The sequence below is a fragment of the Actinophytocola sediminis genome (assembly GCF_054779715.1).
In genome coordinates, this window is record NZ_BAAGXS010000057.1 from 1 (window position 1) to 57213 (window position 57213).

A 57213-nucleotide genomic window follows, 5' to 3' on the forward strand; every position below is an offset into this window, starting at 1 on the left:
GCGGATGAGCGGGCGGCGCGGCGGGAGGAGTGGGCGGCGGCGCGGCGCGCGGCCGGGGCGGTGCCGGTGGCGCGGGAGCTGACGCGGGTCACCCGGTTGGTGGCCGACGCCGAGGCGACGATGGCCGAACGGTTCGCCGAGCTGCCGGCCGAGGTGCACGCGGATCGGTTGTCACGACTGGGTTCCAACGGGCAACCGGTGGCGGAGAACGCGGCCGGCGGCTGGGCGCGGGTCGCGGCCGGGCGGTCGCGGGAGGAGGCCGGGGCGCTCACGGCGCTGGTGGCCGAGTCCCGCGAGCAGGAGGCCGATCAGGACGCGCTCGCCGGGTTGGCCGGGTCGCTTCGTCGGGCGCGGACGGCCGTCGAGGAATGCGCTGCGCGGCTTTCCCTGCTGCCAGAGGAGATCCAGCAGAGTCGGGAACGGCTCGGGGAGGCCGTTCGTGCAGCGGACTCGCTGTCCGACCTACTGTCCACAAAGGACGAACTGGCGGCGCTCGCCAAGGACGCGGCCAGGATTCCGCTGGCGGAGACCAGCGTGGCAACCGCGACCGCCGCACACTCGGCGGCGGTCGACGAGCATCAGGACGCGCGCGACGCCTGGCAGGACATCCGGCAGCGGCGACTGACCGGCATGGCCGCCGAACTGGCCGGCGCGCTCGCCGACGGGCAGCCCTGCCCGGTCTGCGGATCCGGCGACCATCCGGCACCGGCAGAAGGCGAGGTCGGCCGGGTCACCGCACAGGACGAACAGGACGCCGAGCACCGGGAACAGCGTGCGCACGCCGCCAGGAACACGGCCAAGGACGCGCTGGCCGAGGCACAACGGCGGCTCGCGTCCCTCCAGGAACGCGTCGCCGGCCGGGATGCCAGGACGGCGTTGGCCGCCGCGGTGGCCGCCCACGCCGACGCGTCGGCGCTGGCCGCGGAGCGACACCGGTTGCGCGAGCGGGTGGACACCCTCGAACACGAGGCAACGGAACTGGGCACCCGCCGGCTCGACGCGGAGAAGAAGGCCGCCGGGTACGCGCGGGAGCGGGTGGTGCTGGCCGAGCGGATCGACCAGCGGTCGGTACGCCTGGAGCAGGCGCGGGGAGCGCAGGCCGACGTCGCCGCGCGGCGGGATCACCTGCTCGACACCGCCGAGCGGCTCGACGCGCTGGCCGAGGCGATGGCCGCGCTGGACTCGGCGGAGGCCAGGGCCAAGGAGCAGCGGGCCGTGCTGGCGAAGGCGGTGGCGGAGGCGGGGTTCGACGACGCCGACGCGGCAGCACGCGCCGCACTCCCCGACCAGGTGATGGCGCGGATCGAGCGGGAACTGGACGACGCGCGGGCGCGGGCGGCGGGCGCGCGGCAGGTGCTGGCCGCGCTCGGCGATGTCGACCCGACGCTCGACGTGCCCGCCGGCGCGGCGGCGGACGCCCTGACCCAGGCCAGAGAGACCTTCGAGCAGGCGAAGGTGGACGAGCAGGTGGCGCGGGCGACGCTGGCCGACGTGGCGGAGCTCGCGACGCGGCTGCGGGCGGCGTGGACGGCGCTCGCACCGGCGGAGGCCGAGTACGAAGAGTTGTCCGCGCTCACTGATGTGGTGAACGGTCGGGGGCAGAACGCGCGGAAGATGTCACTGCGCGCGTATGTGTTGGCGTCGCGGCTGGAGGAGGTCGCGGTGGCGGCCAGCGCCCGGCTGCGGCGGATGAGCGACGACCGGTTCTCCTTCGTACACAGCGACGCCGCCGGCCCGAGGGGCAGGCGCGGCGGGCTCGGCCTGGACGTGCTGGACGACTACTCCGGGCAGGTCCGGCCGGCGAAGACGCTCTCCGGCGGGGAGACCTTCCTCGCGTCGCTGGCACTGGCGTTGGGGCTGGCCGACGTCGTCGCGGCGGAGACCGGCGGAGCGCTGCTGGACACGCTGTTCGTCGACGAGGGGTTCGGCATGCTCGACGCGAACACCCTCGACGAGGTGATGAACACGCTGGACGAACTGCGGGCCGGCGGGCGGGTGGTCGGCCTGGTGTCGCATGTGGAGGAACTGCGGCAGCGCATCCCGACCCGGCTGCGCGTGCGCAAGTCGCGCACCGGGTCGTCGGTCGAGTTGATCGCCTGAGCTCAGTCCTCGACCGGGGTCGGGATGACCAGGTCCGCGGTGTCCCGGGTGGCGTTGATCAGCACGGCGTTGCGTTCGTCGGAGCCCAGGGTGCGTTCGTCGGCCTCCTCCGGGGTTCTGCCGTAGGCCTCGTGCCGGTAGCGCAGCCACGTGCGTCGTAAGTTCTCCTCCGGGGCGAGAAACCAGCACTCGTCGAGCAGGGGACGAACTCGACGCCACGGGTCGTCGGGAAGCAGCAGGTAATTCCCCTCGGTGACCACCAGGCGGATTTCCGGCGCGATGGGGACCGCGCAGGCGATGGGTTCCTCCAGATCCCGGCGAAACCGGGGGGCGTACACGATCTCGTTGGCGGGGTTGGTTTTCAGCCGGTCCAACAGGTGCACGTAACCGGCCGCGTCGAAGGTGTCCGGGGCGCCTTTTCTCGCGGTTCGGTCCAGTCGGTCCAGTTCGGCCTTGGCCAGGTGGAAACCGTCCATACCGAGGTGTGCCGCACCCGGGCCGAGTTCGGTTGCCAGGCGTTCGGCGAGGGTGGATTTGCCGGCTCCCGGCGGCCCGCAGATACCGAGAATGGCGCGTTCCGCGCGCATCAGTGTTTCGGCCCTGGCGAGCAGGTCGGCGAACTTCACGGCACCAGCCTCCGCATCGACGGCATCCACGAGCGCGGGCCCGCGTGCGCGATGCGCACGCCGGCCGCGCGGTTGGCGAACTCGATCAGCCCCGGTAACTCCGCTGCGGTCGGCACCCGGCCGAGCCTGGCGACCGCGAGTGCCGCGGCACCGTGCCAGACATCGCCAGCGCCCGCCGTGTCACGCACCGCCACCTCGGGGACCGGGACCTCCCCGCGCGTGCCAGAAGCCGTCCACCGGACCGGATCCGGCCCCGCCGTGCGGATCACGACCGGGTTGACCAGCGGCGCCGGGGACGCGAACGTCGCCGAGCACGCGCAGACGTCCACCAGTTCGAGCAGCTCGGCCATCACCGGCCGCCAGCTCCCCGCGTCGAGCACCACCGGCACTCCCGCCGCCCTGGCCGCGCGCGCCGCCCGCAGCGCCAGCTCCGGATGGTGACCGTCGAGCAGCAGCGCGCCCGCCCCGGTCAGGTCGACGTCCGCCACCGCCGTGACACCCGCCGCGTTGGCCGACACCACGGTCCGCTCGCCGTCCGAGTCGCGCACCGAGACCGCGCTCACCGGCGGCGGCGCCACCCGCTGCGGGAGGACGTCGGTGACCCGTACGCCGCAGTCGGTCAGGTCCTGGAAAGCCAACCGTGCCAACGGATGTGAACCGAGCACAGTGGACAGTCCGGCCCGGCCGCCGAGCGCGGACACGGCGACCGCGGCGTTGGCCGCCGGCCCGCCGGCGGCCAGCTCGACCGAGATGGACTGCACCTTCTGGCCGGGCGCCGGCAGCCGCTCGACCCGCTGCACGAGGTCGACCGTGCACAGACCGACCGCGACGACCACGGGGTCTCCGGCGAGCACCTGCTGACCTCCATGACGAGCCGGTTGGTGATCTCTGTATGGTCTGCGCAACCGTTTGCGCAATCGCTTGCGTTCTGATCGATCTGGAGCCTGCCGTGGTCACCATGCGAGACATCGCCGAACTCGCCGGCGTGTCCATCACCACGGTCTCGCACGTGGTGAACTCGACCAGATCGGTCGCGCCGGAGACCAAGGCGCGGGTGCTCGACGCGATCGAACGGACGGGCTACACCGGGGACGCTATCGCGCGCTCGCTGGTCACCGGCGGCACCCGGTCCCTCGGCGTGGCCATTTCCCTGGCCACGAACCCGTACTTCGCCGATCTGATCCGCGCCATCGAGCACGAGACCACCCGATCGGGTTACACCCTGGTGCTCGCGGACACCCACGACGAGCCGGACACCGAGCAGTTGGCGATCCGCAAGCTGCGCTCCCGCCGGGTGGACGGGCTGATCCTGACGCCATCGCCGCGCGCCTCCGGCACCGTGCTGCCGGACCTGGACAAGCTCGGCATCCCGATCGTGCTCCTCGACCGGTTGACCACCAGCCAGCAGATCGACCAGGTCGGCCCGGAGAACGTCTACGCGGCGTCCGGGCTGGTGCGCCATCTGGCCGATCTCGGGCATCGGCGGATCGGGATGATCAGCGGCGCGGCGGCGCTGGCGACGACCACGGAGCGGGTGCTCGGCTACCGGCTCGGGCTCGGCCGCTCGCGGCTCACCTGGGACCCGGCGCTCGTGGTCGGCGGAGACGCGGCCGGGGACGGGTTGGCGCCGCTGCTGGATCTCGACGACCCGCCGACCGCGGTGATCGCGGGCAGCAACGCGATGCTGGTCAGCGTGCTGCGGGAGTGCCGGCAGCGCGGGCTGCGGGTCGGGCGGGACCTGGCCGTGGTCGGGTACGACGAGGTCGAGTGGGCGGAGTTGCTCGATCCACCGGTGACGACCGTGGCGCAGCCGGTCGAGGAGATGGGGCGGACGGCCGTGCGGCTGCTGCTGGAACGCATCGCCGACCCGGACCGGACCGCGGTCACCAAACGGCTGCCGACGACGTTCCTGCACCGGCACTCGTGTGGCTGTCCGTGAGATTTCACCAAACCGCGACCCACGCCACCGGCGAGAACTGCTAGAAATCCACTGTGGATGGGGAGAGACCTGTAGCTGTCCGAGTCGCCGTGGCGATCGGACTGGGGGTGGCCGGGGTCGCGGCACTGGTGGTCGCGTGGGCACTCGGCAACGATTTCGTCGAGCCGACACCGGCGCCGGGGTGGACCAGGGCCGGCACGGTCGTGCTGATCCTGGTGCTGACGCCGCTGGTGTGGACGCGGCGCCGGGCGGTGGTGCTCACCGCGGCGGTGGTGGCGCTCGCCGTGACCGTGCTCGCCGTGCTCGGGTTCTTCGACCAGTACAGCCGCGGTTTCCCCGGCAGGGCAACGGTTGTCGCGGCACTCGGCGGCCTCGCGGTGACCGTGGGCGCGCTGCTCGCCGTGCGAGGCGGCCCGCGCGCTGGGCGGCGGCCGGTCACCGTTGGCGCGTTCCTCCTGGTCCCCGTGGTCGCGACGCCACTCGCGCTGGCCGCACCGGGACTGCCGGTCGAGGCCACCACGGCGGGCGCGGTCGAGGCCGCGGCCCTGCCGGCCTCGGTGTCCGAGGTGGCGTGGTCGACCGGGCTCGACGGCCAGGTGCGGGACGTCGTGGCGGCGGGCGCGGGGGTGGTGGTGCTGCTGACCGACGGCGTGGTGGCGCTCGACGGGCAGACCGGTGACCTCCGGTGGCGGCGGACGCGGCACGGCGCCCAGGCCGAGCAGCTCGGCGCGAGCCCGGACGGCAGGACCGTGGTGGTCGAGTTCCAGCCGCGCGACCTGTCGCCTGGCACGCGGCGCGACCGGTCTCCGGTCGCGCGTGAGGTCATCGACGCGTTCACCGGCGAGGTCCGGTTCACCACCGAGGACGTCGCCGAGGAGCGTCCACCCTTCTTCGTCACCCCGGTGACCGACAACTCCTACGTCGGCGCCACCGCCGACGAGCAGGAGTTCTTCGGCAACTCGCTGACCGACGGCACGCGGCTGTGGTCCTACCGCCCGCCCCGCGACTGCCAGCTGATGTCCGAACGGACCGCGCAGCTCGCCGTGGCGGCCGGGATGCTGCTGCCGTTGGCCTGCGGCACGCACGACGGCTCGTGGGTGTTCACCGAGTTCCGCTATGTCCTGGTGGACGGCAGAACGGGTGACGTGCGCTGGGAGCACCGGATGCGGATGCCGAAGCCGACCGACGCCATCGACGTCCTCGGTGAGCTGGCGCCTGACCGCCGGCTCGTCGCCCTGCACTTCGTGACGGACGGGTCCACGAACCGGTCGACCGCCGCGATACTCGACGTCGGCACCGGGGACCCACTCCCGTTCGCCACGCCGGTGCAGTTGCTGGCGGGCGGGATCGGCGTGCTGCGGACGCGCGCGAGCGACCAGTACCGGCTCATCGACGTGACGACCGGTGAGACGGTGCCGGGCAAGGACGACCTCCGGCAGTGCGCGGCGACCTACTTCGGCGCGTTCCTCGACGCGGGTGTGGTGTGCGTGAGCCCGGCGTTGACGGGGGTCGACCGGCCCATCAACTTCGACCGCCTCGTCGAGACCGGCCGGATCGAGTTGGCTGTCGGCACCTACGAGTCGCAGGAGACGCACCTGGTGCCGGTCACGCTCGGCCCACCGCACAACCGGCTCGGCAGCGACGAGGGGCTCTTCGCGGTCGCCGCGCCGGGCGCGGTCGTGGTCGCCGCCCCACTGGTGACGGCGAACGACGCCCCGGTTCAGGTCGTCGGCCTGCGCTGACGATCAGCCAAGCTGGTATCGGTACACGGTTTTCTCCGGTGCCGGCGCGGCGCCGAGCTTTTCGTAGAAGCGGGCAGCGGCCACATTGGACTTGTCGGCCGTCCACTCCACGCGACGACAGCCCGCGTCCCTGGCCAGGTCGAATATCCGCTGCAGCAGAACACGTCCGACCCCGGTGCGCCGGCTTTCCTTGGCCACATACAGCTCTTTGAGATAAAGCGACCGACTCGAACCCGAGGCGGGCCACAGAAAAGAGTAGGCAGCGAACCCAAGTGGCTCACCCGCGTCATTTCGCGCGATGATCGCCTGCGCTGACGGTGAGTTCCCGGTGAGCGCCGACCTGGTCTGCGCCGTGCGCACGGTCGCCGATTCCAGCACAGCGTCCCGGTAGAACACATCCAACTCGTTGAGCAGCGCCACGATATCGACGAGATCGTCGGCAAGCACCTTGGTCACCCGGACATCTCGGGACGTCATCTACTTCCCCTCCTGGATCGACACGCTCGCTCGCTGGTTGCGAGCGAGACATGTAACCGCTATAACTGGTTACATGGCACTGAGCTGGAAGCTGGTCATCGACAGCACGAACGCGGCCGCGCTCGCGGACTTCTGGGCCTCGGCCCTGGAGTACCAGGTGGAGGATCCGAGCGCGCTCATCGAGCAACTGCTGGCCGCCGGGCACATCGGCGCGGACGCGGTCCTCGACCACGGTGGGCGCAGGACGTTCCGGGGCTTCGCCGGGGTCCGCCATCCCGACGACCCGTTCGACCAGACCAGCGGCACCGGCCTCGGCCGGCGGCTGCTGTTCCAGGACGTGCCGGAGCCCAAGGCCGGCAAGAACCGGCTGCACATCGACATCCACAGCGGGCAGGGCGGCCTCGAGCAGCTGGTCACCCGCCTGGAGAGCCTCGGCGCGACCCGCGTCCAGGAGTTCGACAAGGGACCAGCAGGGCACTGGTGGATCATGCGGGACCCCGAGGGCAACGAGTTCTGCGCCGCCTAGCACGTACGGCCCGAATGTCGCGTCCGGCCGCGGCAGGCACCGCACAACGCCCTGAATGGGTCATTCAGGGCGTTGAACGTCGCCAATGCCCCATTCAGGGCATGGGTCAGGCCGCGCGCCACAGGTGCAGGCCGGCGTAGGAACGCCACGGCCGCCAGGCGTTCGCGTGCGCCGCCAGGTCCTTCGGGGTGTTCGGCAGTCCCAGCGCCGCGGCGCCGTTGCGTACCGCGACATCTGTGGACAGCAACACGTCCGGCGCACCGAGCACCCGCATCGCGACATACCCCGCCGTCCACGGCCCCACCCCGGAGAACGCCCGCAGCGCACCGGAAAGCTCCTCCTCGTCCGCCCCGACGTGCACCTCCAGGTCACCGGCGGCCAACGCCGCGTTGACCATCAGCACGGTGTCGATCCGCTGCCGGGGACCGGTGAGCACCTCCGCCCCCCTGGCGGCGATCGTCGCCGGCGCGGGGAACACCGTGGTCAACGTGTCGTCCGAAGTGGACAGTGGGTCGCCGAGCGCGGCGGCCAGCCTGCCCAGTGCCGTCCGCGCGGCGGCCACCGAGATCTGCTGGCCGATCAACGCCCTGGTCACGATCTCCGCGTCGTCCACACAGCCGGGCAGCCGGATGCCGGGCACCGCCGCCACCGACGCGGCCAGCGCCGGGTCCGCGCCGAGCACCTCGTCGGCCGCCCTCGGGTCGGCGTCCAGGTCGAACAGCCTGCGCAGCCGGGACACCGCGCTGCCGAGATCGCGCAGGTCGGTCAGCCGCAGCGTGCAGTCCAGGTGTCCGTCGGCCGGTCGCACCCGCGCGGTCCCGGTGCCGTGCGCCAGGCGCAACGTCCGCGCGTACTCACCGTCCACAACGGACTCCACACCCGGGATCGCGCGCGCGGCCAGGAACGCGAAGATGCCGGCGGCGTCGTACGGCTCGCGGTAGGGCAACCGCAGGGTCACCTTGCCGGCCGCGGGCGCCGCGGTCCTGGACCGCCGCCGCGCGGCCACCCGCAGCCCCGAGGGCGTGCTGGCGAACACCGCGCGCGTGGTGTCGTTGAACTGCCGCACGCTCGCGAACCCGGCCGCGAACGCGATGTCGGCGAAGCCGAGATCGGTCGTCTCGATCAGCAGGCGCGCCGAGTGCGCCCGGTGCGCGCGGGCCAGCGCCAGCGGGCCGGCACCGAGCTCAGCGGCCAGCACCCGGCTCAGGTGCCGCTCCGAGTACCCCACCCGGCGGGCCAGGCCGGGCACCCCCTCGCGCTCCACCACCCCGTCGCTGATCAGCCGCATCGCCCGGCCGGCCAGGTCGGCGCGCAGGTTCCACTCCGGCGAGCCGGGCACCGAGTCCGGCAGGCACCGCCGGCACGCGCGGAACCCGGCCTGCTGCGCGGCGGCCGCGGTGGGGAAGAACATCATGTTGTGCCGCTTGGGCGTGATGGCCGGGCAGGACGGCCGGCAGTAGATCCGGGTGGTCCGCACGGCCACGATGAACTGGCCGTCGAACCGCGCGTCCCTGGACGCCGATGCCCGGTAGCCCTGCTCTTCGTCGATTCGCACGACACCCATACTGCCTGCGCAAACGGGCGTCAGCTAGCGGGAAACAGACATGGAAAGGGCCGCCCCCGGCCAACGCCGGGAGCGGCCCTTCGCCGCCGACAAAACTACGACGTGACGGCCTTGACCACCACATCACCGGTGCCAACCAACGCGCCCGCGTCGGTCAGCACCTGCACGTTGCCGAGCAGCACCCGACCGGCCGCGGGCGCCGCCTGCGGGGTCAGCGTGCCGGCCACCGTCCACGACGCGCCACCAGGCCGCGCCGCGTTGCTGTCGGTGACCGCCAGCGTGCCGAACGACGGGCTGGTGAACACGTCCACGTAGTCGTAGGTGGTGGTGCCCGCCGGCACCGCGTACCCGACCACCAGCACGACCCACGCGCCCGGCGTCGGGTTCGCGATCCGGACCTCTTCCTCCGAGTCGCCGTCGGCGGTGACCCCGGCCTCGACACACGTGCCCGACGTGCAGTTGAACACGTACAGGTCGAGGTCGGCGCCGAGGTCGGCGGTGTTGCCGATCTTGGCCCGCAGCGAGGTCGCACCCGCACCGACGGTGACCGGGAACTGCTGCTGCGCGCCGTCGGCGATGGTCGGCGTGTCGACCTTGGCACTGCCGAGCGCCGTGCCGGTCGCCCGCCCGGTGAACGCACCGAACGCGTTGGTCAGCGTGTACTCCCGCGCGATCGGCTGGCCGGCGGCGGCCGAGTCGATGGTGTCCGGATCCGGCGACACCGTCGCGCCGAGCACCGAGGCGGTCAGCGTGTACTTCGCGACCGCCGCGTCCGAGGTCCGCCGGGCCTCGACCACGATCTCCCACACACCGGTCAGCGGATCGGTGTACGTGCGGCTGCTCGGGTCACCGGCGTCGCACGCGTTGGCCGGCGGCACCGGCGGGTTGTAGCAGTTGGGCGTCGAGTTGTCCTCGATGCCGACCCCGTACGGGTGGAACCGCAGGAACCGGATCTGGCCCGCGCCCTCCCCGGTGCCGCCGCCGGTCAGGTCGACCTTCAGCGCCGGGGTGTTCGCCGGGACCCGGACGAAGTAGCTGTCGGTCTCGTTGCGCCCGATCTGGCCGCCGTGGCGGACCTGGTAGCCGTTGGACGCGGTGAAGTCGTCCGCGGCGATCACCGTGTTCATCGTCTGGTACTCGATGCCGGTGGTCGTCGGGCTGTCCAGGTTCAGGATCGCCGAGTGGATGCCGGTGCTGCGCGGGTTGATCGTCACCCGGTACTTCACCGCCGAGTTCTTCGGCAGCGTCACCGTCGGACTCGAGCTGAACGTGCCGTCGTTGCCGACCCACTTCGCCTGGTAGGTCACCGCGTGGTTGGGCCCGGACGTGCGCTTGAACGTGTACTCGCGGGTGTAGCGGTCACCCTTGGCCACGTCCTCGCGGTCGTTGATGCCCACCCCGACGCCCGGCGTGGCCAGGAAGTCCTTCAGCACGGTGTTCACCGGCACCGCCGAGGAGATGTCCACGGTGTCGATGTTCGCCTTCAGCGCGTTCCAGGCCTTCTGCGTGTTGATCAGGCCGTTGCCCTGCTCGTAGGCGCCGTAGCCGGGGATGAACCTGGCCGTCGAGGTCAGCGCCTGGCGCAGTTGCGCCGGGCTGTGCTCGACCCCGCGCGCCAGCGCGGCGCTGACCAGCAGCGCGCCGACCCCGGCGGCCTGTGGCGAGGCCATCGACGTGCCGTTGAGCATGCTGTAGCCGGGCGGCAGCTCGTAGGTGCCGACCAGCGGCCCGCCCGCCATGAACATCGGCGTCGGCGAGATCGCCGAGCCGGGCGCGATCAGGTTCGGCTTGAACCCGCCGTCCTCGCGCGGACCGCGCGAGGAGAAGCCGTGCAGGTTCTCCTCCTGCCGGGCGTCCGAGCCGTAGTTGCGCTGCCAGGTCGCCTTGGTGATGTAGGAGCCGACGCTGATCACCTTGTCGGCCGTCGACGGGAAGCCGACGGTGTTCACGCCCGCGCCGGAGTTGCCGGCGGAGATGAACATCTGCACGTCCTGGGTCTCGATCAGCTCGTTGTAGAGCTTCTCCAGGACCGTCTGGCCGTCGTTGATCAGGTCGAGGCCGCCGATCGACATGTTGATCACGTCGACGTCCGCCTCGGTCGCGGCGTAGATCATGCCCTCGGTCATGGCGTGCACGGTGCAGCCGGCGACGAACAGGCAGGCGCGCACCGACACCAGCTTCGCGCCGGGGGCCGCGCCGGACATCTTGCCGCCGAACATGCCGTTGGCCGCCACGATGCCGGCCACGTGCGTGCCGTGGTCGCCGGAGACGATGCCGATGTTGACCGACTCGGTGTCCGGGTTGGTCTGCACGACGAACGGCAGCTCCTCGGCGACCGCGGTCGACGGGTTGTCCTCACCGAAGGTGCCGACGTCCCGGCTGACCTTGAAGTCGGTCATCGCCTGCTCGTCGGCGAAGTCCTTGTTCTGGTTGGTGTCCACCCAGACCTGGCCGCTGCTCGGGTCCCACAGCACGCCGAAGGTGCCGATGCTGCCCGCCGGGTTGCCGTCGCGGTCGACGTCCTGGCCGATGGCGCCGGCCAGCCGGGGGTCGCGCTCGTTGAACACGCCGTAGCGGTAGCCGGACGGCTGACCCGGCGCGGGACTCGACATGTCGATCCACGTCGGGTCGTTGTCGTTGTTCACGCCGCCGTCGAAGCCGGGGTCGGTCGCGGTGACCCAGTCGACGATCTTGTCCTCGCCGGTGGTCGTGGTGGCCAGCGCCGGGTGGGCCAGGTCGATGCCGAGGTCCACGATGCCGACGGTGACGCCCCGGCCGTCTAACTTGGGGTTCGCCTCGACGAACTGGGCCGCGCCGGTGTCGCCGGTCGGCATGTACGGGTTGACCTTCGGGGTGTCCTTGCCCGGCGGCGGCTGGGGCGTCGGGTCGTCGATGCCCAGGGGCTTGGGCTCCTCCAGCTTGATCTCCCGGTCGACGTCCAGCGCGTCCACACCGGGGATCTTGGCCATCCGGTCGACCTCGGCGACGGGCACTTCGGCCCGGACGTAGCCGAGCTCGTCGGCCCGGTACCGGATCTCGGCGCCGGCGGCGGTGAGTTTGTCGACGACCCCCCGGTCGCCCATCACCATGATCTCGACGGTGTCCTCGCCGTCCTGGCGGGCCTGGGCGATCAGGTCGCGGTCCTGCTTGCCAAGGAGGGTGCCGAGGTCGGGGACCGTCGGCAGATCGGCCGGGTCGGCGCCCGCGGTCGCCGGCAGCGCGGCGAGCGAGACACCGACCGCGGCGGCGAGCAGCGCCGCGGCCAGGCCGGTCACTCGCCTGCGCGAGTCACGATGGGTCATCCCATGTCCTTCATCTCGAGCGGGCCGAGCAAGCAGGGATCACTCGCGCGCGCGGGGTTGTGCGAAAGTCCAGAGGTGCTCACGGAGTGTTGTTGAGTATCACCTACCTGACTAGCACCCAAACGGGGTAATCCCGTGCTCTGAAGTGCGATTATGGAACGCTCCGTTGATAAAGTCGCTCCGTGTAACCCATTCGCTACCGTCAATTGGGTAACGCATTGGTGCGCGCTGATTACCGAATCCCGGTCCGTAGACTCACCGGACGTGAGTCTCACCCTCGGGATCGTCGGCTTGCCCAATGTCGGCAAGTCGACCCTCTTCAACGCCCTGACCAACAACGACGTGCTCGCGGCCAACTACCCGTTCGCCACCATCGAGCCGAACGTCGGGGTGGTGCCGCTGCCCGACCCGCGGCTGGCCGTGCTCGCCGGGCTCTACGGCAGTACGCGGCTCGTGCCGGCCACGGTGTCGTTCGTGGACATCGCGGGCCTGGTGAAGGGCGCGTCCGAGGGGGCGGGCCTTGGCAACAAGTTCCTCGCCAACATCCGCGAGGCGGACGCGGTCTGCCAGGTGATCCGGGTCTTCGACGATCCCGATGTGGTGCATGTGGACGGTCGGATCGACCCGTCAAGCGACATCGAGACGATCAACACCGAACTGATCCTGGCCGACCTGCAGACCCTCGACCGCGCACTGCCCCGGCTGGAGAAGGAGGCGCGCACCCGCAAGGAGGCCCGCCCCGCGCTCGACGCCGCGGTGAAGGCCAAGGAGATCCTGGACGCCGGCCGCACGCTGTTCGCCGCCGGCGCGGAGGTGGACAGCGCGCTGCTGCGCGACCTGACCCTGCTGACCACCAAGCCGTTCCTGTACGTGTTCAACGCCGACGAGTCGGTGCTCGGCGACAAGGACCGGCTGGCGGCGCTGACCGAACTGGTCGCGCCGGCGGACGCGGTGTTCCTGGACGCCAAGGTGGAGGCCGAGCTGCTCGAACTGGACGACGAGGCCGCGGTGCGCGAGCTGCTCGAGTCGATCGGCCAGCAGGAGCCGGGGCTGCATTCGTTGGCGCGCGCGGGTTTCCACACCCTCGGCCTGCAGACCTACCTGACCGCGGGGCCGAAGGAGGCGCGCGCCTGGACCATCCACAAGGGATGGACCGCGCCCCAGGCCGCCGGCGTCATCCACACCGACTTCGAACGCGGCTTCATCAAGGCCGAGGTGGTCTCCTACGACGACCTGGTCGACGCCGGCTCGATGACCTCGGCGAAGTCGGCCGGCAAGGTCCGCATCGAGGGCAAGGACTACGTGATGGCCGACGGCGACGTGGTCGAGTTCCGCTTCAACGTCTGAGAGCGGGAGACGTGGGCGGCGCCCCCTCCGCGCTTGACGCGGTGGCCGACCCAGTGGTGGCGGCCCGGCACATCGGCTAGACTAGTTCTAATCGACCCCCTCCCAAGCCTCTCAACGATGCTCAAATGGGAGGGGCCTTTTCTTTCCGGAGCGCACGTGAAGCCCAGCCTGTCCGTGGGGGAGCAGGTCGCGCTCCTGGCCCGCCGTGGTCTCGCCATCGACGACGAGGCCGCCTGTGCGGCGTTCCTCGCCTCGAACAACTACTACCGGTTCTCCGGCTACGCACGATACTTCCAGCGGGCTCCCCATCTGGGCGACGATGCGTTTGCGCCCCACGTGACATTCGCTGAGATTCGTCATGTCTACGAAGCCGACGAGGCGCTGCGCACCGCGCTCAACCAACCGCTCGCGCGGGTCGAACTCCTGCTGCGCACACATGTCGCCCGCGTGATCGCCGACGTGCACGGTCCGTACGGTCGCTTCCTCGAGAAGGGCTTCTACACCGACATCGGCAACGTTGAGCCGACCGTCGAGTCGTGCCTGCGTGACATCGACCGCAGCAAGGACCGCCACATCCTGCGGTACCGGGCAGGCGACCGCGTCGACTACAGCAGGCTGCCCGTGTGGTCCGCCGTGGAAGCGTGGTCGTTCGGAACGCTGTCCAAGGCCATCGAGCGCGGGGCGGGCGGGGCGCTGGCCGACGCCGTGGCGACCAGCGTCGGGATCGCGAAGGCCGGGTTCGCCTACCGAGTGAGGTCATTGGTCTACCTGCGCAACCGGTGCGCCCACCACAGCCGGCTGTGGCACCACTCGGTCCTCGACGCCGGGCCTACACCAAACAATGTGCGGAACAAGGCGAAGCGCTTGGCGGGGCAGTTCGATGCGCGTGCGGTTCTCGATGTCATCGCGTCACTCGACGACCTGGCCGTGCGCGGCAAGATCGCTGATCCGGTGCTCCCGCGGGTCGTCGAGCAACACCCCCGGGACTCCGTGTTCCGGGTGGGACTGGCACGGCCCCAGAGTCCGCGCGATCACAAGGCATGATTGGTCCTGGGCAGAGACGATCCCCAAGCACGCGTCGACTCACGGTCCACCGAGCGGCGACGCTTCGAATTCCGGTTCGACCTTTGACAGGGGATGCCTCTTGACCTGCAGAAATGATCCTTCAACATCTGCGGGACCCGGATGCTGACCGAGTTCGCGCGGGACCATGCCTTCACCATCGGCTGGTTCGGGTTGATGGCGTTCGTCTGGTTCGGGTGGGGGCAGGAGGATCCGCCGGCCGCGTGGCGGTGGCGGCTCGGGGTCGGTTCCGGGCTCGGGGTGCTGCTGGCCGGGGTGTTCGGCTTCGTGGTGTTCCGCCGGTGGGCGGACGGCAGCGCGTTGGAGGGGCGGTACGCGTGGTTCGGCGTGCTCGTCGCGGCGGAGGTGGTCGCGGCCGGCGTCGGGGGGCTGTACCTGTCGCGGACCGGGCGTGGCCGGTGGCTGGCGTGGTGGGTGGCCGTCGTGGTGGCGGTGCACTTCGTGCCGCTGGCGTTCTTCCTTGCGGACGCGTCGCTGGTGGTGCTCGGGGTACTTCAGCTCGGCGCGCTGGGTTTCCTCGTGCGCCGGCTGCGCGCGGACGACGGGCCGACGAGCAGGCTCGTCGGCCCGGTCATGGGCACATCGTTGCTGGTGTTCGCCGCACTCTCGCTGGTGGTGTTCGGTGTTCGGTATTGACCGAACACCGAACAGCGCATTCGGTCAGGTCGAGTTGTGGCTTGACGGCTGGGCGCTCACCACGCGCAGTTGGGCGCGGCGGGCGCTGGCCAGGCCGGCGGCGCGCCGCCGCTCGTTGTCCTGTTCGTGTTGCATCCGGTCGACGCTGCGCCAGATTCGGGCGCGCCAGTTCGCGTCGCGCAGGCGCGACTCTGGAATGTTCAACGGCTCTCCCCTGTCCGCCGGGTATTCCTGAGCGGAGGCCGGCGTTGCCCGCGCCGGGCCTCCACTCCTGTGTACTCAGCGAACAGCAGGCGGCGAATCCGCCGAACAGCCGTATCTCTGGGTCACAGTGCAACTATCCCCTGAGTGGGTGACGCACTCAGCGGGCGACTCTCGCCGGTTCTGCCTGCGTCCGGTGCGCGATGCCGGCGGCCACCAACGCGGCCGCCCGAATCGCCTCGTGCAGTTGCCAGATCGACTGTGCTGGCAGGTAAAACCCCTCGCCAGGGGGCGGGAGCACAGCCACCCGCCCATCGGAAACAGTGACTACCAGACTCCGTTGGCGATCCAACCCGTCGACCACCGGAACGTCCCAAATCATTTGCGGCTCCACCCGGGCCACCTCCCATGCACTCGGAAGCAAGGTCGCGCGGTGGCCGTCGGGTGTTACGCGCGTCTCTTATCTCAGTAACGACCGTGCCGTCGGCGCGAGGTGCAGTTGCTCTGGCGGGCGCGCGAGGTGTTTGGTGAGCAGCGGCAACAGGTCGTGGGTCCACCGGGTCAACCGGCCGAGCCTGCTGACGTGCTCCCGGTGGGCATCCTGGTCGGTGAAGGCCGCGACCCAGGCGAAGACGTTCTCGCCACCGCGTACCGGCAGCGCGGGGTAGTTGTTCTCCGCCGGCTCGGTGCGCAGGCACGCCAGCGGCGCCGCCCCCGCGTCCGCGAGCATCGGCGCCGCCTCGGCGACGAACAGCTCCGTGAAGTCGTCGCCGCCGGGCGGCAGGTGATAGAGCGTCACGGTGACCAGCGAGTCCGACCGGGCGGGGATCCCGTTGCCCACCGACGGCCGGGCGCGGCCGGTGAGGTCGAACCCGCGGTCGGGTGCGACCGGACGCAGCAGCAACACGTCGTCCGAGTCGATCATCGTGGCGTTGGCGACCTCGCGGTGCGCGCGCCAGACCGGGCCGTCGTAGAACGCGGCGAGCGCCTCGGCGCGCGCCGCCATGTCGGTGAACCCGCGCAGCCACACGAACCGGTCGTCGTCGTCGAGATCCCGGAACTGCCCGTACAACCGGATCCCGAGCTCCTCCTGGGACTCGATGAACTCCCGGTCGAACAGGTCGATCAGGGTTTCCCGCCTGCCGGGGTGCAACGTGTACTGCCGCAGTTCGAGAACCTCGGTCATCGGCGCCGCTCCTTCTGCGGTGGAGACTCTCGGGTGAGCGACAACCTTATTGGGCGACACCGACATACCCGCGCACCGCCTCAGCCGGTCGGGATCGCCACGCAGGGCGCGCCGCCGCAGACGTCGATCACCTCGCCGGTGACCAGGAAGTGCGCCGCCTGGGCGCGGGCCGCCGGCGTGTTCCCGGTGTGCCCGTGCGGGTCCTGGCCCTGGGTCGGCGCCTCGTTGCCAAGCGGGGGCGCCGGCGTGCCGCTGTCCCACACCACCAGCGCCGACCCGGTGTGCGGGAAGCGCGGCACCGCCGGCAGGTTCCACTGCGGCTCGACCGCGGTGTCCCGGCCGGGCGCCAGCGTCGGCCGGATCACCGGGATGCCGAGCGTGCGGGCCTCCACCTCGGTGGCCACGTTGGCCACCTGGTGATCACCGAACGCCTGGTGCAACAACACCGTCTTGACCGGCGTGCCGGGCAGCGGGTCGCGGGTGATGTGCGCGACGTAGCCGTTGCCCTCTCCCCGGTCCCACAGCAGCTGGATCAGCGCGAGGCCGACCTGCTGGTCGAGCCGGTCGGGGTAGGCGGCGTCCAGGATCGGTTGCAGCAGCTGGAACGGCGAGGCGCGGTTGAGCATTGTGGAGAAGTTGGTCGCCGGCACGATCAGCACCGAGCGGGTGAAGTCGGTGGCCAGCGCGGTGAGCGCGGTGCCCTGGATGCCGCCGAGGCTCGCGCCCGCGAAGCCGAGCCCGACCGAGGTGTCCAGCGCGGGCACCTCGCCCAGCTGGAACGCCGGCAGCGACGACAGTCCGTCGACGTGGATCATCGCCCGGCCCAGGTACATCATGTTCAGGTACGCCTGCTGCATCCGGTCGGGCACCGATCCGAACCGCGACAGGTCGCCGAGCGCGCCGACGATGAACGGGATGTCCTCGCCGGACATGCCGAGCCAGCTCGCGCCGCAGGGCACCGAGTTGCTCTCGTTGGCCACCGCGCCGAGGCCGTTCACCGCCGTGTGGCTGCCGAACAGGCCGTGCCCCCACAGCAGCGGCCTGGCCGCGCCCTCGGTGAGCACACTGCGCGGGATGTTGCACTGGAACGTCGCCCGGTACACCCCGTCGGCCGCCGGGCGGTCGTCCGGACCGTAGGCCAACCGGGAGCCGGGGCCGCCGGCCGGCGTGTCGAGGTACTTGGGCACCTCGACCGTGCCGACGATCTTGCGGGCGAACGCCGGGTCCTGCGCGGGGGTCGGGTCCGTCACACTGGTGACGCTCACCACAGGCGCCGCGTCCCCGAGGCCGGTGAACGCCTGGTCGCGCATGTGCAGCGCCCGGCCGGTCAGGCTCTTCGTGCTGGCCACGGTGAAGTCCCAGGCCAGGTGCAGGTCGTGCAGGCGCACCCCGGACAGCCAGAGCTGGACCAACGCCGGCCGCAGCTGCAGCCACCTTGCCCGCAGCGTCGGGTCGCTCGGCGGCGCCCAGTGCAGCATCCGCTCGAACGCCTGGCCGGTGGGGATCGGCGCGCCGGCCGCGTCCCGCAGGTCACGCAGGCCGACGATGTAGCGGTGGCCCTCGATCAGGTTCTTCGCCGGGCGCACGATCAGCGCCTGCCGGTTCGGGTCGGTTGCCCGCGAGTCGAGCTCCACCCAGTGCGGGTGGCGTTTGCCGGTCGTCGCGTCGATCAGCACGACCGGGGAGTCGCGGCGAAGTGACCTGCCGATGTCGGTGATCGGAGCCGTGCCGGTCCGCGCGAGGTCGACGCCCGGCACGGACGCGAGCAGCATCGATCCCGGCGAGAAGCCGTCGCCCCGGTTCCACTCCTCGGGGTCGATCGGCACCCCCTGGACATTGCGCGGCATCATCTCGGGGGCCAGACTCACCCGGCGGCCGGTCGGCGTTGACCGGTCGCGCACCGTGAAGAAGTCGTTCGGGAACGGCAGCAGACAGGCTGTCGGGTCGATCGGATCGCAGGTCGGCGGTGGCGTCCGCGATGAGGTGGGCGGCGCAGCGGCCGCGCCCGGCGCCAGGACGACCGCGGCCACCATGGCGGCCAGCACGATCAGGGCGGGCATCATCGACCGCTTCATGGCGCTCCCCAACTCGACGGACAAAACCACCCGCCGAACCTGGCACGCGCCGCCGAGAGCCGCTAGCACCGAACGGGTTAAAGCCGAAGGAGTCCCGTGTGACCGAACCGCTTGACCAGCTGCTCGACGAGGTGGCCGAGCAGGGTTGGGAGCTCAACAAACCGGCCGAGCCGAGCGCGCTGGCCAGAGTGGACGCGTGGTTTCGCGCCCGCACCGGCGCCATCCTGCCCGCCGCCTACCTCAACCTGCTGACCCGCACCGACGGCCTGGACTTCAACGGCTCGATGCTCTATTCCACCCGCGACGGACGTAACGTCGGCGGCATGTTCATGGCCGGCGTGGTGGAGTCCAACGAGCGGCTCGGCGACGCGCGGGGCACCTGGGTCGGCGAGGCCAACGGCGACCTGTTCGGACTGTCGGCGGGCGCGTGGGTGGTCGCCGACCGGGTGTCCCGCCAGGTCCTCCGCCAGTACGACGGCTGTACCGCCCTGCTCACCCACGTCCTGCGCAAGTACCTCGACGCCTGAGTCCCCCACTTCCGGAGGCCCGATGCCCACGCTGTTGCTCGGCCCGTTACTCAGACATGTGGACACCACGTCGGCGACTGTCTGGGTGGAGACCGACCAGCCGTGCACGGTCACCGTGACCGGCGACACCGGCGACGCCGCCGCACACACCTTCACCGTCGCCGGACACCACTACGCCCTGGTGGTGATCACCGGACTCGCACCGGGCACCAGCGTCCCGTACGGGGTGTCGCTGGACGGCGACGCGGTCTGGCCAGAACCGGACTTCCCGCCGAGCCGGATCCGCACCTTCCCCGACGGCGGCGACCCGAAATTCCTGATGATCTTCGGCTCGTGCCGGATGCCGGACACCGACGACCCGGCCGAGCAACGCAGGACCGGTGTGGACGCGCTCGCCGCGTACGCCAGGCGGATGTTCGAGCAGGACGAGCTCGACTGGCCGGACTCCCTGCTGCTGGTCGGCGATCAGGTCTACGCCGACGAGACCACCAAGGCGACCAAGGAGTGGCTCGCGCGCCGCCGCGACCTCGCCCAGCCGCCGGGCCCCGAGGTCGCCGACTTCGAGGAGTACACCCGGCTCTACCACGAGTCCTGGTCATCGCCGCTGGTCCGCTGGCTGATGTCGACCGTGCCCACCTCGATGATCTTCGACGACCACGACGTGCGGGACGACTGGAACACCTCGCAGACCTGGCGCGACGAGATGGGCGCGACCGACTGGTGGCGCGACCGCGAGCGGGGCGCGCTGGCCTCGTACTGGATCTACCAGCACATCGGCAACCTGGCCCCGGCCGATCTCACCGAGGACGAGATCTACGACAAGGTGGTGACCGTCGGCCGCGACGGCGACGCCGCCGGGCTGTTACGCGAGTTCGCCGACCGGGCGGCCCAGGAGGTCAACGGGCGCAAGGGAACCCGGTGGAGCTACCGGCGCGACTTCGGCAACGTGCGGCTGCTCGCGATCGACACCCGCTCCGGCCGGATCCTCTCCGGCGGCACCCGGTCCATGGTCGGCGACGCCGAGTTCGACTGGATCGAGGACAACGCCGACGGGACCTACGACCACCTGCTGATCGGCTCGTCGCTGCCGTGGCTGATGCCGCACACGATCAGCCACCTCCAGTCGATGAACGAGGTCGCCTGCCGCCGGCCGGGCCGGCGCGGCCGGTTGGCGGAGAAGTTCCGCCAGGCCGCCGACCTGGAGCACTGGCCGTCGTTCCGCGCCTCCTCCGACCGGCTGTCCCGGCTGATCCTGCGGATCGCCAAGGGGGACGCGTCGACGGTGTGCGTGCTCTCCGGCGACGTGCACCACGTGTACGCGGCGCGGGCGAGCTTCCCGGTGCCGGTGAACGCCGCGGTGTTCCAGCTGACCTGCTCGCCGGTGCACAACCAGGTGCAACGGGTGTTGCGGCCGTTCTTCCAGCTGGCCTGGTGGCGGCCGCTGGCGGCGGTGGTCCGCTGGTGGATGCTGCGCTCGCCGGACATCGAGCCGATGCCGGTCGACTGGCGCAAAGTGTCCGGCCCGTTCTTCGGCAACGCGATCGCCGCGCTGCGCACCGACGGCCGGCACGCGGAGATGGTCGTCGAGCGGGCGGGCGGCAGCCGGGAAGCGCCGACGCTGGCGCCGTTGACCACGGTCGTGCTGACCGACCGGGCTTAGGCCGTTCGGCCCGCGCCGAAGGTCGCTTTTCGCGTTCGGGCGATCACGTTACGTTGCAAGACATGCGGCGACGAAGCTTTCTGCGGGTGTCGGTTGCCGGTTCGGCCGCGGCGGCCTTCGGTGGGGCCTCCTGGCTGAACGCGTTCGCCGCGGCGGCCGATCCGGGAGACGGTCCGTACGGGCCGCTGTTGCCCGCCGACGGCAACGGGTTGCTGCTCCCGTCCGGGTTCACCAGCCGGATCGTCGCGCGCACCGGGACCACGGTCGGCGACTCGGGCTATCCGTGGCACCCAGCGCCGGACGGCGGCGCGTGCTTCGCCGCCGAGGGCGGCGGTTGGGTCTACGTGTCCAACAGCGAGGTGCCGCTGGTCGGTGGCGCGGGCGCGATCCGGTTCGACGCCGCCGGGGCCGTCGTGGACGCCTACCGGATCCTCGACGGCACCAACGTGAACTGCGCCGGCGGCGCGACCCCGTGGCAGACCTGGCTGTCCTGCGAGGAGGTCGACCGCGGCGAGGTGTTCGAGACCGACCCGTTCGGCGTCGCGGACCCGATCGTGCGGCCGGCCATGGGCGTGTTCAAGCACGAGGCGTGCGCGGTGGACGCCGACCGGCAGGTGATCTACCTCACCGAGGACGTGCCGGACGGCGGCTTCTACCGGTTCACGCCGACGACCTGGCCGGACCTGTCGGCCGGCGCGCTGGAGGTCATGCTCGGCGAGCCGGACCAGACCAGCGGCCAGGTCACCTGGGCGCCAGTGCCCGATCCCTCGGCGTCCCAGGAGGCCACCCGCTACCAGGTCGCCGGCACGCTGCCCTTCGACGGCGGCGAGGGCTGCTACTACGCGGCCGGCACGTGCTGGTTCACCACCAAGGGCGACAACCGGGTCTGGGCCTACGACGCGGCGGCCGGCACGCTCGGCCTCACCTACGACGACGACACCCCGCTGGCCGGCGTGGACAACGTGACCGGCGCGGCCAACGGTGACCTGTTCGTCGCCGAGGACGGCGGCAACCTGGAGATCTGCGTGATCACGCCCGATGCCGTGGTCGCGCCGTTCGTGCGGGTCGACGGCCATTCGCGGTCGGAGATCACCGGCCCGGCGTTCAGCCCGGACGGCACGCGGCTGTACTTCTCGTCCCAGCGCGGCTCGTCCGGGCTGCCGACCGGCGGCGTCACGTTCGAGGTCGCCGGGCCGTTCCGGAGCTGATCACTCCGGCGCGGTCGCCACCGCGTCCAGCACGGCGTCGATGACGCCGTCGATTCCCTCGGCCAGCGTCACGTCGTAGGCCGTGATGCCACTCTCGGAGTGCGTCGTACAGCGGAACGTGACCGTCCGCCAACGGATGTCGATGTCGGGGTGATGGTTGAGGTCCTCGGCGATCTCGGCCACGCGGTTCACAACCTGGATGGCCTGCGGAAAGTCGGCTAGCTCAACCGTCCGCTCGAAAGCGCCGTCGGCCAGCCGCCACTTCCGCAGGCGACCGAGCGCTTTCCCCTTGGCTTCGTCAGAGAGCAGTTCGGGCATGCCCCCATGGTGGCCCCTGTGCACCCGAAGCGCACCGGTAGGCTGGCTGTTCACCACGGGAGTCCGGTGTAGCGCCGGGCTGAGAGGAGGGCTCGCAGCCCTCGACCGTCGAACCTGATCCGGGTCATGCCGGCGCAGGGAGAGAGGACGAACATGTTACGCACAACCGTGCTCGCGCTCGTGTTGGTCACGTCGCTCACCGGCTGCACGCTGATGTCCGAGGACTCGGCGGAGGACGGCGAACGGCGGGTGGTGCTGGCCACGCACGACTCGTTCGCGATGAGCCAGGAGGTGCTCGACGCGTTCCGGGACAAGTCCGGCATCACCATCGACGTGCGCCGGCTGGGCGACGCCGGCGCGCTCACCAACCAGCTGGTGCTCACCAAGGACAACCCGGTCGCCGACCTGGCCTACGGCGTGGACACCACGTTCGCCTCGCGGGCGCTGACCGAGGACGTGTTCGCCGAGTACCGCAGCGCCGAGGCCGAGCACGGCCCGCAGCGCTACGCCATCGAGGACGGCGACCGGCTGACGGCCGTGGACGTCGGGGACGTGTGCGTCAACATCGACCCGGCCGCGTTGGCGGCCAAGGGCCTGGCCGAGCCCGCGAGCTACGCCGACCTCACCCGCCCCGAATACCACGGCATGTTGGTGGTCGAAGACCCGGCGACGTCCTCGCCGGGCCTCGCGTTCCTGCTCGGCACGATCGCCGCGCTCGGGGACGGCTGGCAGGAGTACTGGACGGCGCTGAAGGACCGCGGGGTGCTGGTGGTCAGCGGCTGGGAGGAGGCCTACACCCAGGAGTTCTCCGGCTCGGCCGGCAAGGGACCTCGGCCGCTCGTGGTGTCCTACGCGTCCTCGCCGGCGGCCGAGATCGACGAGGACGGCACGCCGCGCACGAAGGCCTTGCTGGACACGTGTTTCCGGCAGGTCGAGTACGCCGGGGTGCTGGCCGGGGCGGCGAACGCCGAGGACGCCAGGGCGGTGCTGGACTTCCTGCTGTCGCGGGAGTTCCAGGAGCAGGTGCCCGACCAGATGTACGTGTACCCGGCGCGATCCGACGTCGAGTTGCCGGCGGCCTGGCAGCACGCCGCCCCGCAGCCGACGACGGCCGGTGAGCTCGACCCGGCCGAGATCGCGAAGAACCGGGAGCGGTGGATCGACGAGTGGCGCGCGCTCGTTCAGGGCTGAGCCCCTGGCTGCCGGTCGCGGCGGCGGTGCCGCTGGGGTTCCTGGCGGTGTTCTTCGTGTGGCCGGTGGTGGCGATCCTGCGGCTGGGCTTCGCCGACGGCGAGGTGCTGTCGGTGCTCGCCTCGGCGCAGACCTGGCGGCTGGTCGGGTTCACCGTGGCGCAGGCGGCCGCGTCGACCGCGTTGGCGGTGCTCGCCGGCCTGCCGGTGGCCTACCTGTTGGCGCGGACGTCGTTGCCGGGGCTGGGACTTGTCCGGGTGGCGGTGCTGGTGCCGTTCGTGCTGCCGACCGTGGTGGTGGGGTTGGCGTTCCGGACGCTGTTGCCCGACGGCGGGGTGCTGGCGATCGTGCTGGCGAACGCGTTCTTCAACGTGGCGGTGGTCGCGCGCACGGTCGCCGGCCTGTGGTCGCATGTGGACAGACGGGCGGCGGACGCTGCCCGGTCGCTCGGCGCGTCGCCGGTGCGGGCGTTCGTCTCGGTGACCCTGCCCGCGATCGCGCCCGCCCTCGCCTCGGCCGCGGCGGTGGTGTTCCTGTTCTGTGCCACCAGTTTCGGCGTCGTGCTGATCCTCGGCGGGTCGCGTTACCGGACGCTGGAGACCGAGATCTACCTGCGCACGGTGGAGTTGCTCGACCTGTCGGGGGCCGCGGCGCTGTCGTTGGTGCAGTTGGCGGCGGTGGTGGCGGCGTTGACCGTCGGCGCGCTCGCCCGGCGGCGCGGGGAGTCGGCGCTGCGGTTGCGTGGGCGGGCGTCGGTGGCGCGGCGGCCGCGCGGGGCGTTGTCGGTGTCGGTGGTCGCGGTGGCGGTGGGCGTGGTGTGCCTGTTGCTGGTGCCGATCGTGGTGCTGGTCGCCAGGTCGTTCGCCGGCGGGTTCGCCGGGTACCGGGCGCTGGCGGGGTTCGGCTACCAGGGTTCGCTGCAGGTGTCCGGCCTGGACGCGGCGCTGAACTCGGTGCGGGCGGCCGCGGACGCGACCGTGCTCGCGGTGTTCCTCGGGGTGGTGGCGTGTGTGGTGTTGGTGTCGCTGTCCAGGGCGCGGGTGCCGCGCGGGGTGGTGGAGGGCATGGACACCGCGCTGATGCTGCCGTTGGGGGTGTCGGCGGTGACCGTCGGCTTCGGGTATCTGGTGACGCTGGACATGTTGCCTGGCGATCTGCGGACCTCGCCCGCGCTGGTGCCGCTGGCCCAGGCGCTGGTGGTGACGCCGCTGGTGATCCGGATGCTGTTGCCGGTGCTGCGCTCGATCGACCCTCGGCTGCGCCAGGCGGCGGCGTCGCTCGGCGCGTCGCCGGGGCGGGTGTGGCGGGAGGTCGACGTGCCGATGGCCGGGCGGGCGCTGCTGACCTCGGCCGGGTTCGGCTACGTGGTGGCGCTCGGCGAGTTCGGCGCGACGAGCTTTCTGGCCCGGCCGGACACCGCGACGTTGCCGGTGGCGATCGCGCGGCTGATCTCCCGGCCGGGTGAGCTGAACAACCAGATGGCCTACGCGGCGTGCACGTTGTTGATCGTGGTGACGGTGGCGGCGGTGGTGCTGGTCGAGTCGGCCGGCCGGTCGCGGGTCGGGGAGTTCTGATGTCCGCAGCGTTGGGCTCACGTGTCGGGAGCGTTGGACTCGCGGGTGGGCTGACGGGGGCGAGGAGGTCTGAATGGCGCTGACGGTGGCTGGTCTGACGGTGGTCTACGGGGCGTTGACCGCGGTGTCCGATGTGGACCTGCGGGTGGGTGACGGCGAGGTGCTGGCGTTGCTCGGGCCGTCGGGCTGTGGCAAGTCGACGCTGCTGCGGGCGGTGGCCGGGCTTGAGCCGGCAGGTGGGCGGGTGTGCTGGGACGGGGCCGATCTGGCCGGGGTGCCGGTGCACCGGCGGGGCTTCGGGCTGGTGTTCCAGGACGGTCAGCTGTTCCCGCATCGGGACGTGGCCGGCAACGTGGAGTTCGGCCTGCGGATGCGGAAGGTGGCCGACCGGGCGGAGCGCACGGCCGAGCTGCTGGCGATGGTCGGCCTCGCCGGCTACGAGCGGCGACCGGTGACCGAGCTGTCCGGCGGGGAGGCGCAGCGGGTGGCGCTGGCACGCGCGTTGGCGCCCCGGCCGAGGCTGCTGCTGCTCGACGAGCCGTTGTCGGCGTTGGACCGGGTGCTGCGTGAGCAGTTGGCGCTGGACCTGGCCAGGGTGCTGGCCACGACCGGCACCACGGCGCTGGTGGTGACCCATGACCATGACGAGGCGTTCACCCTGGCCGACCGGGTGGCGGTGATGCGGGCGGGCCGGATCACCCAGGTCGGTCCGCCGGCGCGGGTGTGGCGCCGGCCGGCGGACGAGGAGACGGCCCGGTTCCTCGGCTGCGGGCAGATCCTGGACGGCGTGGTGGCCGACGGGGTCGCCGAGTGCGCGCTGGGGTCGGTGGCGCTGCCGTGGGCACCGGCGGGCCGGGTCCGCCTCGGGCTGCGCCCGACCGCGCTGCGCCCGTCGACGACGGGGATCGCCGGGGAGGTCGTGCACCGGGTGCACCGCCGCGACCACACCCGGCTCCAGGTCCGGCTGACCGGTCAGCGGATCGTGGTCGACGCGGTCGCCGGCATGGCGGACGCGCCCGAGGTGGGCAGCACGATTCACCTGAGCCTGGCCCAGGACGGCATCGCGGTGCTAGCCGTCGCGGGTGGTGATCCTGGCCAGGGCGAGTGAGTAGCCGATGGCGATGTAGCACAGGGCGCGCAACAGGCTCTCGGTCATGCCGTCGGTGGGCATCGGGTCGCGCACGACGTCGGTCAGCGCGGTCCAGCCATCGGTGATCAGGAACGGGTGCAGCCAGTCGAGGGACGAGATCTCGCCGAGCACGCTGAACACGATGATGCCGCCGACCGACGCGGCCAGCACCACCAGCGGGTGATCGGTGCAGGTGGACACCGCCAGCGCGACCGCGGCCACGCCCCACACCTGGACGGTGACCAGCATGGCCATCAGCGCGATCCGCCCCAGCGACGGCAGGACCGGCAGTGTCGTGCCGGAGATGGTCAACATGCCGTCGCTGCCGAGCAGCACCACGCCGGCGACGACGCTGACCACCGTCAGCACCGCGACCGCGAGCAGGCACAACGTCGCGACCCCGAACGCCTTGACCGCCAGCAGCCGGGGTCGGCTGACCGGCGCCAGCAGGAGGTTGCGCAGCCCGCCGGTCGACGCCTCACCGGCGATCGCGTCCGCCGACCACATCGAGCCGATCAGCGGCAGCAGCATCGACAGCGCCAGCAGCAGCACCAGGACCGGCAGCACCAGGCCGTTGCCGGCGACCATCGACGCGATCCCCTCGATGGCCGCGTCGCCACCGCCGCGGGCCGACCCGGCCGCGATCGAGATGCTCACGCCGGCGATCACCGGCACCAGCGCGAGACCACCCAGGGTGATCACCGTGCGCGGCCGGCGCAGCATGAAGCGCAGCTCGGAGCGCAGCAGCCGGCCGAGCGGGGCCCGGACCCGGACCGGGGCCATCGTCGCGGCGGTCATCGGGACACCTCCTCGTCCAGTAGGTCGTCCACGTCGGACAGGCCGTGTTCGGTGGCCTCGGTCTCGGTCAGCCGGGTGAACAGGTCCTCCAGGCCGGTGCGCTGGCGGCGCACCTCGTGCACCGCGACGTCGGCCCGCACCAGGGTGGCCACGACATCGGGCGCGGTGGACGCGGTCAGGTCGGCGTAGACGCCGTCTGGCGTCGCGCGGGCCGGGATCCGGTTGTCCCGCAGGGCGTTCACCGCGACGGTGACGTCCGGGGTGGACACCACCAGACCGGTGCTGCCCGACTCCAGCAGCTCCCGCAGCCCGCCCTGGGCGACCACCGACCCCCGGTGCAACACCGCGACGTGCGTGCAGGTGGCCTCCACCTCGGCGAGCAGGTGGGAGGAGACCAGCACGGTGGTGCCGGCGGCGTGCAGGTCGGCGATCACCGCGCGGACCTCCCGGGTGCCGGCCGGGTCGAGGCCGTTGGTCGGCTCGTCGAGCACGATCATCCTGCGCGGCACGAGCAGGGCGGCTGCCAGGCCGAGGCGTTGCTTCATGCCAAGTGAGTAGCCGCGGTAGCGGCGCCCGGCAGCGGCAGCAAGGCCGACGCGTTCCAACGCCTCGTTGACCGCGCGGGGGATCTCCCCGGTGGCCAGTCGTGGCTCCGCGGCCGCGCAGCGGAGCAGGTTCTCCCTGCCGGACAGGAACGAGTGGAAACCGGGCCCCTCCACCAGGGCGCCGACCTCGGGCAGCGCCGCACTCGCGCCGTCTGGCAGCCGGTGGCCGAGCAGCTCGACCGTGCCCGCCGTCGGGGTCACCAGACCGAGCAGCATGCGGATTGTGGTGGTCTTGCCGGACCCGTTCGGCCCGAGCATGCCCAACACCGCCCCGACCGGCACATCCAGGTCGACCTGATTGACCGCGACCGTCTTGCCGTAGACCTTGCGCAAGTCCCGAGTCCGGGCGGCAAGGTGAGCCGGCAGTCCTGCCCGCCCCGCCTCCCCGGAATTCTGGGTGTTGGTCACGTCGGGGACAGATGGCGCCGGTTGATCGCGTGCTTGTGGCTGGGTTGCGTCACGTTCCCCTGAGGTGCGGTTGGGATGCACTTGGGCCTGCTTTCGATTGCCCCCGGAAAATGCCACACCGGCCCTGTCTTGGGGACGGGGCCGGTGTGGGGTGAGCTTACTTGTTCAGTTTGTTGGCGGCCTCGATCACGACCTGCTCGGGGACGGCGCCGATGGCGACCTTGCCGTCCTCGGTGATCAGGGCGGTGCCGACCTTGGCCTGGATGATGTAGCCAGTGCCGAAGTCGCCGCTGACCTCCTTGCCGAGGGTGCCGAGCAGCTCCAGCGGGTTCTGCCCGTCGGCGCCGAAGTCGGGACCTTCGCCGTCGCGGTCGCCCGGGACGGGCGCGGTCAGCAGGTCGGCGGGGATCGAACCGGTCAGCACCGTGTCCCAGCCCTCGCCGTAGGTCTGCACGTCCAGGCCGGCGAACACGTCCTCAGGGGACTTGCCGTCGAACTTCTCGAACTCCTCGGCCGGGTCGCGCTCGGTGACCGTCGCGCCCTCGGGCGGGGTGAACTGGAACAGCGCCGCGTCCTGCGGACCGTCGGTGAACTCGGTGAAGCCGACCTTCAGCGCCGGGTCGGCCTGGCCGTTGGCCAGCACCTCGATCTGCAGCGGCACCCTGGTCTCGGAGTCGACCGAGATGCGGATCTCGCGCAGCAGGGTCCGCTCGTCGGGCTGCGGGGTCAGCACCAGCTGGTAGACCGGCCGGTCGGCGACCCGCGCGGTGCCGTCCACGTCGACCGAGCTGTCGGCCCGCATGGCGTCGACCAGGTCGCGGGCGGCGGTGGCCGGGTCGGCGAACCGGTCCTCGAGCGACTTCTCCGCCTTCTCGCCGTCGGCGCCGTGGGGGACCTTCTGCACCGTGCGCTCGGTGGAGTCCCACACCCACATGGTCGTGCCGTCGTCGATCATCGTGGTCTCGCCGGACCCAGTGGACATCTGCACGCGGTGCTTGCCGGCGCCGTCGGTGTAGACGTTGATGGCGCCGTCGCCGCCGGCCTCCGACAGGCCGGGAATCGGCAGGCCGAGGTTGTTCTCCATGGAGACCGCCCCGGACAGCGCGGGCAGCTCGGTGGTCAGCACCGACTCGACCAACTCGTCGGCGCCGATCTGCGGCAGCGCGGGCGGCGCCTCCCCCGCACCCGCTGGCGAGGCCAGCAGCACCAGGCCGGCGACGCCGGCGACGGTGCCCACCGCCGCGAGCGACAACACGGTCTTCTTGGTTTCCATCTCGCACCCCTTGTTTCAGGTCTGTGTTCCCGTAATGACGAGAGTGCATCAAGGCTGCTGAGATGACGCTGAGAGTGACGGGTCGCTGACGGATTTGCTGAGAGTGTACTGAGACGAATCGGCCTCCGTAGGTGCGAGACGGCATGCTGACCCCATGAAGCCGCGGGTGCTGGTAGTGGACGACGAGCTCGGCGTGCGCCGGGCGCTGCAACGCGGCCTCGGCGCCGAGGGCATGGAGGTGGTGGTCGCCGCCGACGGGCCAAGCGCGCTGAACATCGCGCGGACCGGCGCGTTCGACGTGATCCTGCTGGACATCATGCTGCCCGGCCTGTCCGGCTACCGCGTCCTCCAGCAGCTGCGCGCCGAGGGCGTCGGCACCCCGGTGTTGCTGGTGTCGGCCAAGGACGGCGAGATCGACCAGGCCGACGGGCTAGATCTGGGCGCGGACGGCTACTTAGTCAAGCCGTTCTCCTTCGTCGTGCTGGTCGCGCAGGTGCGCGCGGTGCTGCGCCGCGGCGTCGGCGACGGGGCGGAACGGCGGCTGAAGGTTGGCGACCTGCTGGTCGACCGGGCGATGCGCGAGGTGCGCTGGGGCGAGGAGGTGGTCCCGCTCTCGCCCCGGGAGTTCGCGGTGCTCGAGGTGCTGGCCAGCCGGGCGGGCGCGGTGGTCACCAAGGACGAGCTGCTGCGGGCCGTGTGGGGCGACGAGCTGGCGGCGACCCGCAACGCGGTCGAGGTCTACGTCGGCTATCTGCGCCGCAAGTTGGACGCGGCGGGCGCGGGTGGGATCGTGCGTACCGTGCGTGGACATGGCTACGTCGCCTCCAGCAAGGAGCTGGACGCGGTGCTCGAACCCGGTCGCGGCCGTTGAGCGGTGGCATCGGGCGCGTCGTCGGCCTGCTGTGGCTGCGCCGGACGCTGCGGTTCCGGATCACCATGGTGGCCACGGCGGCCACGCTGGTGGTCCTGCTCGTGCTGGCCGTAGAGACCAGCAGGCTGATCGGGCCGCTGCTGGTCGGCTCGGCCGACGAGCAGCTGACGTCGATCCTGGACGCCGCGGTCACCGACGTGCGCGCCGGCACCCTACCGCCCGACGACGTACCCGGCGTGCGGGCCAGGGTGCTGGACACCGAGGGCGCGCCGATCGACGAGCTGCCCCGGCTGCCGCTGGACGACGCCGACATCCGCACCCTCAAAGCCGGCACCCCGATCCTGCGCCTGTCGGCGGACCCCCCGCTGCGCTGGCTCGGCACGGTGGCCACCGCACCGGACGGCACCCAGCGGCTGGTGGTCGTCGGCACCACGCTGACCGGCTACTTCGTCGCCCAGGACCGGGCGCTGACCTGGCTGATCATCGCGGCGCTGATCGGCTCGGCGACCACCGGCACGGCGACCTGGTTCGCGGTGCTGTCCTCCCTGCGCCCGGTGGAGCGGATGCGCACCGCGGCGACCAAGCTGCCGGCCGGACACCGGCTGCCGCTGCCCAGCGCCCACAACGAGCTGCGCTCGCTGGCCGCGGCGCTCAACGGCCTGCTGGCCAGGCGCGACGAGGCCGCCGCGCGGCTGCGCCGGTTCACCGGCGACGCGGCCCACGAGCTGCGCTCACCGGTGGCCTCGATCCGGGTGCAGGCCGAGGTCGCGGTGGCCAACCCGGACCCGGACTTCTCCCACGAGGTGCTCACCGACGTGGTGCACGAGTCGGTGCGGCTGTCCACGCTGGTCGAGGGCCTGCTGACGCTGGCACGCTCGGATGCCGGCGAGATCCCGGCCGCGGAGCCGGTCGACGTGTGCACCGCCGCGCGGGACGCGGTCACCAGGGTGGACAAGGCGGGCCTGCTCGTCGGCACGAGCACGCCGCCGGGACCGTGCTGGGTGCAGGCCGCGCCGGCCGAGGTCGACCTGGTGCTGGACAACCTGCTGCGCAACGCCGTGCGGCACGGCCGGGCGATGGTCACCGTCTCGGTGCTGCCCAGGTCGGGCTCGGTCTGGCTGATCGTGGACGATGACGGGCACGGCGTGGCGGCCGCGCACCGGGAGAAGGTGTTCGACCGCTTCTACCGGGTGCAGGACGACCGCTCCCGCGACTCCGGCGGCGCGGGCCTCGGCCTGGCGCTGGTGGCCGAGGTGGTCCGGCGAAGGGGTGGTTCGGTGCGGGTCGGCGAGTCACCGGAAGGCGGCGCCCGTTTCCAGGTCAGGTGGCGGGCGTTGCGCACATGACCGGGGCGGGTCCGACTGTTCGCCATGTGGCGCTGGTGGACGCGCCGCCGCGCGCGGTGTCGGCCACGCTGACCGAACGCGAACCGTTCGGCGGCACCGGCGTGTTGGCCCCCGGCGACGAGATCTCCTTGCTGTACGGCCGGTTCCGGGTGGCCGAGATCGGCGTGGGCGGCCTGCGTCTGGTGCCGACCGGCCGGGTCCGGCTCACGCTGACCGTGACCGTCGCGCCGACCGCCGACGGCGTGCTGGTCACCTGCGAGGCCAGGGCCACCAGGGCGTTCCCGCTGCGCCGCCGGCACGTCCTGTACCACCTTCAGTCCATTGTGGACATCATGCGTACCCGGGCGGTGGCCATGGCGGGCGGCCAGGTGATCGTCGGCGCCGCCATCGTCCGCGACCGGACCGTGCTGGCCCAACAACGCGCCTACCCGCCCGCCGTGGCCGGCCGGTGGGAGCTGCCCGGCGGCCGGGTCGAACCCGGAGAGTCCGATGTGGACGCCGTGGCCCGCGAGTGCGCGGAGGAGCTCGGCATCAAGATCCTGGTCGGTGAGACCGTCGGCCCGGACATCGCGCTGCCGGAACACCGCGTGCTCCGCGTCTACCAGGCCGAACTCGCCGACCACCACCAACTGCCCCACCCGCACGACCACCAGGCGCTGCGCTGGCTGACCCCCGGCCGGCTCGGCCAGGTCACCTGGCTGCCGGCCGACCGGGTGCTGCTCCCCACCCTGCGCCGCCTCCTGCGCTAGCGACCGCCCTGAATGCCCCATTCAGGGCGTTGAACGTCACCAATGCCCCATTCAGGGCATCGCAGCCGGCGCCGGAGCTAACCGCCGAGGCCGGCCAGGCGGAGCGCGGCCGCCAGGCGCTCGGCGCCGCGTTCGGCGGCCTGTTCGGCTCCCCGGCGCCGGATCCGGTCCAGCTCGGCCGGGTCGGCCAGCAGCTCGCGGACGCGCTCGCGCACCGGGCGCAGCTCCTCGATCACCACCTCCGCCACGGTGTTCTTCAGCTCGCCGTAGGAGGAGAAGCCCGCCGCCACCTCGCGGACCGGCTTGCCGGTGCAGGCCGCCACGATCTCCAGCAGGTTGGCCAGCCCCGGCTGCTCGGCCGGCCGGTAGGCCACCCGGTCGATGCTGTCGGTCACCGCGCGCTTCACCTTGCGGCGCAACAGCTCCGGCTCATCCATGACGAACAGCACGCCGGCCGCCTCGCTGGCCGACTTGGCCATCTTCCTGCTCGGGTCCGCCAGGTCCTTCACCCGCGCGCCGGCGGGCGGGGTGACCGCCTCGGGCACCACGAACGCCTCGCCGAAGGTCCCGTTGAACCGCCTGGCCAACGCCCGCGCCAACTCGACGTGCTGGGCCTGGTCGTCGCCGACCGGCACCTCGTCGGCACCCTGCAACAGGATGTCGGCGGCCATCAGCACCGGGTAGGTGAACAGCCCGACCCGCACCGGCGTCGCGGCCGGCTCCCGGTCGGCGCTCTTCTCCTTGAACTGCGTCATCCTGGCCGCCTCGCCGAACGAGCACGTGCACTCCAGCACCCAGGTCAGCGGGCCCAGCTGGGGTAACAGGTCGGACTGCACGAAGATCCGGTCCTGGTCGATCCCGGCGGCCACCAGCAGCGCGAGCAGGTCACGCGACCGGTGCCGCAGCCGCCGCGGGTCGTAGTAGGTGGTCATCGCGTGCAGATCGCTCACGAAGTACAGGTCACCCGGCCGCCCCTCGCGGGCCCACTGCCTGATGGCGCCGAGATAGTTGCCGAGGTGGACCGGCCCGGACGGGGTGATCGCGGAGAGGCGAGGCACTGCGGGGCTCCTTCTGGTCGTCGCCGCCCACCTCGGAGGCCCCAGGACACAACACAGGCCGCCCGCGGGCGGCCTGTTGGTCTCGAACGCGTGCGCGTCACAGCCGCCGGTCGACGGCCCACCATTCACGAATCGTGACAGCGCACATACCCAGCAGTCTATCCGGCTACGCGGCCTTCTTCGCCAGGTCGTGTCGCGCCTTGCGCAGCGCCAGCACCGGACACCGCTTGCAGCGCGACGAGGACCGGCAACACTTCTTCTTGACCTTGCCGGCCTTGATGAGTTTGCGCACAGTCGCCGCCGGGGTCTTGACGGGCTTGACCTGCTTGGACTTGCCGCCCACACCCGCTCCCGTCGCTTGCCGTTCACTTAGGTTAGCCTCGCCTTCTGCTTGGGCGCCAGCGACGGCGGCTATCCTGATACACGCCGCGACCGCCTTCTCCGCGCGCAACCAACGACGTCAAGCCATGAATCAGGAGCACGTGCGTGCCTGCCACCGATACCGGGGCGCCTGCGATCGCCAGGACCGACCTCCGAAACGTCGCGATCGTCGCGCACGTCGACCACGGGAAAACCACCCTGGTCGACGCCATGCTCCGCCAGTCCGGCGCCTTCTCCGCCCGAGCCGAGCCCGTCGACCGAGTGATGGACTCCGGCGAGCTCGAGCGGGAGAAGGGCATCACGATCCTGGCCAAGAACACCGCCGTGCACCGCGAGACCGCCGACGGGCCGCTCACCATCAACGTGATCGACACCCCGGGCCACGCGGACTTCGGCGGCGAGGTGGAGCGCGGGCTGTCCATGGTCGACGGCGTGCTGCTGCTGGTCGACGCCAGTGAGGGCCCGCTGCCCCAGACCAGGTTCGTGCTGCGCAAGACCCTCGCCGCCGGTCTGCCGGTGGTGCTCGTGGTCAACAAGGTCGACCGGCAGGACGCGCGGATCGCCGAGGTCGTCTCCGAGACCCACGACCTGCTGCTCGACCTGGCCACCGAGCTCGACCACCTGGACGCCAACATCCTCGACCTGCCGGTCGTCTACGCCTCGGCGCGCGCCGGCCGGGCCAGCCTGACCGCGCCCGCCGACGGCGGCCTGCCCGACAGCGACAACCTCGACCCGCTGTTCGACACCCTGCTGGCGCACGTCCCGCCGCCGGCCGGCGACCCGGACGCCCCGCTGCGCGCGCTGGTCACCAACCTGGACGCGTCCAGCTTCCTCGGGCGGATCGCCCTGTGCCGCATCCACGCCGGCACCATCCGCAAGGGCCAGACCGTGGCCTGGTGCCGGGCCGACGGCTCGATCACCAACGTGCGCATCACCGAGCTGCTGATCACCGAGGCCCTCGAGCGGATGCCCGCCCAGCAGGCCGAGGCCGGCGACATCGTGGCCATCGCGGGCATCCCGGAGATCACCATCGGCGACACGCTCGCCGACGCCGACAACCCCCAGCCGCTGCCGCGGATCACCGTCGACCAGCCGGCCATCTCGGTCACCGTGGGCGTGAACACCTCACCGCTGGCCGGCCGGGGCGGCGGCAACAAGCTGACCGCCCGCCTGCTCAAGAACCGGTTGGACGCCGAGCTGGTCGGCAACGTCTCGGTCAAGGTGCTGCCGACCGAGCGCCCGGACACCTGGGAGGTCCAGGGCCGAGGCGAGCTCGCGCTGGCGATCCTGGTCGAGACCATGCGCCGCGAGGGCTTCGAGCTGACCGTCGGCCGCCCGGAGGTCGTCACCCGCACGGTCGACGGCACCCTGTGCGAGCCGTTCGAACGGCTCACCGTGGACGCGCCGGAGGAGCACCTCGGCGCCATCACCCAGCTGCTCGCCGCGCGCAAGGGCCGCCTGGAACACATGGGCGGACACGGCACCGGCCGGATCAAGGTCGAGTACGTCGTCCCGTCCCGAGGGCTGATCGGCTTCCGCACCGACTTCCTCACCGAGACCAGGGGCACCGGCATCGCGAACGCGATCTTCGAGGGCTACTTCCCGTGGGCGGGCGCGATCCGCGGCCGGCACTCCGGCTCGCTGGTCGCCGACCGCACCGGCTCGGTCACCAGCTACGCCATGCTCCAGCTCGCCGACCGCGGCTCGTTCTTCGTCGAGCCGGGCGCGGAGGTCTACCAGGGCATGGTCGTCGGCGAGAACCCGAGGGCCGAGGACCTCGACGTGAACGTCACCAGGGAGAAGAAGCTCACCAACATCCGCTCCTCCACCGGCGACGAGCTCGAACGCCTCGCCCGGCCGCGCAAGCTGGTGCTCGAGGAGGCGCTGGAGTTCTGCGCGGGCGACGAGTGCGTCGAGGTCGCGCCGGATGTGGTGCGCATCCGCAAGGTCATCCTGGACAGCGTCCAGCGGGCCCGCGCGCGCTCCCGGGAGAAGTCCCGCGACTCCTGAGGAACCGTCGCCCGCCGCCACGCGTCACCTGAACGAGGGAGTGTCGGGGTGGTCTGGCAGGGTCGGGTCACACCGGTGTGGCACAAGGGGAGGTGGGCCGGGTGGCGCGTACGACAAGGATGCTCGGGCTACTGCTCGTGCTCACCGTCACCGCGTGCACCCCGGCGCCCCGGTTGGTCAACACCCCGGTGACCAGCCCGGTCCCGGACGAGGTCGACACCGGTGAGGTGGTCGTCGGCGTGAGCAGCGTCGCCGGCGGCTACAACCCCCACCACGTCAGCGACCAGTCCGTGGTCACCACCGCGCTGGCGAACCTGGTGCTGCCATCGGTGTTCCGGCCGGGCCAGGACGGGACCCCTCGGCTGGACACCACGCTGATGTCCTCGGCCAGCGTGACCAGCTACGACCCGTACACCGTGACCTACCGGATCCGCTCGGACGCCTCCTGGTCGGACACCGCGCCGGTGGCCGCGGAGGACTTCGTCTACCTCTGGCAACAGATCATCGAGTCGCCGGGCGCCATCGACGCCGCCGGCTACCGGCTGATCAGCGACATCAACGCGCGGGACGCCGGCAAGGTGGTGGAGGTCGTCTTCGACCAGCCCTACCCCGGCTGGCGCTCGCTGTTCGCCAGCCTGCTGCCAGCGCACCTGCTCAAGGACGCCCCCGGCGGCTGGACCGACGCGCTACAGACCAACTTCCCGGCCACCGCCGGGCCCTACGCGGTCAAGGCACTGGACACCGACCGCGGCGAGGTCGTGCTCGAACGCAACGACCGGTACTGGGAGGAGCCGGCGAGCCTCGACCGGATCGTGCTGCGCCGCGCCGCCGGCGACCAGTTGGTCAGCGCCATCGACGCGGGCCATCTCCAGCTCGCGCTGGCCAAGATGGACACCGTCAGCGCGAACACGGTCGCCGAGCTCGACACGCCGATCACCACCGAGACGGTGCCCCGGCCGACGGTCACCACGCTGGCGCTGCGGCCGGACCGGCCAGGGCTGACCGACCCCACCGTGCGCGCCGCGATCATCGCCGCGCTCGACCGCGACCAGCTGGTCACCGTCGGCACCGGCAACGGTCCCGGCGCCACTCTGGTGGCCGACGCCCAGGTGCTCGCGCCGTCGTCTCCCGGTTACCGCAGGACCATCCCGCCCGCCAGACGGCACGCCCCGCCCGAGGTCGCCCGGCTGCTCGGCCAGGCCGGCTACACCAGCACCCCCGCCGGCTGGACCCGCGACGGCCAGCCACTCGATGTGGTGATCGGCGCACCGGCCGAGCGCGAGCCGGCCCAACTGGTCGCCAAGGAGGTCGCCCGCCAGCTCGTCCTGGCCGGCATCCCGGCCAGGACCGCCACCCTGCCCGCCGACGACCTCTACACCCAGCTCTACGCGGCGGGCGAGAACAGCGACGACAACACCGACGGCAACACCGGCGACGAGAACACCGTGGATCTCGCGGTGATCGCCCAGCCGGTCGGCGGCGACCAGGCCACGGTGCTGGCCACCAACTTCGGCTGCGCCGCCGGCGCCGACGGCGAACCCCCCGTCACCAATCCGCTCGGCTTCTGCGACGCCGGGGTACAGCCGACGATGGACGCGGCGCTCACCGGAGCACTCTCGGTAACCGACGCGCTGGCGGCCGTCGAGCCCATCCTCTGGGAGGCCGCGGTGTCGCTGCCGCTCTACCAGGAGTCGGAGACACTTGCCGTCCGTCCGGACGTGTCCGGCGTCGCGAGCGGCCCGCCGCTCGTTGGTCCGTTCGGCGGCGCCGCCGGCTGGCAGCGCGCCGCCGGCTGAGCCGGCCGGCCGGACATCTTCCGGACATCCGGGCAGGTACCGAAAAACACGCCACAACCCCCCGAAAGTCGGGCTTAACCAGGGATTTAATGCCCCGGCGTAATCGGCGGGTCGCGTGCCGCCACCGGCGTGTCACCCTTTGGTCACGATCACTCCGGAGCTCGTGACGGGGAGTTCCGAAGTTCCTACCGTCCTGCAACGGCGTGCCGACGATTGTGCCTCGATGCGTCACAAGATCACCGTCTGGACGAGAGCCAGCGACGCGACGCCCACGGAAGTCGCCCGTCAGCCCCGCCGCGCGGTGCTCGCCGGCTCCGTGCACGATGTGTCACGACAACACAGGGAGCACACCCCGGACCGGGGGTTGCTCGCCCATGGAGGAATCGACTTGAGAACGAAATCCGTTCTGCTGCGTGCGGCAGCCGGGCTGGCCACGGCCAGCCTGGTGTTGACCGCGTGCTCACAGCAGAGCAACACCGGGACAGACGACTCCGGCGGCGACGGCAACAAGGAGCCGTCAGTCGGCTACCCCGAGGTCGAGAACACCGAGGTCGAAGAAGGCAAGCCGGGCGGCACGTTCCGGTTGGGCATCGTCGAGCCGACCGCGATCGACCCGTACAACGCCCAGGAGTCCGAGGGCATCCTGGTCGCCGAGTACCTGTTCACCGGACTCACCCGGACCACCCCGGACGGCAAGACCGAGCCCGCGCTCGCGGACGACTGGGAGAGCAACGAGGACTGCTCGGAGTGGACCTTCAACCTCAAGACCGGGACGAAGTTCCACAACGGTGAAGAGGTCACCTCCGCGTCGTTCAAGCGGGGCTGGGAGCGCACGGTCGCCAAGGCCGCCGCCTCGGACGTGGCCTACCACTTCGACCAGATCGACGGCTACGAAGCCATGCAGGGCGGCACCGCCAACGCGCTGTCCGGCGTCGACGCGTCCGACCCCGCCGTGCTGAAGGTGAAGCTGGCCAAGCCGAGCTGCGAGTTCTACATCCGTACCGCGCACACGGCGATGAGCCCGGTGCCGACGGTGGCCGGCGCGGCGGACAACACGACCTTCAACGACCTGCCGATCGGCAACGGCCCCTTCCAGATGGACGGCCCGTGGCAGCACGACGTCGGCATCGGCCTCAAGCGCTTCGACGGGTACACCCTCGACGACAAGGCGTACCTGGACGCGGTCGAGATCACCATCCTGGTCGGTGACGAGACCGCGCAGCAGAAGGAGCTCGACGGCCTGAACAACGGCCAGTTCGACTGGGCCCGGATCCCACCGAACCAGCTCAAGACCACCAGGGAGACCTACGAGCCCAAGGACGGCTGGATCTCCAAGAAGACCTTCGGTATCGACTACCTGCTGGTCATGGCGACCCAGAAGCCGCTGGACACGCCGGAGGCCCGCAAGGCGATCTCGATGGCGATCGACCGCAACACGATCATCGAGGGCATCTTCGACGGCTCCCGCGCACCGGCGACCACGTTCGTCCCCGGTGGTTACACCGACGCGTACCAGCCGGGCGTCTGTGACGCCTGCGAGTACAACGTCGAGGAGGCCAAGAAGCTGGCCAAGGAGGCCGGGCTGACCCCGGGCACCGAGCTCAACTTCCAGTTCAACACCGGTGGCGGCCACGAGGAGTGGACCGCGGCGGTCAAGCAGCAGCTGGAGAAGAACCTCGGCCTGAAGGTCAACTACTCGGGCGTCGAGTTCAGCGACATGCTGGAGAACCAGAAGCAGGCCAAGTCGACCGGCATCTACCGCCTGTCGTGGGGTGCCGACTACGGTACGCCGGGCAACTTCCTCCAGCCGATCTACTCGACCTCGGCGATCGGTACCAGCGACCCGAACGCGCCGGCGACCGGCGACAACCGTGGCCGCTACTCCAACCCCGAGTTCGACAAGCTGGTCGAGGAGGCGGCGTCCACCAAGGACGAGGCCGAGCGCAACGAGCTGTACAAGAAGGCCGAGCAGATCGCGATCGGTGAGGACCTGGCCAACATCCCGATGTTCGAGCGCCAGCAGTTCCGGGCGTTCGACAGCGCGAAGTGGGGCAACGCCGGGTTCATGGACTTCCACGAGAACCCGCCGCTGTCCGTGATCTACCAGAAGTGATTTTGGCGTAACCGGTGGTCGGCGGCCTCAACCACGAGGCCGCCGGCCACACCTACGAGAGAGGTCGAACCGGCTGTGGCGAAGTTCATCACCCGCAGGCTCGCCCACGCCGTCCTGGTCATCATCGCGGCGACCTTCCTGATCTACCTCGGGCTGTTCACCCTGGGTGATCCGTTCGCGTCCAGCGGCGAGAAGACGGTCCCCCCGGAGATCCAGGAGGCGCTGCGCGAGAAGTTCGGCATGGACCAGCCGTTCTTCATGCAGTACCTGACCTACCTGCAGAACATGTTCACCTTCGACTTCGGCATCGACTTCGAGCAGCGGCGCGACGTGGCCGACATGCTCTCGACCGCCGTGCCGGCGACCGCGCGGCTCGCGGTGTTCGCGATCATCATCCAGGTGATCATCGGGCTGACCGCCGGCATCGTCGCCGCGGTGTCCCAGTACAGCTTCCGTGACGTGCTCATCACGATCATCACCACGCTCGGCATCGGCGTCCCGGTCTTCGTGATCGGCATCGGCGTGCGGGCGTGGTTGTCCGGCGAGTGGATCTTCCCCGCGGTCCCGCGCAGCTTCACCATCGAGACACCGTGGTGGCAGGAGATCATCCTGCCGGCGCTGACGCTGGCCATCCTGGACGCGGCGTTCATCGCGCGCCTGATGCGCGGCTCGATGCTCGAGGTGCTGCAGGCCGACTACATCCGCACGGCGCGCGCCAAGGGCATCTCCGAGCGCAAGGTCATCGGCAAGCACGCGTTCCGGAACTCGATCATCCCGGTGATCACCTACACCGGCGTCAGCCTGGGCGTGCTGCTCGGCGGCGCGATCATCACCGAGCGGATCTTCGAGTACCAGGGCATCGGCTACCTGCTGATCCGGGCGATCAGCCAGCACAACAACCCCGTCATCGTGCCGATCGTGGTGTTCGCCGTGGTCATCTTCGTGATCCTGTCGACGGTGGTCGACATTCTCTACGCGTACCTTGACCCGCGGATCAGGCTGCACTGAGGGAGCACTCGTGACGACACCACCCCAGAGCGGGCATGAGCCGGACACCCACATCCCGGCCGAAGCACTGATGACCAGGTTCGAGGCGCCGGAGCCGGACGTCGTCGCGGCCGGCACGCCCGACCGCAAGCCGGGCAAGACCGGCCAGCTGCGCGACATCTGGAAGCGCTACAGGAAGAACAAGCTGGCCGTCGCCGGCCTCGTGGTGGTGATCTTCTTAATGATCGTCGCCATCCTGCAGCCGTTCATCACGCCGTTCGACCCGATGGAGCAGAACCCGCTCAACTCGCGGAACCCACCGTCGGCCAGACACTGGTTCGGCACCGACATCCTCGGCCGCGACATGTTCTCCGGGATCGTCTACGGCGCGCGGCTGGCGATGATCGTCGGCTGGAGCGTGATGATCCTGTCGCTGGTCGTCGGGGTCGCCCTCGGCGCCATCGCCGGATTCCGCGGCAAGGCGGTCGACTCGGTCATCATGCGACTGACCGACATCGTGCTCGCCTTCCCGGCGCTGATCGGCGCCATCCTGGTCGTGCAGATCTTCGGCAACGGCATCTTCCAGGTGATCATCGCGCTGGTCATCCTGAGCTGGCCGACGGCGGCGCGGCTGATGCGCGGCTCGACGCTGTCGCTGCGCGAGTCGGAGTACGTCGAGGCGGCCCGCTCGATCGGCGCCTCCGACACCAGGATCGTGACCCGCCACATCCTGCCGAACGCGATCGCGCCGACGCTGATCTACTCGTTCAGCCACATCGGGGTCGCGATCGTGGCGATGGCCTCGCTGGCGTTCCTCGGCATCGGCGTGCCGCCGGACATCCCGGAGTGGGGCACGATGATCGCGAAGGCGGTGCCATCGCTGAACGTCGACGGCGAGTCGCACATGTGGGTGTTCCCCAGCCTCGCGATCGTGATCACCACGCTGGCCTTCGCGTTCGTCGCCGACGGCCTGCGCGATTCGATCGACCCGAAACTTCGGTAAGGAGTCCCCGCGCATGGCGCGCAACGAAAGCACGACCGACTTCGAACTCGAAGAGTCCTCGTCGGCGCCGCTGCTCGAGGTCGAGGACCTGCGGGTGCACTTCGCGACCGACCGTGGCGTGGTCAAGGCAGTCGACGGGGTCAGCTGGCACGTCAGGGAGGGCGAGACGCTGGCCATCGTCGGCGAGTCCGGCTCCGGCAAGTCGGTGTCCGCGATGAGCATCCTCGGCCTGGTGCCCAGCCCGCCGGCGACCTTCCCCTCCGGCGACATCCGCCTGCGCGGCCGGTCGATCCTCAAGCTGCCGGAGAAGCAGCAGCGCAAGCTGCGCGGCAGCGAGATCTCGATGATCTTCCAGGACCCGCTGACCGCGCTGAACCCGGTGTTCAAGGTCGGCGACCAGATCGCCGAGATGATCACCGCCCACCAGCAGGTGACCAAGACCAATGCCCGGCGCAAGGTGCTCGAGCTGCTCGGCGAGGTCGGCATCCCCAACCCGGGGGTGCGGATCAACCAGTACCCGCACGAGTTCTCCGGCGGCATGCGCCAGCGCGCGATGATCGCGATGGCGCTGGCCAACGACCCCAAGGTGCTGCTGGCCGACGAGCCGACGACCGCGCTGGACGTCACCATCCAGGCGCAGATCATGCTGCTGCTGGAGAAGCTCCAGGCGGAGCGCAACACCGCGATCGTGCTGATCACCCACGACCTCGGGCTGGTGGCCAGCCACGCCGACCGGATCAACGTCATGTACGCCGGGCGGATCGTGGAGGCCGGCAGCTGCGACGACGTGTTCTACCGGCCGCAGCACGCGTACACCTTCGGTCTGCTGTCCAGCCTGGCCAGGATGGACCGCAGGCGCCAGGAGCGGCTGCTGCCCATCCCCGGCATGCCGCCGAGCCTGTCGCGGGTGCCTGCCGGTTGTCCGTTCCACCCCCGCTGCCGGTTCGCCACCGACGCCTGTGCCGAGGCCGTGCCGCCGCTGGACACCGTCGAGCTGCCAGAGACCGACCACGGCGGGCTGCACCGGGCCGCGTGCATCCACAGCGACCAGGTCCAGATCGCCTTTCAGGAAAGGTTGGCGCAATGAGCAGAGCCTGCGCAGCGAGTCAGGCCGAGTGCTACGCAGCCGCACCTCAGGGGAACGTGAAGCAACTCAGCCACGAGCACGTGACCAAACAGCGCTTTCCACTCGCCAACGCAACCACAACTCTGAATCCCGGGGAGGCGGACCAGCAATGAGCGCGCCTAGTTCGCAGAATCCCGGGGGCGGGGCCGCGTTGGCCGAGGCGCCGGTGCTCGAGGTCACCGACCTGGTCAAGCACTTCCCGATCCGGGGCGGGCTGATCGGGCGCCGGGCGTCGGGGTTCGTCCAGGCGGTCAACGGCGTCTCGCTGAACGTCAACCGGGGCCAGACGGTCGCGCTGGTCGGCGAGTCCGGCTGCGGCAAGTCGACCACCGCGCGCGCGATCCTGCGGCTGATCGAGCCGACCAGCGGCTCGATCCGGCTCGACGGCACCGACGTGGTCGCGCTCGGGCCGCGCGAGCTGCGGCGCACCCGGCGGCATATGCAGATCGTGTTCCAGGACCCGTACGCCTCGCTGAACCCGAGGATGACGATCCGCCAGATCCTGACCGAGAAGTACCAGCTGCAGGACGCCGAGGTGACCAGCTCGACGATCTCCGACCTGCTCGACCTGGTCGGGCTCGCCGAGGAGTACGCCGACCGGTACCCGCACGAGTTCTCCGGCGGCCAGCGCCAGCGCATCGGCATCGCGCGCGCGATCGCGATGAACCCCAAGTTCATCGTGCTCGACGAGCCGGTCTCCGCGCTGGACGTGTCGATCCAGGCGCAGATCATCAACCTGCTCGAGGACCTGCAGGACGAGCTCGGCCTGACCTACCTGTTCATCGCGCACGACCTGTCGGTGGTGCGCCACATCGCCGACCGGGTCGCGGTGATGTACCTGGGCAACGTGGTGGAGATCGCCGACCGGGACGAGCTGTTCGACCGGCCGCACCACCCCTACACCCAGGCGCTGATCTCCGCGGTGCCCATCCCGGACCCGCACATCGAGCGCCGGCGCGAGCGGATCGTGCTGCGCGGCGACGTGCCCAACCCGGCGAACCCGCCGTCGGGCTGCCGGTTCCGCACCCGCTGCTGGAAGTTCGAGACCCTGTCGGAGACCGACGCGCGCCGGTGTGTCGAGGAGCCGCCGCCGCTCTACGACGTGGCCGGTGCGTTCGGCCACCAGGCGTCGTGTCACTATGCGGCACCGCGCGAAGTGGTGCGCGCCTGACCGCCGCCCGTACTGGACTGGACTACCGATGACGGCCCTTCGATGACTCTGTCCGCCGCTCCCCGCCTACTGCTCGTACACGCCCACCCGGACGACGAGAGCCTGTGGACCGGGGGCACCATCGCCCGCTACGCGGCGGCCGGCACGCAGGTCACGCTGGTCACCTGCACGCTGGGCGAAGAGGGCGAGATCATCCCCGAGTCGCTGCGCGAGCTGGCCACCGACCGGGCCGACCAGCTCGGCGGCTACCGGATCGGCGAGCTGCGCTCGGCGTGTGCCGCGCTCGGCGTCTCCGACCACCGCTGGCTGGGCGGCCCCGGCCGCTGGCGCGACTCCGGGATGGCCGGCACGCCGGCCAACGCCCACCCGCGCACGTTCGCCGGCGGCGACCTGGCCGGGCAGACCGAGGTGCTGGCCGAGATCCTCACCGAGGTGCGCCCACAGGTGGTGGTCACCTACGGCCCGGACGGCGGCTACGGGCACCCCGACCACATCCGGGCGCACGAGATCACCACCGCGGCGTGCGCGGCGGTCGGCGAGGTCGACCGGGTGTTCCACGCGGTGACCTCGCGCCGGGCCACCGAGCAGGGGGTCGACGCGCTCGCGGCCGTGCCGGAGCTGCCCTACCGGCTGCCGGCGCCGGGTGAGCTGCCGGTCACCGACGACGCGCTGATCACCACCACGGTGTCGGTCGCCGACGTGCTCTCGGTCAAGCTGCGGGCGTTGCGCGCGCACTCGACACAGATCAGCGTGTGGCAGTCGGCGGCGGGCGCGAACTGCTACGCGCTGACCAACGGCATCGCCCAGCCCATCCCGGCCGACGAGTTCTACATCCTCGCCGCCGGCGACCCGACCGGGGCGGACACGGACCTCTTTGGCGGACTCTGATGCAGCTGCGCGACCGGCTGCTCGTGGTGCTGCTGATGCTCGACGCGGTGGTCCTCGCCGTGGTGCAGCTGATGTTCCTGCCGCTGTCGTTCGACGGGTACCTGCTGCCCAACCTCGACGGGTTCCCGCTGCCGCTGATGGCGGCGCTGGCCGCGGTGACCAACCCGCTGCTGGTCTCCCTGGCCGCGCGGCTGTCCAGGCGGATGGCGGTGGCGGCGGCGCCGCTGCTGGCCTGGATCGCGACGATCGCGGTGGTCGGGATGTTCGGTCCGGGCGGCGACCTGCTGCTGACCGAGGACTGGCGCTCGCTGGTGTTGTTCGCGGCCGGCGCGTTGCCAGCCGCAGTGATGCTTGGCAAGGTGTTGGCGAACACGATCACGGCACCGCGGTGAACCTGCTCCAATGACGAGGGGGATACTAGCGACAGCCGGTAACCTCCGCTGGCAGGCACCATCAGAAGGAAGAAGCAGGAGAACGCAGTGACCTATGTGATCGCCGAGCCCTGCATCGATTTGCTCGACAAAGCGTGCATCGAAGAGTGCCCGGTCGACTGCATCTACGAAGGGGACCGGATGCTCTACATCCACCCCGACGAGTGCGTGGACTGCGGTGCCTGCGAGCCCGTGTGCCCGGTCGAAGCCATCTACTACGAGGACGACGTCCCCGATCAGTGGAAGGAATACACCAAGGCCAACGTCGACTACTTCGATGAGCTCGGCTCGCCGGGCGGCGCGGCCAAGGTGGGCAAGGTCGCCGCGGACCCGCAGTGGATCAAGGATCTGCCGCCGGTCCAGCACGACGAGTGAGCCGCTCGCTGCCGAGCTTCCCCTGGGACTCGCTCGCCTCGGCGAAGGCGTCGGCCGGTGAGCATCCAGACGGGCTGATCGACCTGTCGGTCGGTACTCCGGTCGACCCGGTGCCGCCGCTGGTCCAGCAGGCGTTGCAGGCAGTCGCGGCCGAGCCCGGCTACCCGACGACCCACGGCACGCCGCGGTTGCGCGCGGCGGCCGCCGGGGCGATGGCGCGCCGGCACGGCGTCACGGTCTCCCCGACCGACGTGCTGCCCACGATCGGCTCGAAGGAGCTGGTGGCGTGGCTGCCGACGCTGCTGGCGCTCGGGCCGGCCGACACGGTCGTCATCCCGGCGCTGGCCTACCCGACCTACGAGGTCGGCATCCGGCTGGCCGGCGCGTCGGTGTTGCGCACCGACGGGCTGTTCGCGGCCGGGCCGCTGCGCCCGGCGCTGGTCTGGATCAACTCCCCGGCCAACCCGACCGGGCAGGTGCTGCCGGTCGAGCACCTGCGCAAGGTCGTCGACTGGGCAAGGGAGCGCGGCGCGGTGGTGGCCGCGGACGAGTGCTACCTGACGCTGAGCTATGGGACCGAGCAGCCGCACTCGATCCTGCACCCGGACGTGTGCGGCGGCCGGTTCGACGGGCTGCTCGCGGTGCACTCGCTGTCCAAGTCCTCGAGTCTGGCCGGGTACCGGGCCGGCTTCGTCACCGGCGACCCCGCGTTGGTCGAGCGCCTGCTCGCCAGCCGCAAGCACGCCGGGATGATCGTCCCGCTGCCCGTGCAGTCCGCGATGACCGCCGCGCTGTCCGACGACACGCACGTCGAGGCGCAGCGGGCGCGGTTCGCCGCCAGGCGCACGGTGCTGATGGCGGCCTTGACCGGCGCTGGTTTCCGGATCGACCACTCGACGGCCGGGCTGTACCTGTGGGCCAGCCGGGACGAGCCGGCGTGGGACACCGTGCGGTGGTTCGCCGAGCGCGGGATCCTGGTCGCCCCGGGGACCTTCTACGGCCCGACGGGCGACCGGCACGTCCGGGTCGCGCTCACCGCGCCGGACGACCGCGTGGCACGGGTCGCCAGCCGCCTGACCTAGCCCGTCCCCGGCCAGGTCAACTGCCCTGAATGCCTCATTCGGGACGTTGAACGTCGCCAATGCCCCATTCAGGGCATCGCGGCCGGGCGGGCCAGGAGGGCGGCGGCCAGTACGTCGAGCTCGTCGAAGGTCTCGCGCCAGCGGGCCCGGCAGTCGGCGCGCCGGCCGCGTTCCCGCTCCACCAGGCGACCGGCGACGAACACGGCCTCGTGGTCGGCCGCGGCCAGGCTGGCGGCCAGCCGGCGCAGCTCCTCCTCGGCGACGGTGGCGTCCTGGTGGTCGCCGAGCACTTCCTGGAACGCCTTGGTCGCCTTGATCAGCCTGGCTACCGGCTTGCCGCCGGCGGGGGCGGCGAGCTCGGCGGCGTAGCGCAACCGCTTGCCCCGGATGCGCAGCGCGTGCAACTGGTCGTCCGGCGGGTCGTCGCCGATGGCCAGCGCGTCCTTGCGCAGCTTGCGGTGTGGGCGGGCGATGACCTCGAGCAGTGCCCTGCCGTCGCCGTCCCGATCGGGCACCGTGGTCGCCAGGTCGGTGCGGGTCAGCTCGGCCAGGCTGTGCAGCAGGGCGGTGTACCTGGGGGTGCGCAGGCTGTCCAGCATCTGGCGGCGGGCCTGCTCGCGGTCGGCCACCAGCCCGGCGAACAGGCGTTCGGCGGCGGCGCGCTCGGTCCTGGTCAGGTCGGCCGCCTCCTCGCGCAGGCGGCCGAGCAGCACGTCCAGGTCCCTGATCCGGCCGAGCACGCCGCCGAGCCAGCGCAGCTCGCCCTGCAGGGTGTCCCGAGCCCGGTCGGGCGCGACGGCCTTCAGCGCGGCCCGCAGCCTGCGGATCGCGACCCGCATCTGGTGCACGCCCTCGGGGTCCTCGTCGGCTCTGGCCACCGCCTCGTGCTCGACCAGCGCACGCACCTGAAGATCGATCCGCACCCGGACATGCACCGCGGGCGGCGCGTCAGCCGGCGCGACCGGCGCCGATTTCGGCAACCCCAACTCACCCAACATGCCCATCGCACCCATGCTACTGCCCGCCTACCGCAGCGAAGGGTCCCTTCGCTGCGCTAGGCGCAGGCAAGGGACCCTTCGCTGCGGTCGTCGCCGCAGTAGTCGCCGCGGTGGCGGCTCAGTTGGCGTGGAGGGCGGCGTTCAGTTCGATGCCCCTGCCGGTGCGGGAGACCGCCTCGACGGTGCCGGTCGCCGAGTTGCGGCGGAACAGCAGGCCGGGCACGCCGGACAGCTCACGCGCCTTGACCAGCCGGCCGTCCTCGAGCGCCACCTTCGTGCCGGCCGTGACGTACAGGCCGGCCTCGACCACCCCGCCGTCGCCGAGGGAGATCCCGACGCCGGCGTTCGCGCCGACCAGGCAGCCCTCGCCGATCGAGATGGTCTCCTTGCCGCCGCCGGACAGCGTGCCCATGATCGACGCGCCGCCGCCGACGTCGGAGCCGTCGCCGACCACCACGCCGGCCGAGATCCGGCCCTCCACCATCGACGCGCCGAGCGTGCCGGCGTTGAAGTTGACGAAGCCCTCGTGCATCACGGTCGTGCCGGTCGCCAGGTGGGCGCCGAGGCGCACCCGGTCCGCGTCGGCGATCCGCACCCCGTTCGGCACCACGTAGTCGACCATCCGGGGGAACTTGTCCACCCCATGGACGGTCACCTGGCCGCGGGAGCGCAGCCGCAGCCGGGTGGTGGCGAAGTTCTCGACCCGGCACGGGCCGTGGTTGGTCCACACGACGTTGGCGAGCACCCCGAACAGCCCGTCCAGGTTCAGCCCGTGCGGCGCCACCAACCTGGCCGACAGCAGGTGCAGCCGCAGGTAGGCGTCGTAGGCGTCGGCCGGCGGGTCGGTGAGCGAGATGATGCCGCAGCGCACCGCGACCACCTCGACCTCGCGGTCACCGTCCGGGCCGAGCAACGCCGAGACACCGGGGCCCAGTTCGTCGACCGCCTCCTGCTCGGACAGCTGTTTGGTGCCCGGCATCCGGCCGTCGTCCAGCTTGGGATGGGGGTACCAGGTGTCCAGCACCGTGCCGTCGTCGGCGACGGTGGCGATCCCGACTCCCTGTGCTCCGGTGTTCTCGGTTGCGCTGCTCACGTCGGCAAGGCTAGTGGACCTGGAAGCGTGCGTCGGTGACCAGTTCGGCCAGCTGGTCGGTGGTGAACGGCAGGGCGTCCACCGCCGGCAGCCCCGCGTACTCGAAGGTGGTCGCCTGCGTGATGAACACCGTGGCGTGCTCGCCGCGGTACCCGACCAGCTCGGAGGTCCCCCCGTCGGGGTGGTCGAAGAGGTCGAACGTCGCGACGCGCTTGCCGTCGACCAGTTTCTCCTCGCACGACGGCAGCCCTCCCAGTTCGCACCCTTCGCTGACCTTCAGGCCCGGAATGTGCTCGTGCACCCTGATCTCCAGCCGGCCGACGCCACCGCCCTTGGCCAGCGGTACGTCCGCGTAGTAGGACCACGCCTTGCCGTCGTCGGGACCGCCCAACTCGTACTGCGCCATGTGCCGCTTGAGCCGCACGCCGTCGAGGTCCCCCTCGCCGACGAGGTCTTCTGGCACCTCGTACCCGGCGGGCACCACGCGCACCAGGTCGTCCAGCAGGGCGACCGCCTTGTCGTTCTCCGGGCCGGAGTCGACGCGCTGGTCGGTCTGGCCGTCCGGCCATCGGGTATTGGTGTTCTCCGTGGGTGGGGGGGTCTCGGTGACCTGAATGCTCGGCGACTGCGCCACCTCCAGCCCGTCAGTCCCGCCGGTGCCCGGCGTGAAGGCCACCACGCCGACGACGATGGCCGCGACGGCCATGGCGCTGCCCGCACCGGCCCACGTCGCCCGGCGGCGCCTGCGGTCGCGGTGGGCCGCGTCCAGTACCGGCCCGTCACCCATCGGCGGCGGCTCGGGGGTGACGGACATGTCGCCGCGCAGGGCGGTACGGAACTCGTGCTCGTTCATGGGTTGTCTCCGCGTAGTGAGAAGTAGTCAGAATGTGGTGGCTGGGATGTGGTGGCGCAACGCCTCCAGGCCCCGTGCGGTCTGGCTCTTGACCGTGCCCGCCGTGCAGTTCATGGCGCTCGCGGTGTCCTCGACGGACATGTCCTCCCAGAAGCGCAGCACCAGCGCGGCCCGCTGTCGGGGCGCGACCTCGGCGAGCGCGCGCAGCACCACCAGCCGGTCCTCGACGTTGCCGATGACCGGGGCGAACTGCTCGGTGTGCTCGGCCGTCGGCCGCTCGCGGTGGAAGAACCCGCGCCGCGCCTCGTCCAGGAAGGTCCGCACCAGGATCTGGCGGGTGTAGGCGTCGAGCGTGTCGCGCGCGGCGACCCGGTTCCAGGATCGGAACAGCTTGACGAACGTGATCTGCACCAGGTCCTCCGCCCGATGCCAGTCACCGCACAGGAGATACGCGGTGCCCCGCAGGACACTCGAGCGGCTCCTGAAGTACTCGGCGAATGCGCCGTCGCGATCGGTCATGCACCCTCCAGTGGTAAATCCCGGGTTAGTCACGCGGGGTCCCCGGCTTCGGGTTGCACCACCGGTACGTTCTTTTTCGTGATCGCCGACCTTGACCTCACCGCCGACCCCGCCGACCTGACCGCCGCGCTGGTCGACATCCCCAGCGTCTCCGAGGGCGAGGGCGAGATCGCCGCCGCGGTCGAGGTGGCCCTGCGCGCCCTGCCCCAGCTCGAGGTCATCCGCTCCGGCAACACGGTCCTCGCCCGCACCAACCTCGGCCGGCCGTCCCGGGTGGTGCTCGCCGGGCATCTGGACACCGTGCCGGTCAACGAGAACCTGCCGGTGCGCCGGATCGGCGACGAGCTGCACGGGCTCGGCACGGTCGACATGAAGAGCGGCGACGCGGTGATGCTGCACATCGCCGGCGCGCTCACCGCTCCCCGCCACGACCTGACGTTCCTGTTCTACGACTGCGAGGAGATCGACGCCACCCGCAACGGCCTGGTGCGCATCGAGCGGGAGCTGCCGGCGTGGCTGGCCGGCGACCTGGCGATCGTGTGCGAGCCGTCCAACGCGGTGGTCGAGGCGGGCTGTCAGGGCACCATGCGGGTGGAGCTGCGGGCCACCGGCAGACGCGCGCACACCGCCCGCGCGTGGCTGGGCGTCAACGCGATCCACGCGCTCCAGCCCGCCCTGGCCACCCTGACCGGCTACCAGGCCCGCGAGGTCCACCTCGACGGCTGCCGGTACCAGGAGGGCCTGCAGGCGGTGCGCATCGGCGGCGGCGTGAGCGGCAACGTGGTGCCCGACGAGGCCGTGCTCACGGTGAACTTCCGGTTCGCACCGGACCGGTCGGTGGCCGACGCCACGGCCCACCTGCGCGAGGTGTTCGACGACCCTGGCTACGAGCTGACCGTGACCGACCACGCGGCCGGCGCGCTGCCCGGGCTGACCGCGCCCGCGGCGGCCGAGCTGGTGGCCGCGGCCGGCGGCAAGCCGATCGGCAAGCTCGGCTGGACCGATGTGGCCCGGTTCGCCGCGCTCGGCATGCCGGCGGTCAACTTCGGGCCCGGCGACCCGACCCTGGCCCACACCAGGGAGGAGCATGTGCCGATCGCCCAGATCCACCGGTGCGCCGAGGTGCTCACCCGGTTCCTCACCTGAGCGCGCTCGCGCGGGAGCCGTGGGTCGCCGCGAGCGCGAGCGCGCACAGCAGCGTGAGCCAGCGGCCGGGCCCGCTGCCGTAGTCGTTCGCGTCCAGGCCGTAGGTCGGCGCGAGGCTGCCGGCGAAGAGCACCGCGACCGCTGCGGCCAGCGCGATGCCGACGAACACGACGTGTGCGCGGCGGCTGGCGTTGGCCATGGCGAAGGTGCCGACGCCGAGGGTCAGCACGAGCAGCAGGGCGGCGACGGGCGGCCAGCCGTCGGCCAGCATGCCCCACAGCGTCTGCACGTCGTCGGCCTCGAGGCCGTCGTGGTCCTCGACCCGCCAGGTCGTCGCGGTGAGGGCGAGCATGGCGCCGGCGATCGCGCAGGCGAACGCGGCGTGCTGGTGCGCGTCGGCGGCGTGTTGGTGTTCGGCCGACTGTTGCTGGACGCGCTTGCGTAATGACTGCAGCGACTGCTCCAGCTTCATGATCCGCTCTTCGGAATTTCCCCCATCGGTCATTCCCGGAAATCTAGCCCGATCTACACTCGCGCGAGTGACCACCCAGCGATTCGAATCACCCGACGAGGAGCACCCGAGGGAGAAGCAGCGCGGCCCGGTCGTGCTCCGCCGATCACGGCGGGACGAGACCACGACGACCGACCAACGCCTGCTCGACTCCCGCGGCCCGGCCGACTGGGTGCACACCGACCCGTGGCGGGTGCTGCGCATCCAGGCGGAGTTCGTCGAGGGGTTCGGCGCGCTGGCCGAGGTGCCGCGCGCGGTGACCGTCTTCGGCTCGGCCCGCACCGGGCGCGAGCACCCGGACTACAAGCTCGGCCTGCAGATCGGCGAGGCGCTGGCCAAGGCGGGCTACGCGGCGATCACCGGCGGCGGCCCCGGCGTGATGGAGGCGGTGAACCGCGGCTGCTCGGAGGCCGACGGGCTGTCCATCGGGCTGGGCATCGAGCTGCCGTTCGAGCAGGGGCTCAACCCGTGGGTCGATCTCGGGGTCAATTTCCGCTATTTCTTCGCACGCAAGACGATGTTCGTCAAGTACTCCCAGGCGTTCATCTGCCTGCCCGGCGGTTACGGCACGCTGGACGAGCTGTTCGAGGCGCTCACCCTGGTACAGACCAAGAAGGTCACCAAGTTCCCGGTCGTCCTGTTTGGACGTTCCTATTGGGGCGGGCTGTACGACTGGATCCGCGGCACGGTGTTCGACGAGGGCAAGATCGGCGAGAAGGACGTGGCGCTGCTGCACCTCACCGACGACGTGGACGACGCGATCCGCGTGGTCGAGGAGGCCTATCAGGCCTGGGTCGAGGTCCACTAACCACGGACGTTTCCACCTGGTCACCAATTGTGTCCTCGGTGTATCGCCGGCGGGTTTCCCGCGACCGCCGTGGCACCATCGGCTCGTGGGAGAACTTCGTTTCGGTGACCGAGCGGTGGCGACCGACCGCGCTCTGGTGATGGGAATCGTCAACCGCACCAGGGACTCGTTCTACGATCATGGCGCGACCTTCGACGACCGGGCGGCGCTGGCCGCGGTCGACCGGCTGGTCGCCGAGGGCGCGGACATCGTCGACATCGGCGGCGTGCGCGCGGGCGCGCACGGCGAGCGGGTCGGGGTCGCCGAGGAGCTGCGCCGGGTGGTGCCGACGGTCGAACAGGTCCGCGCCCGACATCCGGACCTGGTGATCAGCGTGGACACCTGGCGCCACGAGGTCGGCCGGGCCGCGTGCGCCGCGGGCGCCGACCTGATCAACGACACCTGGGCTGGCGCGGATCCGCTGCTGGCCGAGGTCGCCGCGGAGTTCGGCGCCGGCATCGTGTGCTCGCACACCGGTGGCGCGGCGCCGAGGACCGACCCGCACCGGGTGCGCTACCTCGACGTGGTCGCCGAGGTCGCCGAGGAGTTGGTGACCCGCGCGGAACACGTGGTGTCCCTCGGCGTGCCCGCCGACCGGGTGCTCATCGACCCGACCCACGACTTCGGCAAGAACACCTGGCACGGCCTGGAACTGTTGCGCCGGCTCGACGAGCTGGTGGACACCGGGTGGCCGGTGCTGATGGCCTTGTCCAACAAGGACTTCGTCGGCGAGACCCTCGGCGTCGGGCTGACCGACCGGGTGGACGGCACGCTGGCGGCCACCTCGGTGGCGGCCATGGTCGGCGCCAGGGTCTTCCGCGCCCACGAGGTCGCGCGTACCAGACAGGTGGTCGAGATGGTGGCCAGTATCAGCGGTTCCCGACCGCCCGCCCGCTGCCTGCGAGCGCTGGCCTGATGCACGCCGCCGCACGCGACTGGTTCACCTCGCGCACCTGGCAGAGTGTCGAGTGGACGGTCCAGGATCTGGTGGCCGCCAAGGGTTCCCGCACGGTCAGCGTGGTGCTGCCGGCGCTGAACGAGGAGGCCACGGTCGCCGAGGTGATCGCCTCGGTCCGCCCGCTGGTCGGCACGCTGGTCGACGAGCTGGTGGTGATCGACTCCGGCTCGACCGACGCCACGATCGAGGTCTCGCTCGCCGCCGGCGCGCGGGTGGTCCGCAGGACCGACGTGCTGACCGAGCTGGAACCGTTGCCCGGCAAGGGCGAGGTGCTGTGGCGCTCGCTGGCCGCGACCTCCGGCGACCTGCTGGTGTTCGTCGACTCCGACCTGGTCGACCCGGACCCGATGTTCGTCCCGACCCTGCTCGGCCCGCTGCTGCTGGAGCCGGACGTCCAACTGGTGAAGGGCTTCTACCGCCGCCCACTGTCCACTGAGGACTCGACGGACGGGTCAGGCGGCGGCCGGGTGACCGAGCTGATGGCCCGGCCGCTGCTGTCCACGCTGCGGCCGGAGCTGTCCGGGGTCATCCAGCCGCTGGCCGGCGAGTACGCGGGCACCCGGCGGCTGCTGGAGGCGGTGCCGTTCGCGCCCGGCTACGGGGTGGAGATCGGCCTGCTGCTCGACGCGCACGGGCTGGTCGGGCTGCCGGGCATCGCGCAGGTCAACCTCGGCGTGCGCCGCCACCGCAACCAGCCGCTGGCCGCCCTCGGCGTGATGGCCAGGCAGATCCTGACCACCGCGCTCGCCCGCTGCGGCGGCCCGCCGGTCGTCCCCGGCGAGCTGACCCAGTTCGTCCAGGTCGCCGGCGAATGGCTGCCCGACACCACCGCCATCCAGGCCCCCGACCGCCCGCCCATGCGTGACCTCCTGGCTGGTCAACCGCAGCGAAGGGTCCCTTCGCTGCGGCCAGTGCAGTGAAGGGACCCTTCGCCGCGTTGTGGGACGATCGCGGGCGTGACCACCGCACTGATCTACCTGGTCGTCATGGTCCTCGTCGCGGCCGTGGTGTTCCTGCTGGCGTCGGTCGTCTTCGGCCGGGGTGAGGAGCTGCCGCCGCTGCCGCCCGGCGCGTCCCCGACCCGGCTGCCGACCTCGGACATCACCGCCGACGACGTGCGTGACGTGCGGTTCCAGCTGGTGGTGCGTGGCTACAAGATGTCCGAGGTCGACTGGGTGCTGCGTCGGGTGGGCGCGGAGCTGGCCGACCTGCGTGCCGAGGTCGCCGACCTGCGCGCCCAGCTCCCCGAGACCGCCCCCCAGGAGCAGCGATGACCAGCCCCGTCGGTCCGGACGGCCGCCGCCGCTGCGCCTGGGCCACCTCCGCGGACATCTACCTCGCCTACCACGACGAGGAGTGGGGCGTCCCGCTGCACGGCGAGCGCGAGCTGTTCGAGCGGCTGACGCTGGAGGCCTTCCAGTCCGGCCTGTCCTGGCTGACGATCCTGCGCAAGCGGCCCGACTTCCGCCGCGCCTTCGCCAACTTCGAGCCCAAGAAGGTGGCCGAGTTCGGCGAGGCGGACGTCGCCAGGCTGATGGCCGACGCCACCATCGTCCGCAACCTCGCCAAGATCAACGCGACGGTCACCAACGCCCGCGCCATCGCGCACCTGGACCGCCCGCTGGACGAACTGCTCTGGTCCTTCGCCCCCGACCACTCGACCCGCGCCCGCCCGGCGACCCTGGCCGAGGTGCCCGCCATCACCCCCGAGTCCACGGCGATGGCCAAGGAGCTGAAACGACGCGGCTTCGCCTTCGTCGGCCCGACCACCGCCTACGCCCTCATGCAGGCCACCGGCATGGTCGACGACCACGTCAGCGACTGCTGGCGCGCCGGCTAGCAATGCCCTGAATGAGGCATTGGCGACGCTCAACGTCCCGAATGACCCATTCAGGGCAGGGGCTTCGCCGACCCGACGGCCTCGGCCATGGTGCGGAACTCCTCCTCGGTCGCCGAGCCGGTGACCACCGTGACCGTCCCGTCGAACGTGGTCAGCCAGGCCACCTCCTCGCGCCGGGACGCGTGCTCGTCCCAGGTGACCCCGGCCACCTCGACCGACCGGCTCGCCGCGGCCGACTCCCCGGTCTCGGCGGCCAACACCGCCTGCGCGTCCCCGCCGGACTGGCTGAGCTGCAGGTACCGCCCGCTCGGCGTCACCCAGCCGACCCGCACCACGACGTCGGCGTCGGCACCCTCGCCGATCGACGACGTGGACGACGAGTTCGCCCGCCAGCGCGCCGACAGCTCCGGTTGGCGCACCGGGAAGGCCACCGAGCCGGCCGCCACCCGCAGCTTGGCCGACGCGTCGACCGAGGGCGCGCTGTCCGGCGCGACGCTCGGCCCGCCGGGATCGAACGAGCACCCCCTGGTGACCGTGACCAGTACGCCGACGATCACCAGCAGTACGACCATCGCCCCGATCATGTCGCGCATGCGCAGGCCAGCACGTCCCGGTGGCCGGTGCCCGCCAGGTTCGGTGTCCACCACGGGGTCATCCTCGCAGGTCACCGAGATCATGCTCACTCGTACCCGGCCAGCGAAGTCTGGGAGGATCGGAAGGTCAGTTCGGGGCGACACCGGGAGGCGGCATGACCCAGTCCACCGACCAGCCGACCACCAGGCGCGAGCTGCCTGACCGCAACCTCGCCCTCGAACTGGTCAGGGTGACCGAGGCGGCGGCGATGGCCGCCGGGCGGTGGGTCGGCCGGGGCGACAAGAACGGCGGCGACGGCGCGGCCGTCGACGCCATGCGCAAGCTCATCGGCACCGTCTCGATGCGCGGCGTGGTGGTCATCGGCGAGGGCGAGAAGGACCAGGCGCCGATGCTCTACAACGGCGAGCAGGTCGGCGACGGCGACGGCCCGGAGTGCGACGTCGCGGTCGACCCGATCGACGGCACCACGCTGATGGCCAAGGGCATGCCCAACGCGATCGCGGTGCTCGCGGCCACGGAGCGGGGCGCGATGTTCGACCCGTCCGCGGTCTTCTACATGGAGAAGCTCGCGGTCGGCCCCGAGGCGGCCGACGTCATCGACCTCACCGCGCCGATCGCGGAGAACATCCGCCGGGTGGCCCGCGCCAAGCACACCGACGTCTCCGACGTGACCGTGTGCATCCTCGACCGCGAACGGCACGCGAGCCACGTGCAGGCGGTCCGCGACGCGGGCGCGCGGATCCACTTCATCAGCGACGGCGACGTGGCGGGCGCGATCTCGGCCGCCCGGCCCAACACCGGTGTCGACCTGCTCTACGGCATCGGCGGCACCCCGGAGGGCATCATCGCGGCGTGCGCGCTCAAGTGCATGGGCGGCGCGCTGCAGGCCCGCCTGTGGCCGAAGGACGACGACGAGCGGCAGAAGGCCAGGGACGCCGGCCACGACCTGGACCGCGTGCTGCACACCGAGGA

General features: G+C 71.3%; 55 protein-coding genes and 1 riboswitch (1 of these 56 only partly in view). Of the genes, 34 read left to right on the forward strand and 21 right to left on the reverse strand.

Features of this window, described 5'->3' with window-relative positions; translation table 11 throughout:
• Window positions 1–2100 (forward strand): SbcC/MukB-like Walker B domain-containing protein (locus tag ACYVIP_RS28320; protein ID WP_460401709.1); only part of this gene is annotated, 2100 nt, incomplete at its 5' end.
• 2 nt (window positions 2101–2102) lie between these two features.
• Here ACYVIP_RS28320 and ACYVIP_RS28325 read toward each other — a convergent pair.
• Both ACYVIP_RS28325 and ACYVIP_RS28330 read right to left on the reverse strand, forming a co-directional pair.
• On the reverse strand, window positions 2103–2687 hold the full coding sequence (locus ACYVIP_RS28325) for a nucleoside/nucleotide kinase family protein (protein WP_460402014.1): 585 nt from the start codon (window positions 2685–2687) through the stop codon (window positions 2103–2105).
• Window positions 2688–2722: 35 nt separating this feature from the next.
• A complete protein-coding gene (locus ACYVIP_RS28330; protein ID WP_460401711.1) occupies window positions 2723–3580 on the reverse strand; it encodes a PfkB family carbohydrate kinase in 858 nt (285 codons plus the stop codon).
• Window positions 3581–3684: 104 nt separating this feature from the next.
• Here ACYVIP_RS28330 and ACYVIP_RS28335 point away from each other — a divergent pair, with 104 nt between their 5' ends.
• A complete protein-coding gene (locus tag ACYVIP_RS28335; protein ID WP_460402016.1) occupies window positions 3685–4665 on the forward strand; it encodes a LacI family DNA-binding transcriptional regulator in 981 nt (326 codons plus the stop codon).
• A gap of 89 nt (window positions 4666–4754) precedes the next feature.
• Window positions 4755–6407: an outer membrane protein assembly factor BamB family protein gene (locus ACYVIP_RS28340; protein WP_460401713.1), complete on the forward strand. Its 1653-nt coding sequence runs from the start codon at window positions 4755–4757 to the stop codon at window positions 6405–6407.
• 3 nt (window positions 6408–6410) lie between these two features.
• Here ACYVIP_RS28340 and ACYVIP_RS28345 read toward each other — a convergent pair whose 3' ends face one another.
• Window positions 6411–6863, reverse strand: coding sequence for a GNAT family N-acetyltransferase (locus tag ACYVIP_RS28345; protein ID WP_460401715.1), 453 nt, complete (start codon window positions 6861–6863; stop codon window positions 6411–6413).
• A 94-nt stretch (window positions 6864–6957) separates the two neighbouring features.
• Here ACYVIP_RS28345 and ACYVIP_RS28350 point away from each other — a divergent pair, with 94 nt between their 5' ends.
• On the forward strand, window positions 6958–7410 hold the full coding sequence (locus tag ACYVIP_RS28350) for a VOC family protein (RefSeq protein WP_460401717.1): 453 nt from the start codon (window positions 6958–6960) through the stop codon (window positions 7408–7410).
• Between the two features lie 106 nt (window positions 7411–7516).
• Here ACYVIP_RS28350 and ACYVIP_RS28355 read toward each other — a convergent pair whose 3' ends face one another.
• Window positions 7517–8974, reverse strand: a complete 1458-nt coding sequence (locus ACYVIP_RS28355; RefSeq protein ID WP_460401719.1) for an AlkA N-terminal domain-containing protein — start codon at window positions 8972–8974, stop codon at window positions 7517–7519.
• Window positions 8975–9069: 95 nt separating this feature from the next.
• Entirely contained in the window at window positions 9070–12276 is a 3207-nt protein-coding gene (locus ACYVIP_RS28360) for a S8 family serine peptidase (RefSeq protein WP_460401721.1), read from the reverse strand.
• A 264-nt stretch (window positions 12277–12540) separates the two neighbouring features.
• Here ACYVIP_RS28360 and ychF point away from each other — a divergent pair, with 264 nt between their 5' ends.
• The 3 genes from ychF (at window position 12541) to ACYVIP_RS28375 (ending at window position 15342) form a co-directional block, all read left to right on the forward strand.
• The gene (gene ychF / locus ACYVIP_RS28365; RefSeq protein WP_460401723.1) at window positions 12541–13623 is read left to right on the forward strand and encodes a redox-regulated ATPase YchF; all 1083 of its coding nucleotides are present in this window, start codon (window positions 12541–12543) and stop codon (window positions 13621–13623) included.
• Between the two features lie 117 nt (window positions 13624–13740).
• The gene (locus tag ACYVIP_RS28370; RefSeq protein ID WP_460401725.1) at window positions 13741–14667 is read left to right on the forward strand and encodes an Abi family protein; all 927 of its coding nucleotides are present in this window, start codon (window positions 13741–13743) and stop codon (window positions 14665–14667) included.
• A gap of 141 nt (window positions 14668–14808) precedes the next feature.
• Entirely contained in the window at window positions 14809–15342 is a 534-nt protein-coding gene (locus ACYVIP_RS28375; protein ID WP_460401727.1) for a hypothetical protein, read from the forward strand.
• Window positions 15343–15366: 24 nt separating this feature from the next.
• Here the strand turns inward: ACYVIP_RS28375 and ACYVIP_RS28380 are convergent, their stop codons facing one another.
• The 4 genes from ACYVIP_RS28380 to ACYVIP_RS28395 all read right to left on the reverse strand — a co-directional run bounded on the left by ACYVIP_RS28380 (window position 15367) and on the right by ACYVIP_RS28395 (window position 18804).
• On the reverse strand, window positions 15367–15546 hold the full coding sequence (locus ACYVIP_RS28380; RefSeq protein WP_460401730.1) for a hypothetical protein: 180 nt from the start codon (window positions 15544–15546) through the stop codon (window positions 15367–15369).
• Window positions 15547–15703: 157 nt separating this feature from the next.
• The gene (locus ACYVIP_RS28385; RefSeq protein WP_460401732.1) at window positions 15704–15850 is read right to left on the reverse strand and encodes a hypothetical protein; all 147 of its coding nucleotides are present in this window, start codon (window positions 15848–15850) and stop codon (window positions 15704–15706) included.
• 153 nt (window positions 15851–16003) lie between these two features.
• On the reverse strand, window positions 16004–16729 hold the full coding sequence (locus ACYVIP_RS28390; protein WP_460401734.1) for an NIPSNAP family protein: 726 nt from the start codon (window positions 16727–16729) through the stop codon (window positions 16004–16006).
• 80 nt (window positions 16730–16809) lie between these two features.
• On the reverse strand, window positions 16810–18804 hold the full coding sequence (locus ACYVIP_RS28395; RefSeq protein WP_460401736.1) for a hypothetical protein: 1995 nt from the start codon (window positions 18802–18804) through the stop codon (window positions 16810–16812).
• A gap of 98 nt (window positions 18805–18902) precedes the next feature.
• Between ACYVIP_RS28395 and ACYVIP_RS28400 the strand changes: the two genes are divergently transcribed.
• The 3 genes from ACYVIP_RS28400 (at window position 18903) to ACYVIP_RS28410 (ending at window position 22199) form a co-directional block, all read left to right on the forward strand.
• Complete coding sequence (locus ACYVIP_RS28400) at window positions 18903–19331, forward strand: YrhA family protein (protein WP_460401738.1); 429 nt, start codon at window positions 18903–18905, stop codon at window positions 19329–19331.
• 22 nt (window positions 19332–19353) lie between these two features.
• Window positions 19354–20991 (forward strand): alkaline phosphatase D family protein, encoded by a 1638-nt coding sequence (locus ACYVIP_RS28405; protein ID WP_460401740.1) that lies wholly within the window; start codon window positions 19354–19356, stop codon window positions 20989–20991.
• Between the two features lie 62 nt (window positions 20992–21053).
• Window positions 21054–22199: an alkaline phosphatase PhoX gene (locus ACYVIP_RS28410; RefSeq protein WP_460401742.1), complete on the forward strand. Its 1146-nt coding sequence runs from the start codon at window positions 21054–21056 to the stop codon at window positions 22197–22199.
• Here the strand turns inward: ACYVIP_RS28410 and ACYVIP_RS28415 are convergent, their stop codons facing one another.
• Window positions 22200–22517, reverse strand: a complete 318-nt coding sequence (locus tag ACYVIP_RS28415; protein ID WP_460401744.1) for a 4a-hydroxytetrahydrobiopterin dehydratase — start codon at window positions 22515–22517, stop codon at window positions 22200–22202.
• 45 nt (window positions 22518–22562) lie between these two features.
• Window positions 22563–22676, forward strand: a riboswitch (TPP riboswitch).
• Here ACYVIP_RS28415 and ACYVIP_RS28420 point away from each other — a divergent pair.
• The 3 genes from ACYVIP_RS28420 (at window position 22671) to ACYVIP_RS28430 (ending at window position 26390) form a co-directional block, all read left to right on the forward strand.
• Complete coding sequence (locus ACYVIP_RS28420) at window positions 22671–23708, forward strand: thiamine ABC transporter substrate-binding protein (RefSeq protein WP_460401746.1); 1038 nt, start codon at window positions 22671–22673, stop codon at window positions 23706–23708. (Overlaps the previous riboswitch by 6 nt.)
• Window positions 23684–25282 (forward strand): ABC transporter permease, encoded by a 1599-nt coding sequence (locus ACYVIP_RS28425; protein WP_460401748.1) that lies wholly within the window; start codon window positions 23684–23686, stop codon window positions 25280–25282. The genes ACYVIP_RS28420 and ACYVIP_RS28425 overlap by 25 nt, the downstream gene beginning before the upstream one ends.
• A 73-nt stretch (window positions 25283–25355) precedes the next feature.
• On the forward strand, window positions 25356–26390 hold the full coding sequence (locus ACYVIP_RS28430; RefSeq protein ID WP_460401750.1) for an ABC transporter ATP-binding protein: 1035 nt from the start codon (window positions 25356–25358) through the stop codon (window positions 26388–26390).
• On the opposite strand, the gene ACYVIP_RS28435 is transcribed toward ACYVIP_RS28430, so the two are convergent.
• From ACYVIP_RS28435 to ACYVIP_RS28445, 3 genes are all read right to left on the reverse strand, one after another.
• The gene (locus tag ACYVIP_RS28435) at window positions 26352–27209 is read right to left on the reverse strand and encodes an ABC transporter permease subunit (protein WP_460401752.1); all 858 of its coding nucleotides are present in this window, start codon (window positions 27207–27209) and stop codon (window positions 26352–26354) included. The genes ACYVIP_RS28430 and ACYVIP_RS28435 overlap by 39 nt on opposite strands.
• Window positions 27206–28222, reverse strand: coding sequence for an ABC transporter ATP-binding protein (locus tag ACYVIP_RS28440; protein WP_460401754.1), 1017 nt, complete (start codon window positions 28220–28222; stop codon window positions 27206–27208). Before ACYVIP_RS28440 ends, ACYVIP_RS28435 begins: the two co-directional genes overlap by 4 nt.
• 157 nt (window positions 28223–28379) lie before the next feature.
• Entirely contained in the window at window positions 28380–29495 is a 1116-nt protein-coding gene (locus tag ACYVIP_RS28445) for a LolA family protein (RefSeq protein ID WP_460401756.1), read from the reverse strand.
• Between the two features lie 154 nt (window positions 29496–29649).
• On the opposite strand from ACYVIP_RS28445, the gene ACYVIP_RS28450 reads away from it, so the two are divergent.
• The 3 genes from ACYVIP_RS28450 to ACYVIP_RS28460 are packed head-to-tail and all read left to right on the forward strand — an operon-like array spanning window position 29650 to window position 32461.
• Entirely contained in the window at window positions 29650–30366 is a 717-nt protein-coding gene (locus ACYVIP_RS28450) for a response regulator transcription factor (protein ID WP_460401758.1), read from the forward strand.
• Entirely contained in the window at window positions 30363–31712 is a 1350-nt protein-coding gene (locus ACYVIP_RS28455; protein ID WP_460401760.1) for a sensor histidine kinase, read from the forward strand. The genes ACYVIP_RS28450 and ACYVIP_RS28455 overlap by 4 nt, the downstream gene beginning before the upstream one ends.
• 26 nt (window positions 31713–31738) lie before the next feature.
• Complete coding sequence (locus tag ACYVIP_RS28460; protein ID WP_460401762.1) at window positions 31739–32461, forward strand: (deoxy)nucleoside triphosphate pyrophosphohydrolase; 723 nt, start codon at window positions 31739–31741, stop codon at window positions 32459–32461.
• 77 nt (window positions 32462–32538) lie between these two features.
• Here ACYVIP_RS28460 and trpS read toward each other — a convergent pair whose 3' ends face one another.
• Together trpS and ACYVIP_RS28470 are read right to left on the reverse strand one after the other, a co-directional pair.
• Entirely contained in the window at window positions 32539–33519 is a 981-nt protein-coding gene (trpS, locus tag ACYVIP_RS28465) for a tryptophan--tRNA ligase (RefSeq protein ID WP_460401764.1), read from the reverse strand.
• Between the two features lie 166 nt (window positions 33520–33685).
• Window positions 33686–33862 carry a hypothetical protein gene (locus ACYVIP_RS28470; RefSeq protein ID WP_460401766.1) on the reverse strand — a complete coding sequence of 59 codons (177 nt, stop codon included), beginning with the start codon at window positions 33860–33862 and terminating at the stop codon, window positions 33686–33688.
• A gap of 143 nt (window positions 33863–34005) precedes the next feature.
• Between ACYVIP_RS28470 and typA the strand changes: the two genes are divergently transcribed.
• From typA to dapC, 11 genes are all read left to right on the forward strand, one after another.
• On the forward strand, window positions 34006–35910 hold the full coding sequence (gene typA, locus ACYVIP_RS28475; RefSeq protein WP_460401768.1) for a translational GTPase TypA: 1905 nt from the start codon (window positions 34006–34008) through the stop codon (window positions 35908–35910).
• A gap of 101 nt (window positions 35911–36011) precedes the next feature.
• Entirely contained in the window at window positions 36012–37706 is a 1695-nt protein-coding gene (locus tag ACYVIP_RS28480; RefSeq protein WP_460401770.1) for an ABC transporter family substrate-binding protein, read from the forward strand.
• Between the two features lie 388 nt (window positions 37707–38094).
• Complete coding sequence (locus tag ACYVIP_RS28485; protein WP_460401772.1) at window positions 38095–39819, forward strand: peptide ABC transporter substrate-binding protein; 1725 nt, start codon at window positions 38095–38097, stop codon at window positions 39817–39819.
• A 75-nt stretch (window positions 39820–39894) separates the two neighbouring features.
• Complete coding sequence (locus ACYVIP_RS28490; RefSeq protein ID WP_460401774.1) at window positions 39895–40827, forward strand: ABC transporter permease; 933 nt, start codon at window positions 39895–39897, stop codon at window positions 40825–40827.
• A 10-nt stretch (window positions 40828–40837) separates the two neighbouring features.
• Window positions 40838–41809 carry an ABC transporter permease gene (locus ACYVIP_RS28495; RefSeq protein ID WP_460401776.1) on the forward strand — a complete coding sequence of 324 codons (972 nt, stop codon included), beginning with the start codon at window positions 40838–40840 and terminating at the stop codon, window positions 41807–41809.
• 13 nt (window positions 41810–41822) lie between these two features.
• The gene (locus tag ACYVIP_RS28500) at window positions 41823–42896 is read left to right on the forward strand and encodes an ABC transporter ATP-binding protein (protein ID WP_460401778.1); all 1074 of its coding nucleotides are present in this window, start codon (window positions 41823–41825) and stop codon (window positions 42894–42896) included.
• Between the two features lie 148 nt (window positions 42897–43044).
• On the forward strand, window positions 43045–44106 hold the full coding sequence (locus tag ACYVIP_RS28505; RefSeq protein WP_460401780.1) for an ABC transporter ATP-binding protein: 1062 nt from the start codon (window positions 43045–43047) through the stop codon (window positions 44104–44106).
• A gap of 42 nt (window positions 44107–44148) precedes the next feature.
• Window positions 44149–44994, forward strand: coding sequence for an N-acetyl-1-D-myo-inositol-2-amino-2-deoxy-alpha-D-glucopyranoside deacetylase (gene mshB, locus ACYVIP_RS28510; RefSeq protein WP_460401782.1), 846 nt, complete (start codon window positions 44149–44151; stop codon window positions 44992–44994).
• A complete protein-coding gene (locus tag ACYVIP_RS28515) occupies window positions 44994–45386 on the forward strand; it encodes a hypothetical protein (protein ID WP_460401784.1) in 393 nt (130 codons plus the stop codon). The genes mshB and ACYVIP_RS28515 overlap by 1 nt, the downstream gene beginning before the upstream one ends.
• Window positions 45387–45473: 87 nt before the next feature.
• Window positions 45474–45800 (forward strand): ferredoxin, encoded by a 327-nt coding sequence (gene fdxA, locus ACYVIP_RS28520; RefSeq protein WP_460401786.1) that lies wholly within the window; start codon window positions 45474–45476, stop codon window positions 45798–45800.
• Window positions 45797–46882 (forward strand): succinyldiaminopimelate transaminase, encoded by a 1086-nt coding sequence (dapC, locus tag ACYVIP_RS28525; RefSeq protein WP_460401788.1) that lies wholly within the window; start codon window positions 45797–45799, stop codon window positions 46880–46882. Before fdxA ends, dapC begins: the two co-directional genes overlap by 4 nt.
• A gap of 68 nt (window positions 46883–46950) precedes the next feature.
• On the opposite strand, the gene ACYVIP_RS28530 is transcribed toward dapC, so the two are convergent.
• The 4 genes from ACYVIP_RS28530 to ACYVIP_RS28545 form a co-directional block, all read right to left on the reverse strand.
• Window positions 46951–47886, reverse strand: a complete 936-nt coding sequence (locus ACYVIP_RS28530) for a CHAD domain-containing protein (protein ID WP_460401790.1) — start codon at window positions 47884–47886, stop codon at window positions 46951–46953.
• 112 nt (window positions 47887–47998) lie between these two features.
• Complete coding sequence (gene dapD, locus ACYVIP_RS28535; protein WP_460401792.1) at window positions 47999–48973, reverse strand: 2,3,4,5-tetrahydropyridine-2,6-dicarboxylate N-succinyltransferase; 975 nt, start codon at window positions 48971–48973, stop codon at window positions 47999–48001.
• A 10-nt stretch (window positions 48974–48983) separates the two neighbouring features.
• Window positions 48984–49826, reverse strand: a complete 843-nt coding sequence (locus ACYVIP_RS28540) for a hypothetical protein (RefSeq protein WP_460401794.1) — start codon at window positions 49824–49826, stop codon at window positions 48984–48986.
• A 27-nt stretch (window positions 49827–49853) separates the two neighbouring features.
• The gene (locus ACYVIP_RS28545; RefSeq protein ID WP_460401796.1) at window positions 49854–50345 is read right to left on the reverse strand and encodes a SigE family RNA polymerase sigma factor; all 492 of its coding nucleotides are present in this window, start codon (window positions 50343–50345) and stop codon (window positions 49854–49856) included.
• 81 nt (window positions 50346–50426) lie between these two features.
• On the opposite strand from ACYVIP_RS28545, the gene dapE reads away from it, so the two are divergent.
• Complete coding sequence (gene dapE, locus ACYVIP_RS28550; RefSeq protein ID WP_460402018.1) at window positions 50427–51491, forward strand: succinyl-diaminopimelate desuccinylase; 1065 nt, start codon at window positions 50427–50429, stop codon at window positions 51489–51491.
• Here the strand turns inward: dapE and ACYVIP_RS28555 are convergent.
• Window positions 51484–51963: a hypothetical protein gene (locus tag ACYVIP_RS28555; protein WP_460401798.1), complete on the reverse strand. Its 480-nt coding sequence runs from the start codon at window positions 51961–51963 to the stop codon at window positions 51484–51486. The two genes, dapE and ACYVIP_RS28555, sit on opposite strands and share 8 nt — an antisense overlap.
• Before the next feature lie 67 nt (window positions 51964–52030).
• Here ACYVIP_RS28555 and ACYVIP_RS28560 point away from each other — a divergent pair, with 67 nt between their 5' ends.
• From ACYVIP_RS28560 to ACYVIP_RS28580, 5 genes are all read left to right on the forward strand, one after another.
• Entirely contained in the window at window positions 52031–52810 is a 780-nt protein-coding gene (locus tag ACYVIP_RS28560) for an LOG family protein (RefSeq protein ID WP_460401800.1), read from the forward strand.
• Between the two features lie 85 nt (window positions 52811–52895).
• A complete protein-coding gene (folP, locus tag ACYVIP_RS28565; protein WP_460401802.1) occupies window positions 52896–53765 on the forward strand; it encodes a dihydropteroate synthase in 870 nt (289 codons plus the stop codon).
• A complete protein-coding gene (locus tag ACYVIP_RS28570) occupies window positions 53765–54727 on the forward strand; it encodes a glucosyl-3-phosphoglycerate synthase (protein WP_460401804.1) in 963 nt (320 codons plus the stop codon). The genes folP and ACYVIP_RS28570 overlap by 1 nt, the downstream gene beginning before the upstream one ends.
• 36 nt (window positions 54728–54763) lie before the next feature.
• Window positions 54764–55081 carry a DivIVA domain-containing protein gene (locus ACYVIP_RS28575; protein ID WP_460401806.1) on the forward strand — a complete coding sequence of 106 codons (318 nt, stop codon included), beginning with the start codon at window positions 54764–54766 and terminating at the stop codon, window positions 55079–55081.
• Window positions 55078–55647 (forward strand): DNA-3-methyladenine glycosylase I, encoded by a 570-nt coding sequence (locus tag ACYVIP_RS28580; RefSeq protein ID WP_460401808.1) that lies wholly within the window; start codon window positions 55078–55080, stop codon window positions 55645–55647. Before ACYVIP_RS28575 ends, ACYVIP_RS28580 begins: the two co-directional genes overlap by 4 nt.
• A 50-nt stretch (window positions 55648–55697) precedes the next feature.
• Here ACYVIP_RS28580 and ACYVIP_RS28585 read toward each other — a convergent pair whose 3' ends face one another.
• The gene (locus ACYVIP_RS28585) at window positions 55698–56315 is read right to left on the reverse strand and encodes a DUF4245 domain-containing protein (protein WP_460401810.1); all 618 of its coding nucleotides are present in this window, start codon (window positions 56313–56315) and stop codon (window positions 55698–55700) included.
• Window positions 56316–56395: 80 nt separating this feature from the next.
• Between ACYVIP_RS28585 and glpX the strand changes: the two genes are divergently transcribed.
• A protein-coding gene (gene glpX, locus ACYVIP_RS28590; RefSeq protein WP_460401812.1) for a class II fructose-bisphosphatase crosses the window boundary here: on the forward strand, window positions 56396–57213 show its 5' portion. The gene runs 247 nt beyond the window's last position; only the first 818 of its 1065 coding nucleotides appear in the window; the start codon lies at window positions 56396–56398; its stop codon lies off the right edge, out of view.

Excerpts from the sequence above, each read along its gene's own strand:
- ACYVIP_RS28370 (WP_460401725.1), top strand. The coding sequence starts at position 13,741 with ATGCTCAAATGGGAGGGGCCTTTTCTTTCCGGAGCGCACGTGAAGCCC.
- ACYVIP_RS28325 (WP_460402014.1), bottom strand. The coding sequence starts at position 2,687 with ATGCGCGCGGAACGCGCCATTCTCGGTATCTGCGGGCCGCCGGGAGCC.
- ACYVIP_RS28505 (WP_460401780.1), top strand. The coding sequence starts at position 43,045 with ATGAGCGCGCCTAGTTCGCAGAATCCCGGGGGCGGGGCCGCGTTGGCC.
- mshB (WP_460401782.1), top strand. The coding sequence starts at position 44,149 with ATGACTCTGTCCGCCGCTCCCCGCCTACTGCTCGTACACGCCCACCCG.
- ACYVIP_RS28390 (WP_460401734.1), bottom strand. The coding sequence starts at position 16,729 with ATGACCGAGGTTCTCGAACTGCGGCAGTACACGTTGCACCCCGGCAGG.
- ACYVIP_RS28580 (WP_460401808.1), top strand. The coding sequence starts at position 55,078 with ATGACCAGCCCCGTCGGTCCGGACGGCCGCCGCCGCTGCGCCTGGGCC.
- ACYVIP_RS28445 (WP_460401756.1), bottom strand. The coding sequence starts at position 29,495 with ATGGAAACCAAGAAGACCGTGTTGTCGCTCGCGGCGGTGGGCACCGTC.
- ACYVIP_RS28555 (WP_460401798.1), bottom strand. The coding sequence starts at position 51,963 with ATGAAGCTGGAGCAGTCGCTGCAGTCATTACGCAAGCGCGTCCAGCAA.
- ACYVIP_RS28420 (WP_460401746.1), top strand. The coding sequence starts at position 22,671 with ATGTTACGCACAACCGTGCTCGCGCTCGTGTTGGTCACGTCGCTCACC.
- ACYVIP_RS28410 (WP_460401742.1), top strand. The coding sequence starts at position 21,054 with ATGCGGCGACGAAGCTTTCTGCGGGTGTCGGTTGCCGGTTCGGCCGCG.
- ACYVIP_RS28405 (WP_460401740.1), top strand. The coding sequence starts at position 19,354 with ATGCCCACGCTGTTGCTCGGCCCGTTACTCAGACATGTGGACACCACG.
- ACYVIP_RS28515 (WP_460401784.1), top strand. The coding sequence starts at position 44,994 with ATGCAGCTGCGCGACCGGCTGCTCGTGGTGCTGCTGATGCTCGACGCG.
- ACYVIP_RS28415 (WP_460401744.1), bottom strand. The coding sequence starts at position 22,517 with ATGCCCGAACTGCTCTCTGACGAAGCCAAGGGGAAAGCGCTCGGTCGC.
- ACYVIP_RS28540 (WP_460401794.1), bottom strand. The coding sequence starts at position 49,826 with ATGAACGAGCACGAGTTCCGTACCGCCCTGCGCGGCGACATGTCCGTC.
- ACYVIP_RS28435 (WP_460401752.1), bottom strand. The coding sequence starts at position 27,209 with ATGACCGCCGCGACGATGGCCCCGGTCCGGGTCCGGGCCCCGCTCGGC.
- ACYVIP_RS28375 (WP_460401727.1), top strand. The coding sequence starts at position 14,809 with ATGCTGACCGAGTTCGCGCGGGACCATGCCTTCACCATCGGCTGGTTC.
- ACYVIP_RS28570 (WP_460401804.1), top strand. The coding sequence starts at position 53,765 with ATGCACGCCGCCGCACGCGACTGGTTCACCTCGCGCACCTGGCAGAGT.
- ACYVIP_RS28360 (WP_460401721.1), bottom strand. The coding sequence starts at position 12,276 with ATGACCCATCGTGACTCGCGCAGGCGAGTGACCGGCCTGGCCGCGGCG.
- ACYVIP_RS28430 (WP_460401750.1), top strand. The coding sequence starts at position 25,356 with ATGGCGCTGACGGTGGCTGGTCTGACGGTGGTCTACGGGGCGTTGACC.
- ACYVIP_RS28530 (WP_460401790.1), bottom strand. The coding sequence starts at position 47,886 with ATGGGCATGTTGGGTGAGTTGGGGTTGCCGAAATCGGCGCCGGTCGCG.
- ACYVIP_RS28500 (WP_460401778.1), top strand. The coding sequence starts at position 41,823 with ATGGCGCGCAACGAAAGCACGACCGACTTCGAACTCGAAGAGTCCTCG.
- ACYVIP_RS28355 (WP_460401719.1), bottom strand. The coding sequence starts at position 8,974 with ATGGGTGTCGTGCGAATCGACGAAGAGCAGGGCTACCGGGCATCGGCG.
- ACYVIP_RS28545 (WP_460401796.1), bottom strand. The coding sequence starts at position 50,345 with ATGACCGATCGCGACGGCGCATTCGCCGAGTACTTCAGGAGCCGCTCG.
- ACYVIP_RS28335 (WP_460402016.1), top strand. The coding sequence starts at position 3,685 with ATGCGAGACATCGCCGAACTCGCCGGCGTGTCCATCACCACGGTCTCG.
- ACYVIP_RS28350 (WP_460401717.1), top strand. The coding sequence starts at position 6,958 with ATGGCACTGAGCTGGAAGCTGGTCATCGACAGCACGAACGCGGCCGCG.
- ACYVIP_RS28395 (WP_460401736.1), bottom strand. The coding sequence starts at position 18,804 with ATGAAGCGGTCGATGATGCCCGCCCTGATCGTGCTGGCCGCCATGGTG.
- ACYVIP_RS28450 (WP_460401758.1), top strand. The coding sequence starts at position 29,650 with ATGAAGCCGCGGGTGCTGGTAGTGGACGACGAGCTCGGCGTGCGCCGG.